The following is a 55,972-nucleotide window of genomic DNA, read 5'->3' on the forward strand; positions in this document are numbered from 1 at the left end:
CGACCATGCGCGGGTCGTTCTTCAGCCAGGCCATCAAGCCATCAATGCCTTCGCGGCTGCCGGAAACGGTGCCGTTGATGCCTTCTTCGGCGATCAGCAAGGTGCCTTTGATGCCGTTGTCGACCATCGCCTGCAGCAGGGGCTCGCGCAGGGCGACGTAATCTTCGAGGGTGACGAACTTATACAGTGCCGCCACGACAATCGGTTGAGTCATGGGTGTTCTCTCCAGGTGGCTACCCTCGTAAGGGGTGAACCGGATGCAAAAAAAACGCGCCGGCTAAGCGGCGCGTTGCGGATTCTATCAGGGATGAACCGTTAACTGTAGGAGCGAGCTTGCTCGCGAAGGTCGTGAACGATGACACGGATAACCTGACGCCCAGCGGCGCTCTGAGTTTTTTCGCGAGCAAGCTCGCTCCTACAGTAGATTCAACATCAACCCGTCAATGGCCGCCAGCGCAGGTCGGCGAGGCCGGGGCTGCGTCGGTTTTCGCCCATTCCTCAGGCGTATAGGTATGCAGCGCCAGCGCATGAAACTCGCTCATCAGGTCACCCAGGGTGGCGTAGACCTTCTGGTGGCGCTTGACGCGGTTAAGCCCTTCGAACTGCTGGCTGACCAGCACGGCCTTGAAGTGGGTCTGCAACCCACGGCTGTGCATATGGCTTTCGTCCAGCACGCTCAGGTGGTCCGGGCCCAGGGCGGCAAGCGCCGTTTCGATACGCTGTTGCATGGTCATTCCTGCTTACTTCTTCTTGGCCGGTGCGGCGGCTTTAGGTGTCAGCTCGTTGGTCATGTCTTCCAACAGCTTGTTCACCACCGGCACGGCGCTTTCCAGCTTGGCCTGGGTCATCTGGGCCGATTGCTGGGTCAGTTGCGGCATTTTTTCCAGGACTTTCTTGCCCAGCGGCGACTGGTAGAAGGCAACCAGATCCTTGAGTTCGGATTCGCTGAAGTTGCTGGTGTAGAGCTTGACCATGTCCGGTTTCAGTTTTGGCCAGCCGATGGCCTGGTCCAGGGCGGCGTTGGCCTTGGCCTGGTAGCTGTCCAGTACGGACTGCTTGGCGGCAGGCGCTTTGGTCTGTTCGAAACGCTGGGCGAACATTTGCTGCACTTGCATGTACACCGGGGTCCCCAGCTTGTCAGCGTGGGCCAGGGTAAGGAAGGCTTCGGCACTGGCGTTGTGGCTGGCGGTATCGGCAAAAACCTGGCCGCTGGCGCAAACCAGAGCAACCGCGGTACAGATGGCACGAAGACGAGTCATCGAGTTTCCTTTTCTAGCAGGCGAGGTAAGACCCCAAGGGCGCCCATTCTGCGCCTAAAAAACGCCATGGCTCAACCCCACCCCTTGTCAGGCATGGATTTGCGGTGGATGAATCCGATGAAAAGGCTTTTATGGAACCCCCAGGGCCGATCACGGCCTAAACTGCGCAAACGAACCTGAAGGAGTGTGCCCGATGAGCCGTATCGAAACCGACAGCCTGGGAGAAGTCCAAGTCCCGGATGACGCTTACTGGGGCGCGCAGACCCAACGCTCGCTGGTGAACTTCGCCATCGGTGAGCAGCGCATGCCCCTGGCGGTCTTGCACGCCCTGGCCCTGATCAAGAAAGCCGCCGCCCGGGTCAACAGCCGCAACGGCGACCTGCCCGCCGACATCGCACGCCTGATCGAACAGGCCGCCGACGAAGTGCTCGACGGCCAGCATGACGACCAGTTCCCGCTGGTGGTGTGGCAGACCGGCAGCGGCACCCAGAGCAACATGAACGCCAACGAAGTGATCGCCGGGCGTGCCAACGAGCTGTCGGGCAAGACGCGCGGCGGCAAGAGCCCGGTGCATCCGAACGACCATGTGAACCGCTCCCAGAGTTCCAACGACTGCTTCCCCACCGCGATGAACATCGCGGCGGTGCAGGCGGTCAACCAGCGACTGCTGCCGGCGATCACACACCTGTCCGGCGGGCTGGCGGAATTGTCGGCGCGGCATATGAAGCTGGTGAAGACCGGTCGCACCCACATGATGGATGCCACACCGATCACCTTTGGCCAGGAACTCTCGGCGTTCATCGCCCAGCTCGATTACGCCGAACGCGCGATCCGCAGCGCCCTGCCCCAGGTGTGCGAGCTGGCCCAGGGCGGCACCGCGGTCGGCACCGGGCTCAATTCGCCCCACGGCTTTGGCGAGGCGATTGCCGCCGAGCTGGCAGCCTTGTCGGGTTTGCCGTTCGTGACCGCACCCAACAAATTCGCCGCCCTCTCCGGCCACGAACCGCTGGTGACGCTGCACGGCGCCCTGAAAACCCTGGCCGTGGCCCTGATGAAAATCGCCAACGACCTGCGCCTGCTCGGCTCCGGCCCGCGCGCCGGGCTGGCGGAAGTCAAACTGCCGGCCAACGAACCGGGCAGCTCGATCATGCCCGGCAAGGTCAACCCGACCCAGTGCGAAGCGCTGTCGATGCTCGCCTGCCAGGTCCTGGGCAACGACGTGACCATCGGCATTGCCGCCAGCCAGGGGCATTTGCAGTTGAACGTGTACAAACCGGTGATCATCCACAACCTGCTGGAATCGATCCGCTTGCTGGCCGACGGCTGCAACAACTTCCAGGAACACTGCATCACCGGCCTTGAGCCCGACGCCGACCAAATGGCCGCGCACCTGGAACGCGGGCTGATGCTGGTGACCGCGCTCAACCCACACATCGGCTACGACAAATCGGCGCAGATCGCCAAAAAGGCTTACGCCGAAGGCCTGACCCTGAGGGAAGCCGCACTGGCCCTGGGCTACCTCACCGACGAACAGTTCGACCAATGGGTACGCCCGGAAAACATGCTGGAGGCCGGACAATAAGCGCGTAGCGCGTGCTTTTGCTTTGCTCTTGCTCTTGCTCTTGCTCTTGCTCTTGATCTGCTTTTGATCTTGATCTTAGGCGCCCCGTAAAACCACGCTGGCCGAACGCAGGTTTGAATCCGTGGGTAACCCGGCAGGACGCCGGGTTAGCCGTCCTGGGCCATGGATGGCCCATGACGGCGGCCCACGGATTCAAACCTGCGTTCGGGCACACCGAGCCTAGGCGAGGTGCCGAGTGGTGGGGCAAGAGCGTTTTGCTTACTTTTGCGCTTTTCAAAAGTGAGCCGCCGTAAGGGCGGAACCCATAGCGGCCATTACCGCAGGAACGGATATGTACCCGGTCAACCGAAAGAACATGGTCGGCCCAGAGGCCGCCATCGGGGGCAAGCCCCCTCCCACATTTAGAACGAGGTGAACCTGTTAGATATGTATCGGCTGTCAGGGCGCCATCGCAAGCAACCCCCCTCCCACACTTAGGCCCGCGTACACCCGATAAAAACACCTGGGCCAATCAAGACACCAACCGCGCCCGCCGCGCCTTGAGCCCCGCAAACAACGACGGCGCCAACGCCACGGTCGCCGACCCCAACACCACCACCAACGCCCCCACATACCCCAGCGCATTGATCTCTTCAGCCTGCACAAAATCCGGCCACCACCACGCCGCCAGGGCCACCGCCACAAACGTCACCAAGGGCGTCAGCGCCAGGGTCGCACTCACCCGCGAGGCTTCCCAATGGGCCAGGGCCTCGGCAAATGCGCCGTAGGCCACCAGCGTGTTCATGCAGCACGCCAGCAGCAGCCAGCCTTGCAGCGGGCTCAGTTGCAGGGCCTCCAGCGGATGCGCCCAAGGCGTGAGCAACACCGCGCACGACAGGTAGATCACCATCATCACCTGCAGCGAATTCCACACCGTCAGCAATTGCTTCTGGCCCAAGGCGTAGAACACCCAGATAGTAGTGGCGAGCAGAACCGTCAGTACCCCGGCGGTGTAGCTGCCCAGGGACGTCAGCAACTCCACCAGACGCTGGTTGAAGAACAGGCCAAAGCCGATGACCAGCACCACCAGGCCCAACACCTGGCCCAGGCTGAAGCGCTCTTTAAACACAAACACGCTGGCGACCATCAGGAAGATCGGCCCCATCTGCACCACCAGTTGCGCCGTACCGGGGCTGAGCATGTTCAGACCCACCAGGTACAGCACGTAGTTGCCCACCAGCCCGCACACGGCCATCGCCACCAGCCAACCGCGACGCGGCCCGAGCACGCGCAGGCTGGGCAAGCGCTTGACGGCGGCGAGGTAGACGAACAGGCAACTGCCGGCGACCGTCAGGCGAAACCAGGTGACGGTGATCGGGTCCATCACCTGCAACACTTGTTTGAGTTTGACCGGGAGAATGCCCCAGAGCAGCGCGGCCAGCAGGGTCAAGCAAAAGCCATAGACCCAGCGGCCGGAAGAGATGTGCATGAGTGCCCCAGAAGCCAGAGGAAGTGGAACCGGCATTCTAGGGGCAAGTACACGGATTGGGATACGGCACTGTGCAAGTGCGGGAGCCGGCCTGCCCCCACAGTGGGCTCAGCGCACAGCTTCGAACAGCCCGGTCGCCCCCATGCCACCGCCCACGCACATAGTGACGATGCCGTAACGCAGATTACGCCGCTGCAACTCACGCACCAGGTGCCCGACTTGCCGCGAGCCGGTCATGCCGAACGGGTGGCCGATGGAGATCGAGCCGCCGTTGACGTTGTATTTGGCATTGTCGATTTCCAGACGGTCGCGCGCATACAGGCATTGGGAGGCGAACGCTTCGTTGAGCTCCCACAGGTCGATATCGGCCACCTGCAAGCCCTTGGCCTTGAGCAACTTGGGCACCGAGAACACCGGGCCGATGCCCATCTCATCGGGCTCGCAGCCAGCCACGGCAAAGCCACGGAAAAACGCCTTGGGCTTGAGCCCCAGGGCCAGGGCTTTTTCCAGGCTCATCACCAGGGTCATCGAGGCGCCGTCGGACAATTGCGAAGAGTTGCCCGCGGTCACCGAGCCGTCTTCGGCAAACACCGGCTTCAAGCCCTGGAGACTGGCCAGGGTGGTGTCGGGGCGGTTGCAGTCGTCGCGCTCGACCACGCCGTCGAGCACCTGCACGGCGCCGCTGTTCTTGTCCTCGACAGCGTACTTGACCGCCATCGGCACGATTTCATCGTTGAACAAGCCATCGGCCTGGGCCTGGGCGGTGCGCTGCTGGCTTTGCAGGGCATACCGGTCCTGGTCCTCGCGGCTGACGTGATAGCGGCGCGCAACGATTTCGGCGGTCTGGCCCATGGGAAAATAGAGGCCCGGCACCTGCGCTTTGAGCAACGGGTTGATCAGGTTGTCGGTGTTGACGCTTTTCATGGTCAGGCTGATGGACTCGACGCCGCCGGCGACAATGATATCGCTGCAGCCCGAGGCGATCTGGTTGGCCGCGATGGCAATCGCCTGCAAGCCCGAGGAACAGAAACGGTTGAGAGTCATCCCCGCCGTGCCGGTGCCCAGTTGCGACAGCACCGCGACGTTGCGCCCGATGTTGTAGCCCTGGGCGCCCTCGTTGGAGCCCGCGCCGACGATGCAATCTTCCACCGTGGCCGGATCGATGCCGTTGCGTGTCAGCAGCGCGTTGACGCAATGGGCCGCCATATCATCCGGTCGGGTCTGGTTGAACTTGCCGCGAAAGGACTTGGCCAGGCCGGTTCGCACGCTGTCGACGATCACTACTTCACGCATGGGGCTACCTCGATCTTGTCGTTGTTGGGAGAGCGCTCGAGAATAAATCCAGGCCCGCCCAACCGCGATGATCATTCACCCCGCCTATAGGCCTACTTCTTCTTGCCTTTCTGGTCGTGCTTGTCGGACTGGGCGAACGCCTCCTCCAACGCCAGGTTGATAGTGCGCAACACCTTGACCCGCGCCCAGCGCTTGTCATTGGCTTCGACCAGGGTCCACGGCGAGACCTCGGTGCTGGTGCGGTCGACCATATCGCCCACGGCGGCACGGTATTCGTCCCACTTCTCGCGGTTGCGCCAGTCGTCGTCGGTGATCTTGAAGCGTTTGAACGGGATCGCTTCGCGGGCCTGGAAGCGCTCCAGTTGGGTCTGCTTGTCGATGGCCAGCCAGAACTTGACCACGATCACTCCGGCATCGCGCAGTTGCTCTTCGAAATCATTGATCTCGCCATAGGCGCGCATCGAGTCCATCGGGGTGCAGAAGCCTTCGATGCGCTCCACCAGCACGCGGCCGTACCAGGAGCGGTCAAACACGGTGAACATGCCCCGTGCCGGAATCTGCCGCCAGAAACGCCACAGGTAAGGCTGGGCGCGCTCGTCTTCGGTGGGCGCGGCGATCGGCACGATGCGGTACTGGCGAGGGTCGAGGGCCGCGGCGACCCGGCGGATCGCGCCCCCTTTGCCGGCCGCATCGTTGCCTTCGAATACCGTGATCAACGCGTGCTTGCGCATGCGCTTATCCCGCATCAGGCCGGAAAGACGCGCCTGCTCGGTGATCAACTGCTCTTCGTAGTCTTCTTTTTCCAGGCTCAGGGTCATGTCGAGACTGTTGAGCAGGCTCACTTGGTCCACGGCCGCCGGCAACGGCGCCGGGTTCATCCCGCTGACTTTGCCCTTGGGTTGCCTCAGGGCGTTTTGCAGGCCCTCGAGCAGAATCTTGCCGACGGTGAGGCTGCGGTAATTGCTGTCGACCCCTTCGATCACATGCCAGGGCGCGTAGTCGCGGCTGGTGCGACGCAGCACACGTTCGCCGAAGTGAACGAACTTGTCGTAGGTCTTGGACTGCTGCCAGTCCAGCGGGCTGATCCGCCAACTGTGCAGCGGGTCGTCGGCCAGGGCCTTGAGCCGCGCCTTCATCTGTTTCTTGGACAGGTGAAACCAGAACTTGAAGATCACCGCGCCTTCGTCGCAGAACATCTTCTCCAGGCGTTCGGCGCCGGCGATGCCCTGGTCGAGCCGGGCGTCCTTGATTTCGCCCTGCACCCGGCTTTGCAGCATCTGGCTGTACCAGTTGCCGAAGAACACCCCCATGCGGCCTTTTGCGGGCAACTGCCGCCAGTAACGCCAGGCAGGCGGGTGGGCCAGTTCTTCGTCGGTCTGCTGGTCGAAGGTACGCACTTCGATCAGACGCGGGTCCATCCATTCGTTGAGCAGTTTGACCGTCTCGCCCTTGCCGGCACCTTCGACGCCGTTGATCAGGATGATCACCGGGAAACGTTTCTGCTGTTGCAGCTCGAACTGCACTTCCAGCAAGGCTTCGCGCAGGGCCGGTACTTCGGTGTCGTAAGTGTCTTTGTCGATGGCATGACCGATTTCAGCGGATTCGAACATGAGCAGCTCCGTTTCAAGATCGCTCAAGACTAGCGGATTGAGCAGCAACACGCGGGAGGAAATTCCACGTGCGCTTGCCGTGGGTCAATTCATTGCCGGTTGATCGGCTAGAATGGCCACCTTGCCTTTGCCGAGTCGCCCATGAACCCTGTAACCCACGCCCAGCTCGACTGGGATGACCAAGGTCGCCCGCATTCGCGGGTCTTCGACGATGTGTACTTTTCCGACCAGTCGGGCCTTGAAGAAACGCGCTATGTGTTCCTCGAACAGAACCGTTTGCAGGCACGGTTTGCCGCCTTGCCGGCGGGCGGGCGCCTGGTGATCGGCGAAACCGGGTTCGGCACCGGGCTGAATTTTCTCTGCGCCTGGCAGTTGTTCGAACAACACGCGGTGGCCGGCGCGCGCCTGCATTTTGTCAGCGTGGAAAAATACCCGCTGAGCCACGCCGACCTGCAACGCGCCCTACTCCTCTGGCCGGAACTGCAGCCGTTCGCCGCGCAATTGCTGGCGCAGTACATCGCCATCCACCCAGGCTTCCAGCGCCTGGTGCTGGATAACGGCCGTGTGACCTTGACCCTGCTGATCGGCGATGCGCTGGAGCAGTTGCCACAGTTGGATGCGCAAATCGACGCGTGGTTTCTCGACGGTTTCGCCCCGGCGAAGAACCCCGACATGTGGACCGCCGAGCTGTTTGCCGAACTGGCGCGCCTGGCGGCCCCGGGGTCGACCATCAGCACCTTCACCAGCACCGGCTGGGTACGACGCCTGATCAATGCCGCCGGGTTCAAGATGAAGCGCACGCCGGGCATCGGGCATAAATGGGAAATCCTGCGCGGTGAATTCCTCGGCTGGCCGGCCGAGACGCCGTTGCCTGCCGCAGGTAAACCGTGGTTCGCCCGCCCGGCGCCGCTGCACGGCGAACGCAGCGCCCTGGTGATCGGCGGCGGCCTGGCCGGCTGCACCACGGCGGCCAGCCTCGCCGCGCGCGGCTGGAACGTCAGCCTGCTGGAACGCCATGCCCGCCTGGCCGAGGAAGCCTCGGGCAACCCGCAAGGGGTGCTGTACCTCAAGCTGTCGGCCCACGGCACGGCCCTTTCGCAATTGATTTTGAGCGGGTTCGGCCACACCCGACGCCTGCTCGAACACCTGCACCGGGGCGTCGACTGGGACGGTTGCGGCGTGCTGCAGCTGGCGTTCAACGCCAAGGAAGCCGAGCGCCAGGCACAGCTGGCCGCGGCGTTTGCGCCCGGCCTGCTGCAGCCGTTGGACCAGGCCCAGGCTCAAGCGCGCGCCGGGGTGGCGCTGGAACACGGCGGGCTGTTTTTCCCCGAAGGGGGCTGGGTACACCCGCCGGCCTTATGCGAATGGCAAGCCCGGCACCCGTTGATCAACGTGCTGACGCATCACGAGGCCCTTGAGTTGCAACGGGTCGACGGGCAATGGCAAGCCCTGGCCGGCGACACCCTGCTGGCCAGCGCCACGGTGGTGGTGCTGGCCGGCGCGGCCGAGATCAAGCGGTTCCCGTTCAGCGCCGAGCTGCCCCTCAAGCGCATTCGCGGGCAAATCACCCGCCTGGCGCAAACCCCAGACAGCCAGGCGCTGGCCACCGTGGTCTGTGCCGAGGGCTACGTGGCTCCGGCGCGCCTCGGCGAGCACACCCTGGGCGCCAGCTTCGACTTCAAGAGTGACGACCTGACGCCGACAATCGCCGAGCATGTCGGCAACCTGGAGATGCTGCAGGAAATCTCCGTCGACCTGGCCCACCGCTTGAACGCCGACACACTGGCCGCCGATCAGCTCGAAGGCCGCGCCGGGTTCCGCTGCACCAGCCCGGACTACCTGCCGATTATCGGGCCGCTGGCCGATCGCGCCCTCTTCGACCAGGCCTACGCCGCGCTGCGCAAGGACGCCCGTCAGCCCCCCGAGGCCGAGTGCCCGTGGCTCGACGGCGTGTACATCAACAGCGGCCACGGCTCACGCGGCCTGGTGACCGCACCGCTGTGCGCCGAGCTGCTGGCGGCCTGGCTGGACGACGAACCCCTGCCGCTGCCCAGAAGCGTGGCCGACGCCTGCCATCCCAATCGATTCGCCGTGCGCGCGTTGATTCGCGGCACCGGCGGGTCATAACAACGGCGCGGTCAAGCGCCCGAGCGACACACTGTTGGCCCTCTTCAAACAGCCGGTCCACAACGGCAAACCGCGCAAAACTTGTATATTTGCCAAGCCTATTTACCACCCGCAAATCCGCCGCCACACGCTGAGCAGGCTCACGCCCGAACAGTCAAGGCGGTTTGCCTTATAACAGATTGATCTAAAACTCCACTGATAGCCGTGTGTCAGTTTCTGGGTACGCGCCTTTTGGGCGTATTGAGTATTGACCCCTCCCCAACGGAAAAACCGGTAAGGAATTTATGTGCGGATTAGCTGGAGAACTACGTTTCGATGCCCAACCTGCCGACCTGGCTGCGATTGAGCGCATCACCCATCACTTGGCCCCACGCGGCCCCGACGCCTGGGGCTTCCATGCCCAGGGGCCGATTGCCCTGGGCCATCGACGCCTGAAAATCATGGACCTGTCGGACGGCTCTGCCCAACCGATGGTCGATGCACAGCTGGGGTTGTCCCTGGCCTTCAACGGCGCGATCTATAACTTCCCGGAACTGCGCCAGGAGCTCGAAGCCCTGGGCTACGCCTTCTGTTCCGGCGGCGACACCGAAGTGCTGCTCAAGGGCTATCACGCCTGGGGCGAAGCCCTGCTGCCCAAGCTCAACGGCATGTTTGCGTTTGCGATCTGGGAGCGCGACGCCCAGCGTCTGTTCATCGCCCGTGACCGTCTCGGCGTGAAGCCTTTGTACCTGTCGCGCACCGGCCAGCGCCTGCGCTTTGCCTCGACATTGCCGGCCCTGCTCAAGGGCGGCGATATCAACCCGGTGCTCGATCCGGTGGCGCTCAACCATTACCTGAACTTCCACGCCGTGGTGCCCGCGCCGCGCACGCTGCTGGCCGGCATCGAGAAACTGCCGCCGGCCAGTTGGATGCGTATCGACGCCCACGGCAACACCGAGCAGAAAACCTGGTGGACCCTGCCTTACGGCCCGCGTGAGGATGAGCAGCACCTGACCCTCGAAGACTGGACCGACCGCGTACTCGACAGCACCCGCGCAGCCGTGGCCATCCGCCAACGCGCCGCCGTGGATGTGGGCGTGTTGCTGTCCGGCGGCGTCGACTCGAGCCTGCTCGTCGGCCTGCTGCGTGACGTCGGCGTGCAGGACCTGTCGACCTTCTCCATCGGCTTTGAAGACGCCGGCGGCGAACGCGGCGACGAGTTCCAGTACTCGGACCTGATCGCCAAGCACTACGGCACCCGGCACCACCAACTGCGCATCGCCGAGGGCGAGATCATCGAGCAACTGCCGGCCGCGTTCCGCGCCATGAGCGAGCCGATGGTCAGCCACGACTGCATCGCCTTTTACCTGCTCTCGCGGGAAGTGGCCAAGCACTGCAAAGTGGTGCAGAGCGGCCAGGGCGCCGATGAACTGTTCGCCGGTTACCACTGGTACCCGCAGGTGGACGGCGCCAGCGACCCGTATGCGGCGTACCGCGAGGCGTTTTTCGATCGCAGCCATGACGACTACGCAGCCACCGTCGCGCCGAAATGGCTGACCGCCAATGACGCCGCCGGCGACTTCGTGCGCGAGCATTTCGCAATGCCGGGCGCGGACGCCGCCGTGGACAAGGCGCTGCGCCTGGACAGCACGGTGATGCTGGTCGACGACCCGGTCAAGCGCGTCGACAACATGACCATGGCCTGGGGCCTGGAAGCGCGCACACCGTTTCTCGACTACCGCCTGGTGGAACTGTCGGCCCGCGTACCGGGCAAATTCAAATTGCCCGATGGCGGCAAGCAGGTCCTCAAAGAGGCGGCGCGTCGAGTCATCCCGAGTGAAGTCATCGACCGCAAGAAAGGTTACTTCCCGGTGCCCGGCCTCAAGCATTTGCAGGGCGATACCCTGAACTGGGTCCGCGAGTTGCTGCTGGACCCGAGCCAGGACCGCGGCCTGTTCAATCCGGCCATGCTCGACCGCTTGCTCACCGACCCACACGGTCAACTCACCCCGCTGCGCGGCTCCAAGCTGTGGCAACTGGCGGCGCTGAACCTGTGGCTCAGCGAACAAGGAATCTGATCAATGAAACCTCTCGCAGCGGCTTACAGCCAACGCTTGCTCAAAGGCCAGGCGCCGACCTACGAGCGCCTGCAAGCGCGCCTGGCCGAAGACGGCAGCCCACTGGCCGCCGAGCCGATCGCGGTGCATTGCGGCTGGGGCCGGTTGTTGATCGGCCACACGTTTCCCGACCCGGCCAGCCTGGCCGAGGAACTGCTCAACGAGCAGGCCGGCGAGCGCGACATCGCACTGTACGTGGCGGCGCCCCAGCAGATCCTCGGGATCGATCCGCAGCAACTGTTCCTCGACCCGTCCGACACCTTGCGCCTGTGGTTCTCTGACTATCGTCCGTCGACCCGCGTGTTTCGTGGCTTCCGTATTCGCCGCGTCCAGACCGCGGCCGATTGGCAGGCGGTCAACCAGCTCTACCAGGGGCGCGGCATGCTGCCGGTCGACGCCGAGCGCCTGACGCCCCGCCACGCGGGCGGCCCGGTGTATTGGCTGGCCGAGGACGAACACAGCGGCGCGGTGATCGGCAGCGTGATGGGCCTCAACCATCAAAAAGCCTTCCACGACCCGGAACACGGTTGCAGCCTGTGGTGCCTGGCGGTCGACCCGCACTGCACGCGCCCCGGCGTCGGCGAAGTGCTGGTGCGCCACCTGGTGGAACACTTCATGAGCCGTGGCCTGAGCTACCTGGACCTGTCGGTGCTGCACGACAACCGCCAGGCCAAGAGCCTCTACGCCAAGCTCGGCTTTCGCGCCCTGGCCACCTTTGCGATCAAGCGCAAGAACGGCATCAACCAGCCGCTGTTCCTCGGCCCGGGCCCGCAGGCGGGGTTCAACCCTTACGCGCGGATCATCGTCGAAGAAGCCCATCGCCGCGGCATCGACGTGCAGGTAGACGATGCCGATGCCGGCCTGTTCACCCTCAGCCATGGCGGGCGCCGCGTGCGCTGCCGTGAATCGTTGAGCGACCTGACCAGCGCCATCAGCATGACCCTGTGCCAGGACAAAAGCCTGACCCACAAGGTGCTCAAGGGCGCCGGGTTGAAACTGCCGGCGCAACAGCGGGCGGGCAGCGCCGACGACAACCTGGAGTTCCTCGACCAACACCAGCGCATCGTGGTCAAACCGCTGGATGGTGAACAGGGCCAGGGCGTGGCGGTGGACCTGCAGACCATCGAAGAGGTGCAACAGGCGATTGAAGCAGCGCGTCAGTTCGACAGCCGGGTCTTGCTCGAAAGCTTCCACGAAGGCCTGGACCTGCGCATCCTGGTGATCGGCTTCGAGGTGGTCGCCGCGGCGATCCGCCGCCCGGCCGAAGTGGTCGGCGACGGCCAGCATTCCATCCGCGCCCTGATCGAGGCGCAAAGCCGCCGGCGCCAGGCCGCCACCGACGGCGAAAGCAAAATCCCGCTGGACGCCGAAACCGAACGCACCCTGCACGCGGCCGGTCATGACTACTCCAGCATCCTGCCCCGTGGCGCGCAATTGGCCGTGCGCCGCACCGCCAACCTGCACACCGGCGGCTGCCTGGAAGACGTCACCGGGATCCTCCATCCGACGCTGGTCGACGCCGCCGTGCGCGCCGCGCGTGCCCTCGACATCCCGATGGTCGGCCTCGACCTGATGGTGTCGGCCGCCGATCAACCGGAGTACGTGTTTATCGAAGCCAACGAACGGGCCGGGCTGGCCAATCATGAACCGCAGCCGACAGCGGAGCGGTTTGTGGATTTGTTGTTTCCGCACAGTCAGCCGAGCGCTTGAAAGATGTATTGCCTGGAGCGGCGCTATCGCGGGCAAGCCCGCTCCCACAGGTGACCGCATTCCAAATGTAGGAGCGGACTTCCCCGCGCTGAAGCCAGCACCGCCACCGCCGCTAACCCCTCATCGAAACCATCGATGCCCTCAACCCATCAGGAGTTTCCATGACCCGAACCATTCCCGAACCGGACCTCAACTACCTGCAAAAAGTGCTGCTGGAAATGCTCGCCATTCCCAGCCCGACCGGGTTTACCGACACCATCGTGCGCTACGTCGCCGAACGCCTCGAAGAACTGGGCATCCCCTTTGAAATGACGCGCCGCGGCACCATCCGCGCCACCCTCAAGGGCCAGAAAAACAGCCCCGACCGCGCAGTGTCGGCGCACCTGGACACCATCGGCGCCGCCGTGCGTGCGATCAAGGACAACGGCCGCCTGACCCTCGCTCCGGTGGGCTGCTGGTCGAGCCGCTTCGCCGAGGGCAGCCGCGTCAGCCTGTTCACCGACAACGGCGTGATCCGTGGCAGCGTGTTGCCGCTGATGGCTTCCGGGCATGCGTTCAACACCGCCGTGGATGAAATGCCGGTGAGCTGGGACCATGTCGAACTGCGCCTGGACGCGTACTGCGCCACCCGCGCCGATTGCGATTCCCTGGGGATCGGCATCGGTGACTATGTGGCGTTCGACCCGCTGCCCGAGTTCACCGAGAGCGGGCATATCAGCGCGCGTCACCTCGACGACAAAGCCGGTGTCGCCGCGCTGCTCGCCGCCCTCAAGGCGATCATCGACAGCGGCGAACCCTTGCTGATCGACTGTCACCCGCTGTTCACCATCACCGAGGAAACCGGCAGTGGCGCGGCCGCCGCCCTGCCCTGGGACGTCAGTGAGTTCGTCGGCATCGACATCGCCCCGGTCGCCCCCGGCCAGCACTCCAGCGAACACGCGGTCAGTGTGGCGATGCAGGATTCCGGCGGGCCGTATGACTATCACCTGTCGCGCCACCTGCTGCGCCTGGCGGCGGATAACGCCCTGCCGGTGCGCCGCGATCTGTTTCGTTATTACTTCAGCGACGCACACTCGGCAGTCACCGCCGGCCACGACATCCGCACCGCCCTGCTGGCGTTCGGGTGCGATGCGACCCACGGCTACGAGCGCACCCACATCGACAGCCTCGCGGCCCTCAGCCGGTTGTTGAGCGCTTACATTCTCAGCCCGCCGGTGTTCGCCAGCGACGCGCAACCGGCGCAAGGGTCACTGGATCGGTTCAGTCATCAGATCGAGCACGAGACCCAAATGGAGAGCGATACCCGCGTGCCGTCGGTGGACAGCCTGGTCGGCCAGAAGTCCTGACACTGGCAACAACGGTCCCGGCGCAGTAGCATCGCCGGGACTTAACCCCAGAGGCTTGTATGCTGATTCCCTACGACGCACTTGAAGTCGACACCCTGACCCGCCTCATCGAAGACTTCGTGACCCGCGACGGCACCGACAATGGCGACGACACGCCCCTGGAAACCCGCGTACTGCGCGTGCGCCAGGCACTGACCAAGGGCCAGGCATTGATCGTCTTCGACCCCGACAGCGAGCAATGCCAGTTGATGCTCAAGCACGACGTGCCCAAGCACCTGTTCGACTGAAGGTGCAGTTCAGGGATTGGGCAGCGGATGGCTGGCGGTGTCCTGGCGTTCGACGATCTTCTGGTACACCTCGGCGCGGTGGACCGACACCTCGGCCGGGGCTTGAACCCCGAACTTCACCTGGGAACCGTTGAGTTCGAGGATGTGCAAGGCGATGTCATCGCCGATGGAAATGATTTCGCCTACGGTGCGGCTTAAGACCAGCATGGCGGTTGTCCTTTTCGAGTGACAGGACCCCGACCTTGCGCGCTTGGGTGATGCTCAGCAACGGCTTGCGGTCAAATCAGGCACCACCTACAACGGTAGGTAACTTGCCTGACAGACCACATGATTTTTTGCGCCGAGCCCCGCTCCGACATTTACGACCGTGCCCCACTCAGCCTTTAATCGCCTGGGCCTTGGCGCGCATTTTGTCGGCCATCACGGTCATCTCGTCATACAGCAACTGCGGGTTTTTCTGCTTCAACGCCCAAGCCATCCGCCCTTGCTCGTGGGGCAGGATCATGAACTCGCCCTCGGCCACCCGCTGATAGATGTAATCGGCGATATCCGCCGCCGAGATCGGCGAGCTTTCCAGCAGCTTGCCCACCTGCGCCTTCATCGCCGGGGTCGGCCCACGGAACGAGTCCAACAGGTTGGTCTGGAAGAACGACGGGCACACCACGTGAACCCCGATTTCCTGTTGTTTGAGTTCCACCAGCAGGCTCTCCGACAACGCCACCACGCCCGCCTTGGCCACGTTGTAGTTGCTCATGGCCGGCCCTTGCATCAGCGCCGCCATCGAGGCGATGTTGATGATGCGGCCCTTGCTCTTTTCCAGCAGCGGCAGAAAGGCCTTGCAGCCCTTGACCACGCCCATCAGGTTGATTGCGATCTGCCAGTCCCAGTCTTCCAGCGACAGTTCGGCGAAGAACCCGCCGGAGGCCACGCCGGCATTGTTGACGATCACATCGATCCCGCCCAGCTTGACCTCGCAGGCCTGGGCAAAGGCGGTGAGCTGGCTGTAGTCGCGCACGTCGCAGCGTTGAACAAAGCCATCGCCACCCGCCTCGCGCACCAACCTGAGAGTCTCTTGCAAGCCTGGCTCGCTGACATCCGACAAGGCCAACTGCCAACCCTCGCGGGCCCAGCGCAGCGCGATTTCGCGACCCAGGCCGGACCCGGCACCGGTGATCATCATGCGATTTTGCATAGGAAAATAGCCTTGTGGTTCACAGAAGAAGTGATCGGCAGTGTAGCGAAGGTTTTTCCTACACCCACGCACCATCCAATTGATGAATGCCCCGAGCAAACCACGGGCCGGGTCGGATACCACGGCACGCCCTAAGTTCAATTTTTTTCAACTAAGCGCAGGCATTCAGCGACGCATTAAAAGAAATAAGCAGGTCTTCGAAATGCTTTAAAAAAACACGGAATTTTCTGCGAAGCGGCACAGTCGGAGTTATTAAGGCGTCCGCGATTAAACCCACGGGCCTAACTTTAAACAACCGGTCCTTGCAGAAGGCCTATAAGGAAATACAATTATGAGCCTCATTTTAATCATCATCCTGATTCTCCTGCTGGTCGGCGGTTTGCCAGTGTTTCCACACTCCCGTAGCTGGGGTTATGGTCCATCGGGTATTCTCGGCGTAGTCCTGGTGGTGCTGCTGGTGCTGTTGTTACTCGGCAAGATATAAACGCCGGACAAAAAAAGAGGCCTTCATGAAGGCCTCTTTTTTATTGCCGGTCAATCAGTCCGGCTTGCCATCGACAACACCGGCGGTGTTATCCAGCAAACTTTTGGTCGCGGTCTGCAGGAACGATTCGAGCTTCTGTTTCAGCCCTGCCTCGTCCGGCGATTCCGCGATCACTTTACCGGTCGGCTCGGCGCCCAGTTCGTATTCCCACAGCTTCGGTGGCATTTCCTTAGGCAATACCAGCACGCGGTCGCCGGTGACCAGCGCCACGGTCTGATCGCTGCCCGAAGGCTTGATCACGCCGAAACCCTTGTCGCCTTCCGGCAGGTTGAGCAGGTCACGCCCCCAGCACTGGTGCAGGGTGTCGCCACCCAGACGGCCCATGATGGTCGGCACGATGTCGATCTGGGTGCCCACGGTGTGGTCACGCACGCCGAACTTCTCTTGCATGCCCGGAGCAATCATCAGCATCGGCACGTTGAAGCGGCCCAGGTCCATCTCGGTGATCTGCTGCTCGTTGCCGAAACCGTGGTCGCCCACGATCACAAACAGGGTTTCCTTGAAGTACGGCTCCTTGCGGGCCTTTTCAAAGAACTGGCCGAGGGCCCAGTCGGAGTAGCGCATCGCCGTCAAATGCTCGTTGAGGCTGCCACGGTCGGTGACTTTCTCCACCGGCAACGGGGTCGGCAAGGCATACGGCGTGTGGTTGGACAGGGTTTGCAGCAGGGCGTAGAACGGCTTGCCGCCTTCACGCGCTTTCAGTTCTTCCAGGCCACGGTTGAACATGTCCTGGTCGGACACGCCCCAGGTCGGGTCGGAGAACACTGGGTCAACAAAGTCGTTGCGGCCGATGAAGTTGGTCATGCCCTGGTTGCTGAAGAAACCCGACTGGTTGTCCCAGGCGAAGTCGCCGTTGTAGACATACACGTCGTCAAACTTGCGCGCACTGAGCAACTGCGGCAGGCCCGACAGCTTGTGGCTGCCTTCCGGGGTCTGCATCAGGTATTCGAAACCCGGCAGGTTCGGGAAGCACGCCATGGTGGCAAACATACCCTGGTGGGTGTGGGTGCCGTTGGAGAAGAAGCGGTCGAACAGCAGGCCTTCCTTGGACAGTTTGTCGAAGTACGGCGTGATATTGCCCGGACGCCCCAGAGCGCCCACCGAGTGACCGGCGAAGCTCTCCATCAGGATCACCACGACGTTCTTGATCGGCAGGGTTTTCTCGGCCGGTGGCGTGAAATCACGGCGCACGGCGGCGGTGTCGGTATCCACCAGCTTCTCTTGCGGCAACACCAGCATGTCGCGCACGGTCTGGGTGGCCAGTGGTTGTTCGAGGGTGGCCTTCCAGATGTTGGTGCGTTCTTCGGAGAAGCGCGACTTGGCCGCGGCGATCAACGACAACGTGCCATTGAGGCCCAATTGGTTGGCGAAGTTCGAGTCGGTGGTGTAGACGTCACCCCAACGCAGCGGCGGGCCCTGGCGCAGGGTGCCGCGAGCGGCGACCACGGCAACCAGCAGGCACACCACAAACACCGCGATGCGCGAATACCACGGCGCCACCTGGCGGGTGCCGATACTGCCGCCGCTGAACGGGCCGCGTGGGCGCGTCGCCCGATCGGCGCCCTTGAAGGCCACGCTGAGGATCAGCGTGCCGACGGCCCAGGCCAGCAGGTAGCGCACCACCGGGAAACCGTACCAGAGCATGCTCATCACGGTTTTCGGGTCTTCCTTCACGTACTGGAAGACCAGGCCGTTGAGGCGCTGGTGGAATTCGCGGTAGAAGTCCATCTCCATCAGGCCCAGGAACAGCGCGATGCTGGAGGCAAGGGTCAGCCAGAAACGGAAGAACCCCCGCGCGGCCATGGCCCGCACGCTGAACAGTGACAGCAGCAAGGGGATCGTCAGGTACACCACCAGGCGAATGTCCAGGCGCAGGCCGTTGGCGAACGCTTCCAGGAAGGTCGAGGCCGGTGTGTCGAGGATCATCTCGCGGTTGTAGGCCAGCAGCGCCAGGCGCAGCAGGGAGAACATCACCATCATGACCAGTGCACAAAGCAGCGTGTATGCCAGATGGGATTTGACGGTCGGTTGCAGCAGGCGATTAGAAGCTCGCTGCTGATTCAGGGCGTCCGGGTTTGCCATGTCGTTTCAGGACCCATTGGAGGTTTAAGTTGCGAAAAAGAGTGCAGTGGCGTCCGGCCCTCGCCCAGGCTGGCTGGGGTAGGCGGTAAACGCGATGGCGCAAATGGTGCCCGATCACTGCCGGCAACGCCATTAATTACTGAACGCGTGCCGCAAACCTGCAACTGGCGGTGCTTGAGATAGAGCCGTTGCAGGGAGATAAAGCCGGCGAATTGTCTTGGATGAGATGTGAAAATTTCGTACAGCGAATATTTCGACACACAATATCAAGGCATTTGCTGAAACCATTGTGGGAGGGGGCTTGCCCCCGATAGCGGTGGTTCAGTCACTGTTGTAACGACTGATACACCGCTATCGGGGGCAAGCCCCCTCCCACATTTTCCGTGCCCGCTTCAGCTTGAGTGAAGCTGGAGCTCAGAACCGCACGTTGCCCCGCGGCCCGGCAATCGCCCAGATGATCAGGCCCAGGACCGGCAGCAGCAGGATCAACAGAATCCACAACACCTTGGCACCGGTGCTCGCGCCGCTTTTGAACACATTGATGATCGCCCAGATATCCAGCGCGAGGATGATCAGCCCGACCAGACCGTTGAAAGTGGAACCCATGGTGTCGCTCCTAAGTGAGGGCATGCCCTTGTAGGATAGCCAGCCCTGGCCGGGGTTCCGTTTTATTTCAGACGTGGACCGCGACCCGCAGGGCTTCCAGGGACGGTTCGCCGTGGATGCCGACTTCGGCGCACAGTTCCAGCACGCGCGGCAGGTCGTTGCCGTACACCAGCACGGCCTGGATCTCGTCATCCAGCGGCTGGCTGAAGTTCAGCAACACATAACCACCGTCTTGCGGGCTGAGCGCACTCATCTGGATCTGGATGCGATTGAGCGCGGTGAGGGCTTCGGTCTTGGCCAGTTGCTTGGGCTTGAGGTTGAACGCCACGCCGGGGCCGAACGAGGCAACGATCTGCGCAAACAAGTCGCCATAGGTGTCGGCCTGGAACAGCACCGTGTCCGGCAGGCTGCCGACCACCACCCACTCGCCCAGCGGAATCGAGAAAGTATCGTCGTAGTTGATGTCCGGGTTCGCCGCCAGAAAGGCCACCGGGTCGGCGTAGGCCTGCGCCGCTTCCTCGGCGATGCGCGCCACCTCGTCGTCGCCCATGACGCCGGCGCTGATTTTACGGATGAGTTCGACGAGGGCGTTTTTCATGAAGGGGTCCTGTGGCGGGCGGGTTTTCGAGGGCGCGTAGCCTACACCAGTTTCTGCAACTGCGCCGCCGTATCCACCGCGCCCATGGTCTGTGCCGCGGCCAATGCCGTGGCGCCCTGGGCGTCGGCAGTCTTGGGGTTGGCGCCCTGGCTGAGCAGGTAGTCGACCATTTCGACGCGGTTGAACATTGCGGCCATCATCAACGCCGTGCGGCCGTCGGAGGAAGACGCATCAACCGGCGCGCCGCCTTCGATCAGCGTCTTGACCACGGGCAAGTTGCCCTTGAACGCCGCGCCGGCGATCGGCAGTTGATGCTTGTCGTTGGCGATCTGTGGGTCGGCCTTGAACTCCAGCAGCACTTTGACCGCGTCGGCGTGGCCGTGATAGGCGGCCAGCATCAGCAAGGTGTCGCCATTGTGGTTACGCAGGTTGGCTGGCAAGCCCTTGGCCAGCAGCGCGGCAAGCAAGGCGGCATCGCCTCTGCGCGCGACGTCGAAGACCTGCTCGGCAAATTCGGCGGCTTCGTCTTCGGTCATTTGTTTGGCATGGTCTGACATGTGGGGGCTCCTTGTCTGGTGCGGCTTCGGGTACTGAAGAGTAGGCGCCCAGTGTCGCGAGGGAGTTCCCTACTGTCATGGTTTTTTTGTCAACAGCCACCATAGGCAGAATCAATAGCGGAACTGTCCGCCCTGGATCTGCGCCAACAATTGCCCGGTGACCGGCACATAGCAATCCGAACCGGGCAGCCAGGCGTAGACCGGGTCGTTGCCGGCCTTGGCCGGGTCGAACGCTTCTTCCTTGAGCCGCACTTTCTGGTATTTGAACGTGCCCGTTGTCTCCATCTTCATCTTGATCCGCAGGAACAGCGGCACCGCATAGTGCGGCAACTGGCCATGAGCGAACTGCAGCAACTCGCGCATATCCAGGGCGGCCAGGGATTCGCTGGGGGTGATGGCGACCATGCCGGCGCGGCCATTGGTGTTTTCGATCTCGACGCCGTAGGCCACCACCTCGGCGATCTGCGGGTGTTGCAACAGGATGTTCTCGACCTCGGTGGTGGAAACGTTTTCGCCTTTCCAGCGATAGGTGTCGCCCAGGCGATCGACAAATTGCGCATGGCCGAAACCGATGCTGCGCAGCAAATCGCCGGTATTGAAGTAACGGTCGCCCTTTTCGAACACGTCGGTCAGCACCACCTTGCGGTTCTTTTCCGGGTCGGTGTAACCGTCGAACGGGGCCTTTTCATCGATCCTCGCCAGCAACAGGCCCTCCCCGCCCGTTTGCACCTTGCGCATGAAACCATCGGCGCCACGCAGCGGCTCACCGTTGTCGTGGGCGTAGTCCACCAGCGCCCAGCGCTGCAGGCAGAAGCCGATGGTGTTGTCGAAATTCAACACATTGGTGAAACCGATATTGCCGTCACTCGCGGCATACAGCTCACAGATATGCTCGACGCCAAAGCGTTGCTTGAACTGCGCCCACACACCGGGCCGCAGGCCATTGCCGACCATCTTGATCACCCGGTTGTCACGGTCCTGGGCGCTGGCCGGCTGGTCGAGCAGGTAACGGCACAGCTCACCGACATAACCCAGGGTGGTCGCGTTGAACTTGCGCACATCGCCCCAGAACTGGCTGGCGCTGAATTTGCGGCGAATCGCGAACCCCGACGCGCCGACGATTGCCGAGCCCCAGCACACGCAAAGGCCGGTGGCGTGGTACAGCGGCAAGGTGCAATACATGACGTCGGCGGGGCCCATGTCGAGGGCGATGCTGGCGAAGCTGACCGCGGTTTTGGTCCAGCGGCCATGTTTCATGATGCCGGCCTTGGGCAAACCCGTGGTGCCGGAGGTGTAGATATAGAAGCACGGGTCGTTGAAAAAGATCTGCCGGGAACTGGCCGGGTTGTCCAGCGCGCACTCGGCGCTGGCCGCCATCAGGTCGATATAGCCGGCAGGCACCGCGCTGCCGGGTTGATCCGCGACCAACCAGGTGCGATCGGCCGCGATCACCACTTGATCGCGCACCGCTGTGTAGGCCTCCACCAACTCCGCCCCCACCACAATCGCCACCGGGTTGACCAGATTCAGGCTGTGTACCAGCGCCGCCTGGGTTTGCGAGGTATTGAGCATGGCGCAGATGCCGCCCAGCTTGGCCACGGCCAGCACGTTGAGCAGCAATTCGGGGCGATTTTCAATAAACAGCGCCACCACATCGCCTTTGCGGATGCCCTGGCTCTGCAGGTGGTGGGCGATGCGGTTCGCACGCTGGTTGGCATCGCGGTAACTGAGCACGCTGTCGCCGTACAACAACGCCGCGCCGTCAGGGTTGCGCAGGGTGGCTTGCTCGAAATGCCAGCCCAGGCCACAGGGCTGCGCGGGGTCGGTGACATTCGCGGCACGCATGCCGCGGACCACCCGTGGCAAGGCGCGGACGATGGCGGGCACCTTACGCAGCAGCATGCTCCAGGTAATCATGTCGTTTTGCGGATGGCGCATGGAGGAACGTCCTTTTTCTTATTCTTCGTCGGGGCCAGAAACTCCGGCATTTTTTGTAGGCAGGAAGCCAAATGCTCAGGGGAAAATACGCCAGCCGTTCTTCGGCTGTACACGCGGGATTTGAAATGTTTTGTATCCCGAAGCCGCAACCGCCCCACAGGGAATTTTGCGACACATCGGCAGTCCCTATCAGTGACGAGGCGCCCGCCCGGCCGGATCGAGTAGCGCAAAATGCAGGATGCATGATGGCCATTCATGCAATTTGCACGAAATCAAAAATCCTGACTTTTTACAACTTATTGATTTTTAAAGACTTTATATAAAAACGTGAGATGGCACAATCACTGCACCTATCACTCCATGCTTGCCAACTTGAGCCAACGGAGCTGATAGACATGAGCCTGATCCAAGATAAATTCGCCTCAGTATTCTCCCAATACGACGTCACCACTCAGCCACGCCCGGACGGCGGTATCCTGCTGACCCTGCGCAACAGCGAAGGCAAGCAGGTCAAGCGCTCGATCTCCTACCAGCAACTGCACACAGCCGATCAACTTACCTGGGTGATCAGTGCCATTCGCCGCGACCTGGCCGAACAAGCCAGCGAACTGCCGCAGATTTCCATGCTGCAGAGCCAGAACCGCTTTGCCCTGCCGACTTACCATTCGGCCTAAGACACACAAAAAAGGGCCGCGACGCCATCCAGCGTCGCGGCCCTTTTTCATGGGTTCAGGACAGGCCCAATCGGGCGGCTTCATTCATCGCTTGTACACGATTGTTGACTTGCAACTTGCCATAGATGTTACGCAGGTGGAATTTCACTGCGGCTTGGGACGTTTCACGAATCCGGCTGATTTCCCAGATGGTCTTGCCTTCGGAGGCCCAGCGCAAGATCTCCAATTCGGTCGGAGTCAGGGGCTTGCCGGACAGGGCCAAGCGTTTTCTGACATCGGTGGGCACGCTCAACGGCGCACCTGACGCCTCTGGATCACTCATCGCTTTCTCTCCTTATTGTTGGCTGATGCTTATCGCCTTTCGGATTCCTCCTATTGACAGGCGATACAAACATTAAGACCGGAGAGAGTTACATAATGGAGCGCGTCAAAGCGTAAGGCCGGCGATAAACAGCCAGGCCTTACAGATAAATAAGCTTCTTCCCACAACAACTTCCAACTCGTCGGGGTTGAAGATTCAAGTCGATTAAGCCTAGTCATCCAACCCAGGGAAACCAGCGGCGATATCGTCCCCGCTGAATTCAGGCACCCCGCCGCCTGCCGCATGGGACAGGCGCAGCGTCACAAAATGTGGGTGCTCGCCCATATCAAACCAATGGGGCATGCCGGCCGGGATCAGCAGCAGGTCATTTTTCTCACAGCGCACGCCGTACACATAGTCACCAATGTGCAAGGCAAACAGGCCTTGGCCGGCGATGAAAAAGCGCGCTTCATCTTCGCTGTAACGCCGCTCGGCAAGGAACTGATCGCGCAATGCCGCCTTCTGCGCAGGGTCGCCGGGAGCATGCAGCACCTCGACGCAGGCGTAGCCGAGGGCGTCGATCCGTGGCTGATACGCCGCGATCATGGTGGCGTCGTCCGCGCCTTTTTCAATAACGGCGGGCTGCCAGCGCTCGAATCGCACGCCATGCTCGGCCAGGGTCGACGCGATATCGTCGAAGTGGGTCAGGACTTTGTTCGGTGTATCCGGTGTGGCGACGTGGTAAACGGCTACATAACTCATAGGACGGTTCCTTGGTTCTGCTCGTGCAATCGAAAGCCGATGATAAGGGCGGCGGCCAGGGCCGCGACGCTGGCGATACTGAAGGTCAGGGCTGGCCCCAACAGGTTCCAGCTGTAACCAGCGTACAGCGCGCCAAGCGCGCCGCCGGTGCCGGCCAAGGCCGCGTATAACGCCTGGCCCTGACCTTGCTGGCGCGCACCGAAGCTGCGCTGCACAAAAGCAATCGCCGCCGCATGAAAACTGCCGAAGGTAGCCGCGTGCATCACCTGCGCCAGCAGCAGCACCCAGAAAAATTCCGCGAACGCGCCCAGCAACAACCAGCGCAGCGCCGCCAACAGGAAACTCGCCAGCAGCACCCGGCGCACCGAGAAACGCGTGAGGATGCGGCTCATGCCCAGGAACATCAACACTTCCGCCACCACCCCGAGGGCCCACAGCATGCCGATTACGCCACGGCTGTAGCCCAAGTGTTCCAGGTGCAGGGTGAGAAAGGTGTAATACGGGCCATGGCTCATTTGCATCAACGCCACGCAGGCGTAAAACGCCAGGACGCCGGGGCTGCGCAACTGCTTGAGGAAGCCCTCGCCCGCCAGGCGGGGGCCGTGGTTCGCCGGCTGCGCATTCGGCACCCACAGGCTGGCACCGATGATCCCGGCCATGATCACCACGACCACCACCGGGTAGATATCCAGGCTCAGCCAGTCGAACAGGCGGCCCATGATCACCACCGTGAGGATGAAGCCGATGGAGCCCCACAGGCGGATCTGGCTATAGCGCGAGGTCTGCTTATGCAGATGGGCCAGGGTGATCACTTCAAACTGCGGCAGCACCGCATGCCAGAAAAACGCATGCAGGGCCATGACCAGGGCCAGCCAGGCATAGGTCTTGCTGACGAAAATCAACGCAAAACTCACCAGCGTACACAGTGCGCCCACACGCACGATGGCCAGGCGCCGGCCGGTATAGTCGCCCAGCCAGCCCCACAGATTGGGGGCCACGCAGCGCATCAGCATGGGGATGGCCACCAGCTCGCCGATACGCGCGCTGGAGAACCCCAGGTGATCGAAGTACAGCGCCAGGAACGGCGCCGTGGCCCCCAGCAGGGCGAAGTAGAAGAGGTAGAAGCTGGAGAGTCGCCAGTACGGAAGTGCTGGAGTCATGCAAAGGGCCGCTTTGCGGCAAGGCGCGAGCAAGCTCGCGCGCCACACACCGTCACAGCTGGCCCAGTACCGGAGTACTCACGCGCACATCGGCGTTTTGCCCACGGTTGCGCAGCAGGTGGTCCATCAACACGATCGCCATCATCGCTTCGGCGATCGGCGTGGCACGGATGCCGACGCACGGGTCGTGACGGCCCTTGGTGATCACGTCCACCGGGTTGCCGTGTACATCGATCGAACGGCCCGGGGTGGTGATGCTCGACGTGGCCTTGAGCGCCAGGTGCGCAACGATCGGCTGGCCGGAGGAAATACCGCCGAGGATGCCGCCTGCATTGTTGCTGAGGAAGCCCTGCGGGGTCAGTTCGTCGCGGTGCTCGGTGCCGCGCTGGGACACGCAGGCGAACCCGGCGCCGATTTCCACGCCTTTGACGGCGTTGATGCTCATCAGCGCGTGGGCCAGCTCAGCGTCCAGACGGTCGAAGATCGGCTCGCCAAGACCCGGTTTCACGCCCTCGGCGACCACGGTGATTTTCGCCCCGACCGAATCCTGGTCGCGGCGCAACTGGTCCATATAGGCTTCCAGCTCCGGCACTTTGTCCGGGTCCGGGCTGAAAAAGGCGTTGTCGTCGACGCTGTCCCAGGTCTTGAACGGGATTTCGATCGGGCCCAGCTGGCTCATGTAGCCACGGACGACGATGCCCTGGGTCGCCAGGTACTTCTTGGCGATGGCACCGGCAGCCACGCGCATCGCGGTTTCGCGGGCCGAGCTGCGGCCGCCGCCACGGTAGTCGCGCTCGCCGTATTTGTGGTGGTAGGTGTAGTCGGCGTGGGCCGGGCGGAACAGGTCCTTGATCGCCGAGTAGTCCTTGGACTTCTGGTCGGTGTTGCGGATCAGCAGGCCGATGGCGCAGCCGGTGGTGCGGCCTTCGAACACACCGGAGAGGATCTCGACTTCATCGGGTTCCTGGCGCTGGGTGGTGTGGCGGCTGGTGCCGGGCTTGCGGCGGTCGAGGTCACGCTGCAGGTCTTCCAGGGACAGCTCGAGGCCGGGCGGGCAGCCGTCGACAATGGCGACCAACGCCGGGCCATGGCTTTCGCCCGCGGTGGTGACAGTGAACAGCTTGCCGAAGGTATTGCCGGACATGCAGGGCGCTCCGTGAAATCAGTTGTAATCACTCAGCGGTGATAACCAAGCGCACCAGTATACGCGGGCCAACCGACTAGTTCATCCTCGAAACCTTACCGGTAGACGTTGGTCGAACCGGCACCTCCTGAATAATGGCGCAATGATGCTTCGAGTTTTGCTGTTTACCCTCACCCTGTTCACTGCCGTAGCCCATGCCGCGTCCTCCGTGGTGTTGCAACGGCCCATCAGCCTCGACACCGGCAGCGGCGAGCTGTTCGGCTCGCTGCTGCTGCCGCAGTCCGACAAACCGGTGCCGGTGGTGCTGATCATTGCCGGCTCCGGCCCGACCGACCGCAACGGCAACAGTGCCGACGGCGCGCGCAACGACAGTCTCAAGCGCCTGGCGTGGGTCCTGGCCCGGCATAACATCGCCAGCGTGCGCTACGACAAGCGCGGCGTGGCGGCCAGCCTGGCCGCCACGCCCGACGAACGCGACCTGACCCTCGACGCCTACGTGGCCGACGCCGTGGCCTGGGGCAAGCTGCTCAAGGCCGACAAGCGCATGGGCCCGCTGATCGTCCTGGGCCATAGCGAAGGCGCGCTGGTGGCCGCCCTGGCGGCACCGCAACTCGACCCGGCCGGGGTGATTTCCCTGTCGGGCAGCGCCCGCCCGGTCGACCAGGTGATCCGCCAGCAACTGGCCGGTCACCTGCCCCCGGCCCTGCAGTTGCGCAGCAATGAAATCCTCGATCACCTCAAGGCCGGCCAAGTGGATACCGATGTGCCTGGCCCGCTTGAAGGGATTTTCCGACCCAGCGTGCAACCGTATCTGATCAGCCTGTTTCGCGCCGACCCGTCGGCCGCCTTTGCCAGACTGCGCATGCCCGCGCTGATCATCCAGGGCACCAACGATATCCAGGTGGGTGTGGGCGATGCGCGGCAATTGAAGGACGCCAAGCCCGATGCCGAACTGACGGTGATCGAAGGCATGAACCATGTGATGCGTATCGTGCCCAAGGAGGTGAAGCAACAGTTGGCGTCCTACAACGACCCGCGATTGCCCCTCGCCGCCGAGCTGGAAACCCGCCTGGTTGGCTTTATCGACGGACTTCAGCCCCGTTAACCGACTAATTGCCTCCAGTACTGGGAAAAACGGCCGATAAGCCGAAAGTCGACAGCAAAAAGCCTGTCGACTGGCTGGGCTAGGACAGGATCGCGCCGCATGACTAACACCGAAGCAACACCAGAACCTACCGCCGACACCCCGGCGGAACACACCGAGGTCGTCGACGCGGCGCCCCTGCCGTGGGCGGACGTACAGGCCGAACATTTCAAAATGCTGCGCCTGGCGCCCCTGCCCACCGACCGCTCCACCGGGGTACGCCCCTTGCGGTTTGTGCAATTTGGCTATGTCGAACGCCACGACCACCATCACAGCCTATTGCGCATGGTCATCCAGTTGCCGGGCCAACGGGTGCGCCGCGAGCAGAATCACCTGGATATCTGGGTCGATCACGCTAAACACCGTGTGCATTTCGGCCCGGGCAACAGCCTGGAAATCGAACCGGCCAACCGTGGCATCGGCCGTTTCCTGGTGGCTCAGGGCGCCGCGTGGGCGAAGAAGAAGTGGTCGCACTACCGCGTCGACGGGGTGGACCTGGCCAACAAGGACGCCCTCAACGAAGCCACACGCCTGCGCCGCGATCACTTCCTGCGTATCCAGGGCTTTGATGTGGCCTACGCCGACGTGCAGCATCTGAAGGGCAACGTGCAGCCCGGCAAGGTCAGCGACGTGCTCGATAGCTGGAACACCGAGAAAGTGCAGTTCGTGGAAATCCTCGAAGCCGCGCAAATGCTGCAACAGGCCGAGCAGAACCTTACGGAGCAGGAAGTGAAGCTGCGCAAGGAAGAGGAAAAGGTCACCAAGTTCAAGCGTGAGGACAGCGGGCTACGCTTCACCATCACCTGTCTGGTGGCGTTTACCGTGTTTCAGGCGGGGTTGTTGATCTGGATTGCCACCCATCGGTGATGTGGGAGCGGGCTTGCTCCCGATAGCGGTGCATCAGCCAATGCATTCAGTGACTGACACGCCCTCATCGGGGGCAAGTCCCCTCCCACACGTCAGAGCGGTCGGTTAAACCCGGGCGGCGAATACCGCCTGATGGTTGCGGCACTGCTCGGCCGTGAGCATGAACACACCGTGCCCGCCGCGCTGGAACTCCAGCCAGGCGAAGTCGACTTCCGGGTACAGCGCCTCGACATGCACCTGGCTGTTACCCACTTCGACGATCAACAAGCCCTTCTCGGTCAGGTGGTCCGCCGCTTCGGCGAGCATCCGCCGGACCAGGTTCAAGCCATCGTCGCCGCAGGCCAGGCCCAGTTCCGGTTCGTGCTGGTACTCGTCCGGCATGTCGGCGAAGTCTTCGGCGTCCACATACGGCGGGTTCGACACGATCAAGTCGAAACGCTGGCCCGGCAGCCCGTCAAAACCGTCGCCCTGTACGGTATACACACGCTCGTCGACGCCATGGCGCTCGATGTTCTGATTGGCCACTTCCAACGCTTCGAACGACACGTCACCCAACACCACTTCGGCATCCTGGAACTCGTAGGCACAGGCGATGCCGATGCAACCGGAGCCGGTACACAGGTCGAGAATGCGTGCCGGCGGCTGGGCCAGCCAGGGTTCGAAGCGGCTTTCGATGAGTTCGCTGATCGGTGAACGCGGGATCAGCACGCGCTCGTCGACGATAAACGACATGCCGCAGAACCAGGCTTCGCCAATCAAGTAGGCTGTCGGCACCCGCTCATGAATGCGACGGTGCAGCAGCCGTTGCAAGTGGGAAACTTCCTCTTCTTCCAGGTTGCAATCCAGGTAGCTGTCGGCAATTTCCCAGGGCAGATGCAAGGCGCCGAGCACCAATTGCCGGGCGTCGTCCCAGGCGTTGTCGGTACCGTGCCCGAAAAACAGCTCTTCCCCATGGAAACGGCTGACAGCCCAACGGATATGGTCGCGCAAGGTGCGCAGGCGGGAAGTGATCACGGGGGCAGACTCCTGGAAAAAACGACTGGCGATTCTAACAGCCTTCGTCTGTAGCGACGACGTGCGAAAAGCCTCAACCGTATGTCGGATTTCATCCAATTTGCCATCATTGCGTCAAACAACCGCACCGCTTGACACGGCTGCACGCCAGCAACGGCGTAGCTTACGATGGAAGCGATTCACAGAACCGCTCAGCCAGTGGACAATGGCGCAAAAGCCCCCCTCACAGGAGCCCCCAGAATGTCCGTTCCAAAGACGATGTTTCAAATCAGCGGTCGAGGTTATGCAGCGGCCAATCTCAGCCATGCGACCCTCGTGATCATCGACGCCCAGAAGGAATACCTCAGCGGTCCACTCGCCCTCGCGGGCATGGATGCGGCGGTGGGCAATATCAAGCAACTGGTCGCTGCGGCGCGCAACGCCGGTCGCCCGATCGTGCATGTGCGCCACCTGGGCACCGTCGGCGGCCTGTTTGACCCACAAGGCGAGCGCGGCGAATTCATTCCCGGCCTGGAGCCAATGGGCAACGAAACCATCATCGGTAAACTGCTGCCCAGCGCGTTCCACGGCACCGGCCTGGAAAAACACCTGCAGGACCTCGGTTCCCTGGACCTGATCGTCTGCGGCTTCATGAGCCACTCCAGCGTCAGCACCACCGTGCGCGCCGCCAAGAACCTGGGCTTTCGCTGCACCCTGGTGGAAGACGCCTGCGCCACCCGCGACCTGCCTTACAAGGGCGGTGTCCTGAGTGCCGAGCACGTGCAACAAACCGAAATGGCCATCATGGCCGACAACTTCGCCACCCTCGCCTTGACCAAAGACCTGATCTGATTGCCCCGAAATGAGCGGTGCGGCCGATTCGAGGCCCCGCTCATCTGCAAATGCCTGTCATTTGCTGCAATTACCTCTGGCGCCGGAACAACCTGTGTATCTTCCGGTCGAAGGGCCGATACCCTGGAGGAAAGGTCGGAATGAAGATATCCGATGGTTTTGATGCTCGTCGCTTGCGCCCCAAGGGCCCGAGCAACTGGCGTCTGCGCCTGGTAGCCGGCATTGCCGCGCTGCTGGCGATCATAGGTGTGCTGCTGGCGGTCGCCGGTGGCGCGGGCTTGTCGGGGCATTCCCCGGCGCTGGGCGAACTGAATGCCAGCCCCGGTGGCTCGGCGATGCTGTTGGTGGGCGGCCTGCTGGTGCTGTGGTTCGGCGTGTGGTTATGGCGCCGCAGCCGGCGGCGGATGCGCCAGCCGTTGTCGCTGAACATCGCCTCGCACCTGATGAAAAAGCACGACTGATGGCGCTTGGATAGCGTTTCCTGCGCCCCGGCCGCCGCGATTTAGGTAAACTGCCCGCCCCTCGCGGAGGCTGACATGCAAGACGACGATTTTTCCCTGTTCAAAAACGAGCTGCGCGGCGTCAAGCCGATCAAGCACGACCGCGCCGACACCGGCAAACCCAAGAGTGACCGAGCGCAGATCGCCAAGCTGCGCCAGGCCGCGACTGTACGCACTGACGCCACCACCGTGGACGGTCTGTCGGACCAGTTCGTGATTGACGTCGGCCCCGAAGACGAGCTGATGTGGGCCCGCGACGGCGTGCAGGAAAGCCAGATACGCAAGCTCAAGACCGGCCAGATCCCCTTCGAAGGCAGCCTCGACCTGCACGGCATGAGCGTGGAAAAAGCCCGGGAAACCCTCTGGGCCTTCCTCGCCGAAGCCACCCGGTTCGAAATCCGCTGCGTGCGCGTCACCCACGGCAAGGCCGTGCGCTTGGACGGCAAGCGGCCGATGATCAAGAGCCACGTCAACACCTGGCTGCGCCAGCATGCCCAAGTACTCGGCTTTACCTCCTGCCAGCCCCGCCACGGTGGCGCCGGCGCGGTGTATGTGATGCTCAAGCGCACCATGCTGGAAGGGCGCGACGAGTAACCCGTGCCATCGTCAGGCTTGCAGCGATGGGTCGGCCACCGTACCCTTGCGCTTTGCGAAAATCCCACAGGTAGTTTCATGTCCCTGGAACAGAATTACACCGCGATCCTCGGCCAACTCGGCGAGGACGTTACCCGCGAGGGCCTGCTCGACACGCCAAAGCGTGCCGCCAAGGCGATGCAGTACCTTTGCCGCGGCTATGAACAGACACTGGAAGAAGTCACCAACGGTGCCTTGTTCAGCTCCGACAACAGCGAAATGGTGCTGGTCAAGGACATCGAGTTGTACTCGTTGTGCGAACACCACCTGCTGCCGTTTATCGGCAAGGCCCACGTCGCGTATATCCCGAGCGGCAAAGTGCTGGGCCTGTCGAAGGTCGCGCGGATTGTCGACATGTATGCGCGCCGCCTGCAGATCCAGGAAAACCTCAGCCGCCAGATCGCCGATGCCGTGATGCAAGTGACCGGCGCCCTGGGCGTGGCCGTGGTAATCGAAGCCAAGCACATGTGCATGATGATGCGCGGTGTGGAGAAACAGAATTCGTCGATGATCACCTCGGTGATGCTGGGTGAGTTCCGCGAAAACGCGGCGACCCGCAGCGAATTCCTCAGCCTGATCAAATAACCGGTCGGGTAGGAAAAAGCCGGCGTTCATCGCCGGTTTTTTTTCGCCCCCACAAATCAAGTAAGATGCGGCCCTCTGTTCTGGGCAAGAGGTTTCAGCCATGTTCGTCAAAGCACTTCGAGTGGGCCTCGGCCACGTCATCATCGCGGGCGACTACATTACCCGTCCACGCAAAAAGCAGCGCCCCGCCGAGCAGCAAGCGCAGGTCAACGCGGCCGCCAAGGAGCTGACCCTGTATCAGTTCCACGCCTGCCCGTTCTGCGTGAAGACCCGTCGCACCCTGCATCGCCTGAATGTGCCGGTAGCGTTGAAGGACGCGAAGAACAACGAACAGGATCGCCAGACCCTGCTGGAGCAAGGTGGCAAGATCAAAGTGCCGTGCCTGCGCATCGAAGAGAATGGCCAGACCACCTGGATGTATGACTCCAAGGTGATCATCGATTACCTGGACAAGCGCTTCGCCGCCGCCTGACAAACGCCCTCTCCTCTGTAGGAGCGAGCTTGCTCGCGAAAAACCTGAGGACGCCGCTGGGTGTCAGGTTCCCCTCGTTATCGTTGACGATTTTCGCGAGCTGGCTCGCGCCTACAGAGGGGGGATTTCCATGTCCAGTAATGCGGAGCCCAGGCACTTGCCATGGGCGTCCAGCGCCAGCGAACGGGTCACGCCGCCGCGCAAGATCCCCGGCAACACGAAGTTCAGCGCCTGCACGTTGGGCAATTCATAGCGTCGCACCGGCGCCGCCCCCGGCTCCAACAGCCCGGCGAAGAACGCCGTCACGCGCGCGGCCGTGAGCTGTTCGCAGAGCAGCGGATAATCCTCAGGGCGATAGGCAATGATCGAAATGTTCGAGGTGTCGCCCTTATCCCCGGTGCGGGAATGGGCCAGGGTATGCAGCTTCATGCTTCGATCCTCGGGTTGACGGCGTCACGCGGCAACAACAACGAGGCCACCGCCACCACCTGGCGCACGCTCTTGCTGGCACCGCCGCCGCCGGACGGGCCGTTGGTGTAGAGGGTTTCCACTTCATTGCCGACCCGCACCGCTTCGCTGCGTTCCTCACAGCGCGCAGCGACGCGCAGGCGCACTTCCCACGGTTCGACGCGGCTGCGCGGGCCGTGCAGCGAGTCCATGCCGATCAACTCGGCGCGCACGTCCTGCATCTTCACCCCCATCAGTTCCAGGCGCTTGAGCACCACCTCTCGCGCCAGTTCGGCGCGTGCGACGGCTCCCGGCCCGCCGTAGGACATCTGCCCCTCGCCGATCCAACCATCCAGGTAACCCACGCTGACTTTCAACCGGTCCGGCCGCGCCCGTCCCGCAGCACCCTGGGCGCGTACCCGGTCGACGCTTTCCTCGACAAAGCTCACCTGGGAAAAGTCGGCCGTCACGTCCGGCGTCAGATAGGCCGCCGGGTCGTGTACTTCGTAGATCAATTGTTCAGTACACGTAGCGCAGCTGACGCGCCCGCCGGACCCGCTCACTTTGGTGATCACGGCGTTGCCCTCGGTATCGATCTCGGCCAGGGGGAAGCCGAGGCGGGCCAGGTCGTCTACGTCCTTGAACCCGGGATCGGCGAAATAGCCGCCACTGACCTGCCCCGCGCATTCGAGCAAATGCCCGACCAGCGTGCCGCGCCCCAGGCGCAACCAATCGTCAGCCGCCCAGCCGAACGCAAACATCTGCGGCGCCAGAAATAGCGACGGGTCGGCCACGCGCCCGGTGATCACCACATCGGCCTCGGCGCGCAACGCCTGCAGAATGCCGTCGACGCCCAGGTAGGCGTTCGCGGAAATCAGCCGCGCACTCAGCGAGCCAAGGGTCTGGCCGTTATCCAACACCTGCTCGGGGCGCAACACGTCGAGCACATCATCGCCCACCACCGCCACGACCTTGAGGCTCAGGCCCAGCTCATTGGCAATGCGCCGCACTTCAACGGCCGCCGACACCGGGTTGGCCGCGCCCATATTGGTGATCACGCGCAAGCGCCGGCGACCTGCCTGCTCACCGACAAAGGGCAGCACCCGGCGCATGCGCTCACTCAGCAACGGGTCATACCCACCCTGCGGATCGCTGATGCGTGCCTGTTGCGCCAAGGCGATGGTGCGTTCGGCCAGGCATTCGAAGACCAGGTAATCGAGGTCGCCCTGTTCGGCCAGTTCCACGGCAGGTTCGATGCGGTCGCCGGAATAGCCGGCGCCGGAACCGATGCGCAAGGTTTTCATCTCAAAATACTCCCAGGAGCAACGCGGTCAGGGTCATCAACACCGACGCGGCGAACAGAAACGGAATGGTGAAGCGCTGGTGATCGGCCAGCTCGATCTTGCACAGCCCTACCAACAGGAAGGTCGCGGGGGTCAGCGGGCTGACCGGGAAACCGGTGGTGTGTACACCCAGCAACGACGCCTGGGCCACTTGCAGCGGGTCGACGCCCAGGGCCTTGCCGACTTCGGCGATCACCGGCATCACGCCGAAATAGTAGGAATCAGGGTCGAACAACATGCTCAGCGGCATGGAAATAAAACCCACCACTGCCGGGATCAACTTGCCGTGGCCGGCCGGAATCTGCGCCACCGCCACTTCGGCAATCGCCTTGAGCATGCCGGTGCCTTGCATGATGCCGGTGAACACGCCGGCGGCGAGCAGGATACTGGCCATGGTCAGGGCGGTCTTGGCATGGGCGTCGATGCGTGCGCGCTGGGCGTCGACATTTGGGTAGTTGATGCACAGCGCGACCACGGTGCCGAGCATGAACATCACCACCGGGTCGACCCAGCCGGCGATCATCACCACCATCACCAGTACGGTGAGCATCAGGTTGACCCAGAACAGCCGCGGGCGTCGCAGCTTGATGTCGTCGTCACTGAGCACCCGTTGCGGCACGGCATCCACCGTCGAACCGGCGCCCAGGCCAAGGCGTTTTTCTTCACGATGGCCGAGCCACCAGGCGCAGGCGAAGACAAAGATCAGGCCGACGATCTGCACCGGGATCAGCGGCTGGAACAGATCCGCCACCGGCACATGCAACGCCGCCGACGAGCGCAGCACCGGGCCGGTCCACGGCAGGAAGTTGACCCCGGCAGCCATCGCGCAGACGCAGGCGAGGATGCGTTTGTCGATGCCCAGCCGCGTATACAGCGGCAGCATCGCCGGCACCGTCACCAGAAATGTCACCGCGCCGGAACCGTCCAGGTGGACCAGCAAGGCGAGGGTCGCGGTGCCAACGACAATTCGTGTAGGACGCGTCCCTACCGTGCGCAGGATGCGATCAATGATCGGGTCAAGCATGCCGGCATCGGTCATGATCCCGAAAAACAGAATCGCGAACACAAACATGCCCACCACCGGGGCAACGTTCTTGATCCCGGTAATGATGAAGGCACTGGTTTGCAGGCCGAACCCGCCGAGCAGCGCAGCGATGATCGGCAAGGCGATCAGCGCCACCAGGGGCGAGAGGCGTTTGCTCATGACGGCAGCGAGCAAGCAAAGGATGGTAATGACACCCAGGGTAGCGAGCATGGGTTACTCCAGAGCGGCCTTGGTGGCCGGTTATTGTTTTCCCTGGAGTATTGGAAACGCGTTAGTCTTTGTAAATTGGAATATTCACCAGCTAGTGTTCGGAAAAACAAAATGAAGAACTCTATCCAACACATCCAAGCCTTCCTCGCTGTCGCGCGCACCGGCAGCTTTACCAAGGCGGCCAACGAACTGCACCTGTCGCCGTCCGCGCTCACCGTGCAGGTTCAGCAACTCGAGGACTGGCTCGGCGTCGCCCTGCTCGACCGTAGCCCGCGGCATGTCAGCATCACGGCCGCCGGCCAGGAAGCGCGCGGGCCGATGGAAAAGCTGCTGCTGGACCTGGACAACATCGTCACCGGCTCCCGCGACCTCGCGGCGTTACGTCGTGGCGTGGTGACCATCGCCGCCCTGCCCTCGGTGTGCGCCGGCGCCCTGCCGCCCGCGCTGCGCCTGTTTCGCGAACGCTTCGGCGGGATCGAAGTGCGCCTGCATGACCTGGTGGCCCATCGCATTCATGCCCAGGTGCGCTCGGGCGAGGTGGACTTCGGCATCGGCGTGCGCGCACGGCTGAACCACGGGCTGGCGTTCGTGCCGGTATTGAATGATCGGCTGTGCGCGTTCGTACCGCTGGATCATCCCCTCGCCCGCTATCCGGCGCTGAGCCTGAGGCAACTGGCGGATCAGCCGATCATCCTGACCGGGCGCGACAGCAGTGTGCGCGAACACGTCGAGGCGTTATTTGACGAGACACGCCTGACGATGAACGCGGGCATGGAGGCCAACTACATGTCGACGGTGTTGGCGCTGGTGCGTCAGGGCTTGGGGATCAGTGTGTTGCCGGAGTCGGCGGCGGACAGCCTGGAGGGGTTGAAGCGCATCAGCATCGATCATCCCGGCGTGAACCGCGAGATCGGGTTGATCAGTCGCAGCGCGATGGCGCTGAGCCCGGCGGCGCAGCGCTGTTTCGACTTGCTGCATGACAAATTATCCGACTCACCACTGAGCTAAATGTGGGAGGGGCTTGCCCGCTCCCACAATTGACCGAGTGAGTCAGTCGAGCATCGCCACATGTCTGGGATGGCTGGCCACACGCTTCAGCCATGCCTGCAACGCCGGGTAAGGCGTCAAGTCAAAACCGCCCTCATGCGCCACGTGGGTGTAGGCATACAGCGCAATATCCGCAATCGAATACTGCTCGCCCACCAGGTACGGCGTGCTTTGCAGTTGGCGCTCCATGACCTTCAACGCCTTGTAACCGCCCTTGTGGGTGGTTTTGTATTCGTCGAGGCGATCCTCGGGCATCCCCAAGTACAGTTGGATAAAGCGCGCCACCGCAATGTACGGCTCGTGGCTGTACTGCTCGAAGAACTGCCACTGCAACACTTGGGTACGCAAGCGCGGTTCGGTCGGCAGAAACTCGCTGCCATCGGCGAGGAAATTGAGGATCGCATTGGATTCCCACAGGCAGGTGCCGTCTTCGAGCTCCAGCACCGGGATCTTGCCGTTGGGGTTCTTGGCCAGGAATTCGGCGGTCTGGGTGTCGCCCTTGAGGATGTCGACATCCACCCATTGATACGGGATGCCCAACAGGTTGAGCATCAATTTGACCTTGTAGCAGTTGCCCGACTTGTAATCGCCATAAACCTTGTACATGGGGCTCCCCTTATGCCGCTCGCGCGTGCTGTGCTTGACGGACCACCGCGGCCAGGCGCTTGAGACCTTCGTCCAGACGGGACGGGTCGATATGGCTGAAATTGAGCCGCAGTGAGCCAAGGTGCTGGTCCGGCTCGGAAAAGAACGGTTCACCGGGCATGAACGCGACGTTCTGATCGAGCGCAGGTGCCAACAAGGTGCGGGTGTCGAGCGGCTGTTTCAAGGTCAACCAGAAGAATAATCCGCCCTGGGGCACTTGCCAGTCGGCCAATTCGCCGAAATGCCGCTCGAGTGCCGCCTGAAAAGCATCCCGGCGCGCGCGATAGAAACCGCGCAGCTCGACCAGATGCTGTTGATATTTCTCGCTGCCGAGCCACTGCATCGCCTGCCACTGGCCGACGCGGTTGGTGTGCAGGTCGGCCGACTGCTTGAGCTTGAGCAAGTGCGGGAACAGGTCGGGGCTGGCGATCAGGTAACCGACGCGCAGGCCGGGCAACAAGGTTTTCGACACGGTGCCGGTGTAGATCCAACTGGCCTTTTTCAGGCGGCCGGCGATGGGCTGCGCACTGCCGCCGTCGAAGGTCAGTTCGCGGTACGGTTCGTCTTCGATCAGGGTCACGTCGAATTCATCGAGCAGCGCCGCGACGGCTTCGCGCTTGGCCTCGCTGTAACGCACGGCCGACGGGTTCTGGAACGTCGGGATCAGGTAGATGAACGCCGGGCGGTAGCGTTCGAGACGTGAGCGCAACGCGGCCAGGTCCGGGCCGTCGGCTTCCAGTTGTACGGTGAGGCACTCGGCGCCGAACAGTTGGAAAATCTGCAAGGCCGCCAGGTAGGTCGGGCCTTCCAGGAGGATGTTCGTGCCCTTGTCGATATACAGCTTGGCCGCCAGATCCAGGGTCTGCTGGGAACCGCTGACCACCAGCACCTGGCTGGCCTGGCACGGCACACCCAATGCACGCGCCTCGGCGGCGAGCAATTCACGCAGCTGCGGCTCGCCTTCGCTCATGCCGTATTGGCCGATGTTCACCGGCATGTCGTCCCAGTTCAACGCGGGCAACATCGCTTCGGCCGGCAGCCCACCGGCGAACGACATCATTTCCGGGCGCTGGGCCGCCGCGAGGATTTCACGGATCAAGGAGCTTTTGAGGCGCGTAACACGTTCTGAGAAGGCCATAGGGTCACCGGTAGCAAAGCCTGTGGGAAATACGTCAAACTGGTTGACCGAAATTACGACGACTTGTGTGGATACGTCAATATGCTTGACCTTAAAAACCAGACCAGCCAGCAAACCGCCATGGAAGCGTTCTTCTTCGGCTACCAGGCGTTCACCGCCAAGGCCGACGAAATGCTGGAGCGCCGTGGCCTGAGCCGGGTGCATCAGCGCATCGTATTTTTTATCGCGCGCTACCCCGGCCTGAGCGTGAAGGAACTGCTGGAATTGCTCGGCGTGAGCAAGCAGGCGCTGAACATGCCGCTGCGCCAATTACAGGAAATGCACCTGGTGCAGAGCGTCGCGTCGGAGACCGACAAGCGCAAACGCCTGCTGGAATTGAGCGCCGAAGGCCTGCGTTTCGAGCAGTCCTTGCGCCGCGAACAGGTGAAGTTGTTGCAGCGCGCCTTCAATGAAGCGGGGGAAGCCGCGGTGAACGGCTGGCTGGCGGTCAATCAGGCGTTGAGTGCGGTGAATTAGCCTTTCATCTTTTTTTGCGCAGACAATCGAAAACATTATTTGCTTTTTTTGTATACAAAAGCATAATTCGCTTCGTGCGAGTTCCTGACCTATCAGTCAACAAACCCGCCAGTACCTCACAGCGCCTGCGCGCTGACCATAACAATAAAATGCTTGAGGAGTACTTGCTGTGGATAGCCGCAAATCCGAAGCCCCGCTGGACCTCGCCGCGCCGAACCTCTCCGCCGCCGACAGCGGCTGGCTCGAACGCCTGTTCAAACTGCGCGTGCATGGCACCACAGTGAAGACCGAGTTGATCGCCGGCCTCACGACGTTTATCACCATGGCCTACATCATCTTCGTCAACCCGAACATCATGGCCGATGCCGGTATCGATCACGGCGCCGCCTTTGTCGCCACGTGCATCGCTGCCGCGCTGGGGTGCCTGTTGATGGGCCTGTATGCCAACTGGCCGGTGGGCCTGGCGCCGGGCATGGGCTTGAACGCGTTCTTCACCTACACCGTGGTCGGGACCATGGGCTACACCTGGGAGACGGCCCTCGGCGCGGTGTTTATCTCCGGCGTGTTGTTCATGGTGCTGACGCTGTCGCGCATCCGCGAATGGCTGCTCAACAGCATTCCGGTGAGCCTGCGCCATGCGATGGGCGCCGGTGTCGGCTTGTTCCTCGGGGTGATCGGCCTGAAAACCGCCGGCATCATCGTCGACAGCCCGGCCACCCTGATCAAGCTCGGTTCGCTACACGAGCCGGCACCGTTGCTGGCGGCCATCTGCTTTCTACTGATTGCCATCCTCAGCTACCACCGGGTGTTCGGCGCGATCCTCATCAGCATCATCGCCGTGACCCTCGCCGGCTGGGGCCTCGGGCTGGTGCACTACAACGGCATCCTCGCCACCCCGCCGAGCCTGGCACCGACCTGGTTAGCCATGGACGTGATGGGTGTATTCAATGTGAGCATGATCAGCGTGGTGTTCGCCTTTCTGTTTGTACACATGTTCGACACCGCCGGCACCCTGATGGGCGTCGCGCAACGGGCCGGGCTGGTCAACCCCGACGGCAAGATCCACAACCTGTCCCGTGCGTTGAAGGCCGACAGCGCCTCCAGCGTGTTCGGCGCCATGGTCGGCGTGCCGCCGGTGACCAGCTACGTGGAAAGTGCCGCCGGTGTCGCCGCCGGCGGCCGTACCGGGCTGACCGCCGTGACCGTGGGCGTGCTGTTTGTGGCGGCGATGTTTTTCGCGCCGCTGGCGGGCATGATTCCTGCTTATGCCACCGCCGGCGCGCTGATTTATGTGGCGATGCTGATGATGGCGAGCATGGCCCATATCAATTGGGACGACGCTACCGACAGCATTCCGGCGATCGTCACCGCGATCATGATGCCGCTGACCTTCTCGGTCGCCGACGGGATCGCCCTGGGCTTTATCACTTACGTGGCGCTCAAGGCCGGCAGCGGCAAGTACCGCGAAATTTCCGTCAGCCTGTGGGTGCTGTGCGCGATCTTTATCGCGAAATTCATCTTCCTCTAGGTCGGCAACCCCCGAAGAAACCGCCTCACCGTTGGGTGAGGCTTTTGCATGAAAGGAGCACTGTGAATGAACCTGGAAACCTGGCTGCTGTTCAGCGGCGCCGCGCTGGTGGTGATCCTGATCCCCGGCCCCCTGTCGTTGCTGATGATCAGCAACAGCTTGAACTACGGCCTGCGCCGTTCGTACCCGGCGTTCCTCGGCGGCGTGTTCGCCTCGATCTGCCTGTTGAGTGCCTCGGCACTCGGCCTGGGTGCGCTGTTGCTCGCGTCGGAACAATTGTTCAGCGCCTTGAAGATAGTCGGCGCGCTCTACCTGTTTTACCTCGCCTGGCAGAGCTGGCAGCAATCGCGCCAACCGGCCCACGGCGCGGTGGTGCCCCTGGCCGTCGCCACGCCGCGTTTTCGCGCCTTGTTTGGCCGTGCGTTTGTGCTGGGCGCCAGCAACCCCAAGGACATCCTGTTCTTCGCCGCCTTCCTGCCCCAGTTCCTCAGCAGCCAACAGCCGTTTCTGCCGCAACTGCTGGTGATGATCGCCACCTGGACCGTGCTCGACCTGTTGTGCAAGCTCGCCTACGGCCTTGGCGCCCACGGCGCGGCACGCTATCTGCGCAGCGGCAACGGCCAGAGCTGGTTCAACCGCACCAGTGCCGGGCTGTTCGGGGCGGCTGGCGCGGTCTCGCTGCTCAACGTCAGAGCGGGGTCACTTTGACAAAATACACGCTGGGGCGGACCGACCCCGTCGACTGCCACTGAATGCCGGCGGCGATCCGAACCAGACGGTTTTCCCGCAGCGCACTCTTGACCGCAGCCAACGCCAGCGAGGTCGGGTGTCTGATGATCGCGGCATTGAACCAATGGTCTGTCAGGCGGTTTTCCAACGGTACAGAGCCGCGCCCAAGCCAATGCAACGACACGTAGTACAGTTTGTTTGAACCGCAGCGCGAATGTGTCACGAGCAATTCATGGCTGGGCTTTTTGCCGCGCATGACCTGCAGTTCCTGCACGTCGAAGCCCTGCTGTTCGAGCACGCGCTTGACGGCTGCGCGCTGTGCTATCTCCCGCTGCGGCGCACGCGCGCGGCCGCCGGTGCGCAGGGTCGGGTCCAGGCCGGCGACGTTGAAGTCGACGCGAGTGAAGCCCGGTGCCTTGCCGTCGAAGCCGATATAGATCGATCGGCCGCTGCTTTCGGTGGGCCGCAGCATTCTCAGCAAATCATCGGTCTGGCCCAGCCGGCTGGCGGTGGGGGTCAACCAATTGTCCAGCGCTGCACGCACATTGAGCAGGTGGCTGGCCGTCGCCGAGCGAGAAGTATCGGCCAGTTCGACCAGCCGGGCGACGGCCATGCTGCGGCTATGGGTAGTAAGGTTCGGGAACGCCGTGGCAACAGACCGTTCCAACGGCGTGTCGAACAACGGCGCATGGAGCTGCCACTCGCCCGCCTGGGTGCGTGATACCGGGATGGGCTGTTCCTCCAGCGCAGTGTCTGTCCAACGCTCAAGGTCCGCCCGGGCCAGTGACACCAGCGGTTCATCCTTGGTAATGAATGCAAGGCCGCTCCAGGGCGCACTGTCCCCCGGCGCCAGTACCCGGTAATAACCCACCCCCGACGCCGTCGGGCGGTCGTACTGGGCGCCGATATAGATGACATCGTAGGGAAACCCCGGCGGGTCCATATGCACATGAAACGTGCCGAACGCCGAGGAGCCAGGCACTTGGCCCGTGGGCACGCGCGCACGCCAAGCGAACCACTCGGTGTTCGGCGCAGACGAGCGATAAATGCGGCTTTCCGTAGCGGCGCGCACCGTCGGTGGGCGCCAGTCCGGTGGTGGCGTCACGGGTGGACGCCATGGGTTGAGCACCCCGGAACTGGTGCCCGCGACCGGTTGCGGTGCATCCGCGCCGAGTAACCATTCCTTGGACTGGTGGATGTGCAAAATCAGTTCGTCCTGCCCCGGCGCCTGCGGGTTCTTCAGGCGAAACGCCGGTTCGTCTCCACGTCGGTAAAGGGGGTAAGTGTGGGTGTCGTCCGCCACAAAAAGCTCACCGTGTTTCACCTGCACGCCTGCCGTGTCCGGCCCTTTCAGCGCAACGGCGCCCTCAGGCACGCCGTTGATTTTGAAGCGATCCAAGGCCTTGAGCCGAGTCAAGGGCGGCGTTGCCACGCGGGAAACCCCGGCATCCGTCGCCATCCGTAAACGATGTAGCCGCCCCAGCACGGCCCTCAGCGCCGGCCGCGCGACACCTGCGCCGACACGTCCGACTTTCCTGGGGCCGGGGACAAAGTTCAGCAACACGTCGATCACCATAAAGGCGCTCATGAAACCCACATCGACCGCGTCCCGGGGGTCGCCGAAACGGTGATAACGCCGTGACACCAGCAGCAGCTCATGGAAGTCATTGAACGTCCCGTACAACGGCGAAAAAAACCCCACCAGCGCCCGTGCGCGGGTATCGCCCTGCTCATTCAGGCGCTGGTTCCGATAGTGCTCCAACGCCTTGCCGGAATGACTGGCCGCTTGAGTACGGCGTTGCAGCTCCTGCACGCTGGCGTGGTAAAGCAATGCCTGGGCGTTGCAATGGGGCACGGCCACAAGCGCGAGCCAATCCTGCGGAGCACTGGCGATCTGTTCAAGGGTCTGGGCTTCGATCTCCTCGAGCACCACCGCAGGTTCCAGGTGCTTGATGCCGAATGAGCGCACGAAGTCGATCCCCCGCCAGATGCCCTTCATCATGAAAAACGCCGGTATGGCTTTCAGCGTTTTGGCGGCCTGGGTGCGCGTATCGACACCCTCCGGTGGCTGGGGGAGCGCCTCGAATGCCCAGCCCGGCGCGACCTGCCGCGCCAGTGTCTTGACGTTATCCGCTAACGCACCGATGCGGTTCAATGCAGCATGGGCCTGTTGCAAGCTGCCGTACTCGGTCAGGACCAGGGCCGGCGGCGCATCGGGCCAGTAAACCACGCACAGGTCGGTACGCGGGTCATGTACCGCGACGATCCCTGCGACATAGCGATCATGCTGCAGGGTGTGGCCGACCAGATGGACCACATACAGTTGCAGCGCGGGCTGACTGCTCGACAGGTCCTGCGGCGTGCGTGCCGCCATCGCCGTCTTGAACAGGCTTTGTGCCGTTGCCGTCAGCCCCCGTTGCACCGCATCGAACAGGTGATATGCAGCGCCCGCTTGCAAGGCGCGATTCAATAACCCAGGGATACGTCCGTTGCTGAGCACACGGTCGGTTTCACGACGGGGATAAAAAACCTGCTGGATCAGGGCATCGTAGCGGCCACCGATGTCCAGCGAAGACACCAGCCCGATCAAGTAAGCCGCATTGAGGCGCTGCTTCCACTCGGGTTGCAGATAACGCGCGTGATCGAATCGCCACTGCGTCCAGGGTGCCAGCGGGTCCAGGTTATGCAGCGCCAGTTGCAGCAGGCTGAAGGAGGTGCGCGTCGCGGTCGGGGTCAGCACGATGCGGCGATCGCCCACGGCGCAGCCACTGGTCCAGCCACAGAAAGCACCGTGGACATCATCGGGCATCTCAATCAACGCTTGGTCGATATCCAACTGCGGAAAAAAACCGTCCTCGCGCAAACGGGCGATCAAGGTGCGCCGGGCAAAGGTGTTCAGATCAGGCAGGCATTGCTCCAGCCGGCTTTTGAAGGCCAACGCGTTGCCCAGGTACAAGCGCAGCAAGCGCTTGAAGTGTTGACGCTGGGCCCGTGGTGCGTGCGCGAGCCAGGCGGGCAGCGTTTTCGCCTCAGACGCCGCCGTGCGCAGCAGCTCAATATTGGCCAGCACCTGGCTCAGGGCATTATTGGGCGGGATCTTCAACTGCGCTTCCAGATCGACCATCAGCAGCGCGCGGCTCAGGTCGGCATCCGTCACTTCGCTGAACACCCGCGTGATGTCCTCGCTGCTGCGGTGTAAGCGGTCGTAGCTCCCCAGCAGTTTCTTGAGCGCAGCCAGCGCGGGCTTGCCGTTGATTTCAACGTAGCGCACGCCGAGTGTTTGCGCGGCGGCATGGGCGCGCAGGTCGGCGCGTTTATCGTGCTCGACGCAGCGCCACAACACCGAGTCGTCTGGGCTGTTCAGGCTTGCCTTGAGGCTGCGGGTCAACGCGTCCAGCCCGGCAAACGCCTTGATCCCACCCTCCACGCCGAAAGCGTAAAGCACCACCGGCAGTTGGCGCGACGAGCGCTCTAGCGCCGCAGCCGTGGTCACCACCCACACGTTATGGAGCGGGTAGAAAGCGTCCGGCGCGCTGCCCACCGCGATCGACAGCACTTGGGCAAGACTGCCCGGGCGACGGCTGGCCAAGGGTTGGTCGACCACCTCGATCATCAGGTCGCGATGCGCCGTACTGATCAGCTTGAGGCGGTGTTGCAACTCCACCTCGCAACGCAGGGCCGCGGTTTGGGCCTGCATAAACAACGACACGCGCCTGGGCGTACCCGCTCCCCCCGGACGTTCAGCCCAAAAAGCCAACTCCAGCAGCCGTTGCCCGGCATCTTGCATCAACGTATTCAACGCTTGGATATGCACGTCAATTTGGCTCATCAGCGACGCAATGACCCGGTACGCCAGGGTATCCGCGCTGGGATCAGCCGGGACCAACAGCGCGAGCAGCGCATCTTCGTAGCGTGCGACCTGACGCTGTGCCGTGTGCAGGGCCAGGCCGGAGGCCGTGCTGGCGAAGATGATTTCTGCGCCTCGGCGTTGCCGGTCCCACTTGAGTAATTGCGCGCCGATCACGCCAAGCCGAGCGCCGCCGACCCATTGCTGCCTCGCCCCTTCGACCGCGGCCAGAAACGGTGCGGCATCCGGCAGTCGAGGCCGCCCTTCGGAAAACACGTAGCCGTCATTCATCTTCGCCGCACACGCCAACTCGTTGCTCCATTGCCCACTCAGCAAGGCCTCGGCACCCAGCGCCAGCGCATCGGCCATCAGCGGCAGGCCGCGCATAAAGGCGCTCGTCGCAGACAAGGCAGCGGGGCGGTACACGTTATCGCGCCGACTTAACGGCAGGCACTGCCAGAGTGCGTGGAACCGCGACCGGTCCAGCGCCAGCAGGCCGTCCTGCAGGGCGGCGAAGGACGGGTACTCGTAGAAGTTGCGGCCCCCACCCGGCAGGTAAACCACGTGCGGCGCATCGCTGGGGTCGCCCTCGCGATACAGATGCAGTGCCCCTGGGATCGCGACCGCCGATGCCCCCGGCCACAGCAACTGGCCGACGCGCAGCGTAGCCCAAGCCCCGCCCGCACGTCGGCGCGCCTCGGCGCTGGGCGCATCGATCAGGGCCTGAACCATGGCGAATCCCGCACGCGATAGCTCGTCCAGTTGCCACGCCAAAAAGGCCCGGTCCGCAAACAGCTCCGTGTGCAACTCGACCCAGCGTTCCCGGCGTGTGAGCCAGGTGCCCTGCGCCAGGCAGTCCCAGTAGGCGCTCACCGCATGGGCGAGCCGCTCGAACAGCTGCAGCGCGACGACGCGGCGCAGGGCTTCCAGCGGCGTATACGGCAAGCGCCGTTCCGGCGCGTCTTTGACACTCAGGGCGGTGAATTGATTGACGTTGATCACCACCGTCGGCAGGACCAGCAACGCCAGCGCCCGCTCGGTCAGGCTCTCGACTTTGCGCGGCGCGGTGGGCGGCTTGGGCTCGCTGAACAAGAGGTGGTCCGGGTCCATTTCGAACGCTTTGCGCAGCTCGGCGCGGATGACCGTCAAGACTTTCGGCGAACGGCCTATCAGCCGCGCCAGTGCGCGTGTCGCGGCGACGCAACGCGCGTCGGCAAGCGCAATTCGATTGATCAGGCGACTGGGGTGCGTGTAGGCGTTAATCCGCCGTATCAGTTGCTCGCGAATCGCCTGCGTTTGTACTTGGGCGGCAAGGTCCGGGTCGTCGGCATTAACGGTGTCGGGTGAAGCACTCGCGTGGTCGGGGGACGAGGTCATGGGGTTTTCTTCTGCATGAGGAAAACACCCAGCCTAGGCAGCGCCGCAGGGCAAAAGGCGCTAGATAGTTGCATGCGCAAGCGGCATAAAAATCTATGGCCACCCCCATTTTTGCAATACTGATTAACGGGTGGTCCAGACAAAGCGTCAGCCAAGAGAGTTCGAATTCCCTACGGTTATTGAAGTCACCGAGTTCCTCGCGATATGTCAGCGCTTGAACATCCCCTCCGATATTGCTCCCATCGCAGAACATTGCGCAGTGGTTATCGAGCCGACGTCCATATATCTGGCAACTGCTCGCAGATCGACAGCAGGAAGTCGCTGATGACAATGCGATCCGCATTTTGCTTGAACAGCTACACAGCCCTGAAGGTTTGCCGCCCAAGGCCGACAGCGTCTGCCATTTGATCAATCAGCATCTGTTGGAACACCCTCAACTGCTCTGGCCAATTGGTTGGGCAGCCGAGAACAGTTGCGGGCTGAATGGGGTGGGAAGCGAGAAGGTGCAGCTCGATTATCAAAGCCATCAGTTGAAGTTGGAACTGAGGTTTGTAGGGTAATCGACCAGAATGATTTATTTTTCGCGTCTTAAACGACACTATCCGGTTCGAACAAGCTGCCCGTCTTGCGCAACATGGCTGTGGTTCGTTCCATGCGTCGGGCAAAGTCATCCAGTTCAATCTGATGCTTTTGCTCCGACGCGATCTGACCCACATGGCTGCTTGGTTGCAGGAGTTGTTCCGCGCCTGGCAAGAACGGTACCACTAGGCCAGTGGCCTTATCGATCACCTGGTAGCCGATGGTCGCCGCCCCAATGCCCGCCGCCAGTCCGCCAACACCACCTAATACACCACGGCGCTTGATGCCATACACCGTAGCCCCGGCAATCATCGCCACGCCCAATATGCGACCGGCCACTACGACTGGGGACAGATCACGGCTATTGTCATTGCCGAAATAGGTCATGCGGTAAAAGAAATAACCGGCCCACAACTCCCTCGACTTCAACTTGTCGTGCATGAACCAGGCCCGCGAGTCGTGTATCTGGTCATCGAACAACGCCACCAGTAGGGCCATCTCAGGGTCTGCACCGGACGTGCCTTGAGCATCACGGAACAGTTGCTTACTGCGCAGATCACCTGCCGTCTTGAGGGCGTCATGGTCCTTGGACTCGTCATTCTCGTTAAGTAAATAGATCGCATCGCGTAACACCACGTCGGTCACCGTGCCTTGCCAACTGGATTGCTCACGCTTCTGGCCGGTGTAGTCAGACTTGAATTCCTCGGCAGCTTGGCTGAGTTGGGTCTGATCAATCTGCGGTTCATAGATTCGTGGGCCGGGATACTGAGGGTTATCCCGCCGCATTTTCACGGCATCAGCCTGGTCTTTTTTATACTGTTCGCGCTCAGTAGTTTCCTGATAGGGCGTCGCCTCTTTGGCTTGGGTGAAAAAAGGCTGGCGCTTATAGCTGTCGTTATTACCTTGAGGATCATTGACGTAACGACCAATACGCCAACCGGTGATCCAGCCCAGTTGATCGGCCAGGGTGTCTTCTACGGTGGTGTTCAGACGCAGCGGCTTATAGGCCGAGTCCTCGACGGATTCGTCAGCCGCAACACCTGGTAGGGTTTTGAGGCGCCAGGCGTTGAAGCGCTCAATCAGTTGCTGACTGACCACAAACTCTGAGGAAGTCCCAGGCCCCATTTTTCTCCACAACCTCTCCGAGCTAGTATTAAACGTGTCCGGCAGTACCTCTTCTGGCACTTGCAGAGGGGCACCCGCTGCAAAAGCAGCGGCATACAAGTCGTGCAAGACAATCTGCGACACCAGCTCATGAGTACCTTCACGAGCTTTGCCCTGGTCATTTTTCGGGTAGCCGCCGCCCACATCCGAATGCACACCGGGGTACACCACTTCGTAGGTATTGGCCGGATACTGGCCGTTTTCGTTACGAATCGAATCCAACGGAAAGCATGAGCGTTGCTCGAAGCCCGCGACAAAATGCCGACAACACTTGACCAGTTCCGGGAACCGCTGCGCATCCGGTAGCAACTGGGTGTTATCGGCCCAGTCCATATGCCCAGCAAAGAATGGGGCTACATGGGCGATACCCACCGAGGCCACCGTGTCCAGCACGCCAAGAAACTCGACGCTGACAGGCAAGCCCAACAGTTCCTGTTTTGGCAGTTCATCCCCTTCTGGGGTGTCGAACAACTGACTCAACCAGGTAACAAAAGTGCGAGCCTCTGCCGCTCCCCGAGAGAAACCGTACACGTACAGTTTGACCGCCAGCACTTTAGGCTGGGCCTCGTCCTTGCGAGCGTGTAAAGGGGCCAGCAGCTCTTTCATGATTCGGCGGCGATTGCCTTCACCCAGAGCACTCATCAGCGGTGCCTTCCAGGTGCTCATGGCCTCGACCTTGGTCTTGGCGACAATGTCATCAATTCCGCTTTTATTGTTCAGAGCATAAGATAACGCGCTGGCCACCTGTACCAAGGCCCAGTTGATCCGGTCTTCCCCCCCAGTGGCATATTGCAGCCCGCTATCGCTGTAATCCAGTTCGCCAACTTCGGGGAATGGCGTGCCGACACCGGGCATGTAATACGAAAAATAACCCTGCCCCATCGCGTCTTTACCTCGTAGTGAGGCATGAAACAGCTTGGCGATATTAGTGGGATGACCATTCTGGGTGTCACTCTTTTCGTTATTGTTGGTGCCATCGAAAAACAGACTGATATGCAGGCTATGACAACAGGTAAAACGCTGTGTGCGACGCCCTTGATCGTCACGTTTTTGTTGAAGCCGATTTTGCTCAGCAATTTGCTTATTGTAGTTATCTGTCACATCCGATGTTTTCGTCGGGAAACGCCCTGCAGCAGGAAAAACTGGCGGTCCCCAAGCTTTGTCTTTTGAATTATTGTTCACTTCGGACATACGGCCGGCTCCTTCATTTGCGAGGGCTCTTTAATCGGGTAATGCTCTGAGTTAAATGCCCAACATGAGCTCGTAACCTTGATCTGGTTACAAACCAAAAAGTGTACCTTCAGGCCGCATCGCTCCGTTCCAGGCCACTCTGGAATATCCACGGTGGTGCTGTGGCGCTGATAGTTGGCTGCATGTTTGGCATAAACCTCTCTGAACTCATCTGATGTTACAGAGGGCATTTTTGCAGACGGCTCAGGATCGACCTCCCATTCAATCTGGGCCTTTAAGCCAGGACGCCATTTGACGGGCATGATGATGCAACACGAGCTTCCACCACCACCGTCCGCTCGGTAACCATTGACCGACATCCAGTTAATACCATGCATGGTATGGTTGATGGCTTGCAGGTTTCCCCCTGCCATTTCATTGTTCGCTGAAGAACACCCAGATAACGCGAATCCCAACAAGTAAAACGCGACTTTTTGTGTTGTTTTTTTTATTATCGACTGCATCGCTAGCAACTTCCTTGCTGATTACCTTGACCGCGCAAACCATTCAAATCACTTGTGCATGCAATACACTCTTGTCCCAGCGCAAAGTGGCTATCCAGGCACCTAGGTTCTGCTTAAGTTCTGTTTCACATACTCGGTCAAATCGCCGAAATAATTTTCCTGACCCGCTTGCACAACAAGTGAGTGAATTAGCGCGAAACGCCGCTCTCGGCTCTCATCCAGGAAATCAAAGTTTTTGCCATTTAACAGTTGCTGTGCATCGCTGATACAACCAAGCAGGTCAAATTGTTGATCGTTCATTTCCACGAAGGGACTGACCTGGATATTGCTTTGATGGGTGAGCCTCGTGCCTTGTAACCACTGCGGCTGGTTATCCCGATCAAGCCAGCCCCAATAAGCAGCGGCTTGCAGAAACTCGGCGCGCTGCTGATCGGTGAGGATCGAGGACATCAGCAGGGGAAAGATGCGTGAATCGTAATACCGTAACAAACCGGTTTGTCCACCCCAAGCCAATTGCGAAAACCCTTGCAGGGCTTTACTCAAAACTTCGAAGGGCAACGACGAGATCACCACCATCAGGCGGCCATCGGTGGCATGCTCCACCAACTGTTCCAGCCAGGCCTTATGTCGCCACTGCGTCAAGTCCAGACGCATCAACAGAGGGGCCTGATCCAACAGGTTTTGCTCTGACGTGCCGGTGAACAACGAGAACCAGGGGACTTTTGGCGTTAGCATCTCCAAGGCAGGCACAGCACGGTGGCTCCATCCTGCTTGGTCGAGCAGTAAGTCAATCTGGCTTATGCCAATGTGGGCGCAGACATGTTCGATCTGTTCTTGCCATTGAGTGGGCATCGTCATGTCCATATTCCCTCGATTAATTATCGCGGATCAGTCCGGTCGAGGTTCTCGCGTCGGCGGGCAGACGCTCAAACGATGCGCCAAAGGCTGCACACATAAAAATCGAGAGTAAATAGGACATTTCCCAAAGATGAGAGCTTAGTCATGCAAAATATTTCATGGCGATCACACTGGAAACTACTCCCTGGTGCAATTGCCACAAAGCAGCACTGATGTACTTAGCGTGTCAGAAAGGCGATGAATGCGAGTCGCATATTTTTCAAGCGCGAACCGTTACAAGTAGGCAGAGTTTTGGTGTGAGCATTTTCTGCGAAAGACCTCGCGGCCCGACTTATCCTGGCCGTGCAGGTGGAAAGTGTGTTTACCGAGATCGATACCGATCAGTGCTGACTCGCTCATGATGATGGCCTCCGAAAACAAAACACCCCGTGAAAGCGTAGCCCTCACAGGGTGTTGGGAGTGACCATCTCATTAGCCCGCAGTGTGGGCGGGCAAAAAAACCAACGAAGAGCGTCGAGGGGATGATGCTCAGCTACCGCGATAGGTGGAATAGCTATAAGGCGAAATCAACAGCGGCACATGGTAGTGCTCCTGTTCGGCGCTGATGCCGAAGCGCAGCACCACCACGTCGAGGAACGCCGGCTCCGGCAATTGCACGCCACGCGCCCGGTAATAGTCGCCGGCGCTGAATTGCAGTTGGTACACACCGCTGCGGTAGGCGTCGCCTTGCAGCAACGGTGCGTCGCAGCGGCCGTCGCTGTTGGTGACGGCAGTGGCGACCAGTTCCAGTTGCGCGCCGTCGACGCGGTACAGCTCAACCGTGATGCTGCTGCCGGGACAGCCGTGAGCGGCGTCCAAAACGTGTGTGGTCAAACGTCCCATGGCGTGTACGCGCCTCCCGAGGTCAGTAGAAATGAGTGCCGCACTTTTTCAGGGCAGCGAAAAAGCTGGTGCGGGACGATTAAGACACTTTTCAAAAAAATTGTACACAATAAAAATCACAAACCTTGCGATCCTTCCACTGGCCTGGCGCGACCGGCCGATTCATGAGTCATCCTTGCTTTTAAACGACCTTTTGTCCATTAGCTGACCAGTCAGGCAAGTTTCTTGCTACACCCTTGAAGGTGAGCGTTGCGGAAAAAATGCAGAAATCCGGGCTTACAAAGTGGCGAACAAGTTGTATACAATCACTCATCGCTGTGACGCCACTCAGTCTTTTCACTGCCCGGCCGCCACACCCACCGCTACCACGCACAAGAAGGAAGACTGCAGTGAGCGCTGACTACCCACGCGACCTGATCGGTTACGGCAGTAACCCTCCTCACCCCCACTGGCCGGGCAAGGCACGCATTGCGTTGTCTTTTGTACTCAACTACGAAGAAGGCGGCGAGCGCAATATCTTGCACGGTGACCAAGAGTCCGAAGCCTTCCTTTCCGAAATGGTCTCGGCCCAGCCGCTGCAAGGCGAGCGCAACATGAGCATGGAGTCGCTGTACGAATACGGCAGCCGTGCCGGCGTGTGGCGCATCCTCAAATTGTTTAAAGCATTCGATATCCCGCTGACCGTCTTCGCCGTGGCCATGGCCGCCCAGCGCCACCCGGACGTGATCCGCGCGATGGTCGCCGCCGGCCATGAAATCTGCAGCCACGGCTACCGCTGGATCGACTACCAGTACATGGACGAGGCCCAGGAGCGCGAGCATATGCTCGAAGCCATCCGCATCCTCACCGAACTGACCGGCGAACGCCCGCTGGGCTGGTACACCGGCCGCACCGGTCCGAATACGCGGCGCCTGGTGATGGAGGAAGGCGGCTTCCTCTACGACTGCGACACCTACGACGACGACCTGCCCTACTGGGAACCCAACAACCCCACCGGCAAGCCGCACCTGGTGATCCCTTACACCCTGGACACCAACGACATGCGCTTCACCCAGGTGCAAGGCTTCAACAAGGGCGATGACTTTTTCGAGTACCTCAAAGACGCTTTCGACGTGCTCTACGCCGAAGGCGCCGACGCGCCGAAGATGCTTTCCATCGGCCTGCACTGCCGCCTGATCGGCCGCCCGGCGCGCCTCGCGGCGTTGAAGCGCTTTATCGAATACGCCAAGGGCCATGAACAGGTGTGGTTCACCCGCCGGGTCGACATTGCCCGCCACTGGCACGCCACTCACCCTTATAAGGGTGCGGCGCAATGACCAGGTTCCAGACCGTCAAACCGTCGACCTTGAGCCGCGATGCATTCATCAGCGCCTTTGCCGACATCTACGAACATTCGCCATGGGTGGCCGAAAAGGCCTTCGACCTGGGGCAGGACGCTTCGCTCGACGAGATCGAAACCCTGCACCAGCGCATGCGCGATATCCTGCTCAGCGCCGATCACGCCACGCAACTGGCGCTGATCAACGCTCACCCGGACCTGGCAGGCCGTGCAGCCGTCCAGGGCCAACTGACCGAAGCCAGCACTCATGAACAAGCCGGCGCCGGTATTCACCAATGCACGGCCGAAGAGTTCTCACGCTTCACCGAGCTGAATGAGGCCTACAAGGCCAAGTTCAAGTTTCCCTTCATCATGGCGGTAAAAGGCAGCAACCGGCATCAGATCATCAAAGCGTTCGAAACGCGCATCCACCACCCGGTCGACACCGAGTTCAAGTGCGCGCTGGACGAGATCAACAAGATCGCGTTGTTCCGCTTACTGACCCTCTAAACGACCATCCCCAGCCACTCTATCCAAGGCAGACAAGAAGAATGAAAGCGCAACCCGTACCTTTCGAGAAGTTCGTCAACCTGGCCGACGCCCGCCTCGGCACCAAAATCATCTCGGTGACCGATGACTGGTTCGCCGACGCCAACCGCCTGTTCCAGCCGACCCCGGCGGTGTGGAAGGAGGGCGTTTTCGATGACAACGGCAAGTGGATGGACGGCTGGGAGTCGCGCCGCAAGCGCTTCGAAGGCTACGACAGCGCGGTGATCCGCCTGGGCGCACCAGGTTCGATCAAGGGCGTGGACATCGACACTTCATTCTTCACCGGCAACTTCCCGCCGTCGGCCTCCCTGGAAGCCTGCTTCCTCGCCTCGGGCGAGCCGGATGACAGCACCCAGTGGGTGGAAGTGCTGTCGGCCGTCGAGCTGCAAGGCAACAGCCACCACTACCACGCAATCAACCATGACCAGGCGTTCAGCCACCTGCGCTTCAACATCTACCCGGATGGCGGCGTGGCCCGTCTGCGCGTGTACGGTGTTCCGTTCCGCGACTGGTCCGCAGTGGGCGACAACGAACAGGTCGACCTGGCGGCGGCGTTGAACGGCGGTCGCGCCCTGGCCTGTTCCGACGAACACTTCGGCCGCATGGGCAACCTCCTCAACCCCGGCCGTGGCGTCAACATGGGCGACGGCTGGGAAACCGCGCGGCGTCGCACGCCAGGCAATGACTGGGTGATCGTCGCGCTGGGGCATGCGGGCGAGATCGAGAAAGTCATCGTCGACACCCTGCACTTCAAGGGCAACTACCCGGACACCTGCTCGATCCAGGCCGCGTTCGTGAAAGGCGGCACCGACAGCCAGATCGAAACCCAATCGCTGTTCTGGCGCGAACTGCTGCCGGCGCAGAAGCTGGAAATGCACGCCGAACACACCTTCGCCGAGCAGATCAAGGCGCTGGGGCCGATCACCCACATCCGCCTGAACGTGTTCCCGGATGGCGGTGTGAGTCGCCTGCGCGTCCTGGGCAAGGTCGCCAAGTCATGCTGAACCTGTAGGAGCGAGCTTGCTCGCGAAAAACTCAAGGACACCGCGTTCATTCAGGATGCACGCGTTATCGTTGACGACCTTCGCGAGCAAGCTTGCTCCTACAACGGTCCATCAATAACCCAACAGATTAAGAAGCCAGCCATGCGCACACTGATGATCGAACCCCTGACCAAAGAAGCCTTCGCCCCCTTCGGAGACGTGATCGAAACCGACGGCAGCGAGCACTTCATGATCAACAACGGGTCGACCATGCGTTTTCACAAGCTGGCAACGGTGGAAACCGCCCAGCCGCAAGACCACGCCATCATCAGCATCTTCCGCGCCGACGCGCTGGAAATGCCGCTGACCGTGTGCATGCTGGAGCGACACCCGCTGGGCAGCCAAGCCTTCATTCCGCTGCTCGGCAACCCCTTTCTGATCGTGGTCGCGCCACTTGGCGATGCACCTGTATCAGGCTTGGTCCGCGCCTTCGTCACCAACGGCAGGCAGGGCATTAATTACCATCGCGGCGTCTGGCACCACCCGGTGCTGACGATCGAAAAGCGGGATGACTTCCTGGTGGTTGATCGCAGTGGCACAGGCAATAACTGCGATGAGCATTTTTTCAAAGAGGATGAGCGGTTGATCCTCGCCCCCCACCAATAAGAGAAGGCCGGATCACCCGACAACAAGGGTGACAGGCGAGAGGTAAAGACTGTGGAAGCACATCTGTTGGAATGGCTGAACCTCAGCGTGCGCTGGGTTCATATGATCACTGGCGTGGCCTGGATCGGCGCGTCGTTTTACTTCGTCTGGCTGGAAAACAACCTCAACCGCGTCAACCCCAAGGACGGCCTTTCCGGTGACTTGTGGGCGATCCACGGTGGCGGTATCTACCACCTGGAAAAATACAAACTGGCCCCGCCGACCATGCCGGACAACCTGCACTGGTTCAAATGGGAAGCCTATTTCACCTGGATGTCGGGCGTCGCGCTGCTGTGCGTGGTGTTCTACCTCAACCCGACGCTGTACCTGCTCGCACCCGGCAGCAGCCTGAGCGGCACCGAAGGCGTGTTGCTGGGCATCGGCTCACTGTTCGCCGGCTGGTTCATCTACTCCTTTCTCTGCGACTCGGCCCTGGGCAAACGCCCGGCGCTGCTCGGCTTGATCCTGTTCGTGCTGTTGATCGCGGCGGCATACGGCTTCAGCACAGTGTTCAGCGGCCGGGGCGCGTACCTGCATGTGGGGGCGATCATCGGCACCATCATGGTGGGCAACGTGTTCCGCATCATCATGCCGGCACAACGCGCGCTGGTGGCGGCGATCGCGGAGCAGCGCACGCCGGACCCGGCCCTGCCGGCCAAGGGCTTGCTGCGTTCACGGCACAACAACTACTTCACCTTGCCGGTGCTGTTCATCATGATCAGCAACCACTTCCCGAGCACCTACGGCAGCCACTACAACTGGCTGATCCTGGCGGGGATCGCGGTGGCGGCGGTGTTGGTGCGGCATTATTTCAACACCCGGCACAACAGCCAGAAATATGCCTGGACCTTGCCGGTGGGCGCGTTGGCGATGATTTGCCTGGCGTATGTCACCGGGCCCAAGCCGATCGCCGAAGTGGCCAAGGCACCGGCGGCCATCGAGTACCAGCCGTTGCCGGAGACCGCATTGGGCGGCGGCGAGAAACC

General features: G+C 61.8%; 52 protein-coding genes and 2 pseudogenes (2 of these 54 only partly in view). 25 read left to right on the forward strand and 29 right to left on the reverse strand.

Features of this window, described 5'->3' with window-relative positions; translation table 11 throughout:
• Positions 1–214, reverse strand: the 5' portion of a protein-coding gene (locus C8K66_RS08740) for a rhodanese-related sulfurtransferase (protein ID WP_017845867.1). It extends 728 nt beyond the left edge of the window; 214 of the gene's 942 nt are visible here — the first part of the coding sequence; it begins with the start codon at positions 212–214; the stop codon falls past the left edge of the window.
• An 86-nt stretch (positions 215–300) separates the two neighbouring features.
• On the opposite strand from C8K66_RS08740, the pseudogene C8K66_RS31220 reads away from it, so the two are divergent.
• Positions 301–423, forward strand: a pseudogene (locus C8K66_RS31220) (outer membrane lipoprotein carrier protein LolA); the annotation flags it as partial.
• 17 nt (positions 424–440) lie between these two features.
• Here the strand turns inward: C8K66_RS31220 and C8K66_RS08745 are convergent.
• Complete coding sequence (locus C8K66_RS08745; protein WP_026139887.1) at positions 441–734, reverse strand: BolA family transcriptional regulator; 294 nt, start codon at positions 732–734, stop codon at positions 441–443.
• A gap of 6 nt (positions 735–740) precedes the next feature.
• Complete coding sequence (locus tag C8K66_RS08750) at positions 741–1,259, reverse strand: DUF2059 domain-containing protein (protein WP_010567461.1); 519 nt, start codon at positions 1,257–1,259, stop codon at positions 741–743.
• Between the two features lie 193 nt (positions 1,260–1,452).
• Here C8K66_RS08750 and C8K66_RS08755 point away from each other — a divergent pair, with 193 nt between their 5' ends.
• Positions 1,453–2,841 carry a class II fumarate hydratase gene (locus C8K66_RS08755; RefSeq protein ID WP_057003904.1) on the forward strand — a complete coding sequence of 463 codons (1,389 nt, stop codon included), beginning with the start codon at positions 1,453–1,455 and terminating at the stop codon, positions 2,839–2,841.
• A gap of 511 nt (positions 2,842–3,352) precedes the next feature.
• Here C8K66_RS08755 and C8K66_RS08760 read toward each other — a convergent pair.
• From C8K66_RS08760 to pap, 3 genes are all read right to left on the reverse strand, one after another.
• Complete coding sequence (locus C8K66_RS08760; protein ID WP_046382585.1) at positions 3,353–4,309, reverse strand: DMT family transporter; 957 nt, start codon at positions 4,307–4,309, stop codon at positions 3,353–3,355.
• A gap of 108 nt (positions 4,310–4,417) precedes the next feature.
• Positions 4,418–5,602, reverse strand: a complete 1,185-nt coding sequence (locus tag C8K66_RS08765) for a thiolase family protein (RefSeq protein WP_046483950.1) — start codon at positions 5,600–5,602, stop codon at positions 4,418–4,420.
• A 92-nt stretch (positions 5,603–5,694) separates the two neighbouring features.
• The gene (gene pap / locus C8K66_RS08770) at positions 5,695–7,212 is read right to left on the reverse strand and encodes a polyphosphate:AMP phosphotransferase (protein ID WP_046382583.1); all 1,518 of its coding nucleotides are present in this window, start codon (positions 7,210–7,212) and stop codon (positions 5,695–5,697) included.
• Positions 7,213–7,353: 141 nt separating this feature from the next.
• On the opposite strand from pap, the gene mnmC reads away from it, so the two are divergent.
• From mnmC to C8K66_RS08795, 5 genes are all read left to right on the forward strand, one after another.
• Positions 7,354–9,339, forward strand: coding sequence for a bifunctional tRNA (5-methylaminomethyl-2-thiouridine)(34)-methyltransferase MnmD/FAD-dependent 5-carboxymethylaminomethyl-2-thiouridine(34) oxidoreductase MnmC (mnmC, locus tag C8K66_RS08775; protein WP_108524649.1), 1,986 nt, complete (start codon positions 7,354–7,356; stop codon positions 9,337–9,339).
• Between the two features lie 284 nt (positions 9,340–9,623).
• A complete protein-coding gene (locus C8K66_RS08780; protein WP_108524651.1) occupies positions 9,624–11,396 on the forward strand; it encodes an N-acetylglutaminylglutamine amidotransferase in 1,773 nt (590 codons plus the stop codon).
• Between the two features lie 3 nt (positions 11,397–11,399).
• Entirely contained in the window at positions 11,400–13,145 is a 1,746-nt protein-coding gene (gene ngg, locus C8K66_RS08785; protein ID WP_046483957.1) for an N-acetylglutaminylglutamine synthetase, read from the forward strand.
• 161 nt (positions 13,146–13,306) lie between these two features.
• Complete coding sequence (locus C8K66_RS08790) at positions 13,307–14,491, forward strand: osmoprotectant NAGGN system M42 family peptidase (RefSeq protein WP_108524653.1); 1,185 nt, start codon at positions 13,307–13,309, stop codon at positions 14,489–14,491.
• Positions 14,492–14,550: 59 nt separating this feature from the next.
• Entirely contained in the window at positions 14,551–14,778 is a 228-nt protein-coding gene (locus C8K66_RS08795; RefSeq protein WP_003236706.1) for a YheU family protein, read from the forward strand.
• A 9-nt stretch (positions 14,779–14,787) separates the two neighbouring features.
• Here C8K66_RS08795 and csrA read toward each other — a convergent pair whose 3' ends face one another.
• Positions 14,788–14,985, reverse strand: coding sequence for a carbon storage regulator CsrA (csrA, locus tag C8K66_RS08800; RefSeq protein ID WP_017845857.1), 198 nt, complete (start codon positions 14,983–14,985; stop codon positions 14,788–14,790).
• Positions 14,986–15,154: 169 nt separating this feature from the next.
• Positions 15,155–15,970, reverse strand: coding sequence for an SDR family oxidoreductase (locus C8K66_RS08805; protein WP_046382578.1), 816 nt, complete (start codon positions 15,968–15,970; stop codon positions 15,155–15,157).
• A gap of 331 nt (positions 15,971–16,301) precedes the next feature.
• Between C8K66_RS08805 and C8K66_RS08810 the strand changes: the two genes are divergently transcribed.
• Positions 16,302–16,454 carry a DUF3309 family protein gene (locus C8K66_RS08810; protein ID WP_010208879.1) on the forward strand — a complete coding sequence of 51 codons (153 nt, stop codon included), beginning with the start codon at positions 16,302–16,304 and terminating at the stop codon, positions 16,452–16,454.
• 54 nt (positions 16,455–16,508) lie between these two features.
• On the opposite strand, the gene C8K66_RS08815 is transcribed toward C8K66_RS08810, so the two are convergent.
• The 5 genes from C8K66_RS08815 to C8K66_RS08835 all read right to left on the reverse strand — a co-directional run bounded on the left by C8K66_RS08815 (position 16,509) and on the right by C8K66_RS08835 (position 22,295).
• Positions 16,509–18,596 carry an LTA synthase family protein gene (locus tag C8K66_RS08815; protein ID WP_046382577.1) on the reverse strand — a complete coding sequence of 696 codons (2,088 nt, stop codon included), beginning with the start codon at positions 18,594–18,596 and terminating at the stop codon, positions 16,509–16,511.
• Between the two features lie 414 nt (positions 18,597–19,010).
• On the reverse strand, positions 19,011–19,202 hold the full coding sequence (locus C8K66_RS08820; RefSeq protein ID WP_010567448.1) for a PLDc N-terminal domain-containing protein: 192 nt from the start codon (positions 19,200–19,202) through the stop codon (positions 19,011–19,013).
• A 67-nt stretch (positions 19,203–19,269) separates the two neighbouring features.
• A complete protein-coding gene (locus C8K66_RS08825; RefSeq protein WP_108524655.1) occupies positions 19,270–19,800 on the reverse strand; it encodes a hypothetical protein in 531 nt (176 codons plus the stop codon).
• A gap of 41 nt (positions 19,801–19,841) precedes the next feature.
• On the reverse strand, positions 19,842–20,357 hold the full coding sequence (locus C8K66_RS08830; protein WP_046382576.1) for an ankyrin repeat domain-containing protein: 516 nt from the start codon (positions 20,355–20,357) through the stop codon (positions 19,842–19,844).
• 111 nt (positions 20,358–20,468) lie between these two features.
• A complete protein-coding gene (locus tag C8K66_RS08835; RefSeq protein WP_108524657.1) occupies positions 20,469–22,295 on the reverse strand; it encodes a long-chain-acyl-CoA synthetase in 1,827 nt (608 codons plus the stop codon).
• A 395-nt stretch (positions 22,296–22,690) separates the two neighbouring features.
• Here C8K66_RS08835 and C8K66_RS08840 point away from each other — a divergent pair, with 395 nt between their 5' ends.
• Positions 22,691–22,969, forward strand: a complete 279-nt coding sequence (locus tag C8K66_RS08840) for a DUF3509 domain-containing protein (protein WP_016970113.1) — start codon at positions 22,691–22,693, stop codon at positions 22,967–22,969.
• Positions 22,970–23,024: 55 nt separating this feature from the next.
• Here the strand turns inward: C8K66_RS08840 and C8K66_RS08845 are convergent, their stop codons facing one another.
• The 4 genes from C8K66_RS08845 to aroC all read right to left on the reverse strand — a co-directional run bounded on the left by C8K66_RS08845 (position 23,025) and on the right by aroC (position 26,336).
• Positions 23,025–23,291, reverse strand: coding sequence for a response regulator transcription factor (locus tag C8K66_RS08845; RefSeq protein WP_046382574.1), 267 nt, complete (start codon positions 23,289–23,291; stop codon positions 23,025–23,027).
• A 210-nt stretch (positions 23,292–23,501) separates the two neighbouring features.
• A complete protein-coding gene (locus C8K66_RS08850; RefSeq protein WP_017845848.1) occupies positions 23,502–24,032 on the reverse strand; it encodes an acireductone dioxygenase in 531 nt (176 codons plus the stop codon).
• Entirely contained in the window at positions 24,029–25,192 is a 1,164-nt protein-coding gene (locus tag C8K66_RS08855; RefSeq protein WP_017845847.1) for an MFS transporter, read from the reverse strand. Before C8K66_RS08855 ends, C8K66_RS08850 begins: the two co-directional genes overlap by 4 nt.
• 52 nt (positions 25,193–25,244) lie before the next feature.
• The gene (gene aroC, locus C8K66_RS08860; RefSeq protein WP_046382572.1) at positions 25,245–26,336 is read right to left on the reverse strand and encodes a chorismate synthase; all 1,092 of its coding nucleotides are present in this window, start codon (positions 26,334–26,336) and stop codon (positions 25,245–25,247) included.
• 142 nt (positions 26,337–26,478) lie between these two features.
• On the opposite strand from aroC, the gene C8K66_RS08865 reads away from it, so the two are divergent.
• Positions 26,479–27,441, forward strand: coding sequence for an alpha/beta hydrolase (locus tag C8K66_RS08865; protein ID WP_108524659.1), 963 nt, complete (start codon positions 26,479–26,481; stop codon positions 27,439–27,441).
• 99 nt (positions 27,442–27,540) lie between these two features.
• On the forward strand, positions 27,541–28,347 hold the full coding sequence (locus C8K66_RS08870) for a hypothetical protein (RefSeq protein WP_017845844.1): 807 nt from the start codon (positions 27,541–27,543) through the stop codon (positions 28,345–28,347).
• Positions 28,348–28,452: 105 nt separating this feature from the next.
• Here the strand turns inward: C8K66_RS08870 and prmB are convergent, their stop codons facing one another.
• Positions 28,453–29,361: a 50S ribosomal protein L3 N(5)-glutamine methyltransferase gene (gene prmB, locus C8K66_RS08875; RefSeq protein WP_057003896.1), complete on the reverse strand. Its 909-nt coding sequence runs from the start codon at positions 29,359–29,361 to the stop codon at positions 28,453–28,455.
• Positions 29,362–29,601: 240 nt separating this feature from the next.
• Between prmB and C8K66_RS08880 the strand changes: the two genes are divergently transcribed.
• The 5 genes from C8K66_RS08880 (at position 29,602) to C8K66_RS08900 (ending at position 32,382) form a co-directional block, all read left to right on the forward strand.
• The gene (locus tag C8K66_RS08880) at positions 29,602–30,192 is read left to right on the forward strand and encodes a cysteine hydrolase family protein (RefSeq protein ID WP_026139885.1); all 591 of its coding nucleotides are present in this window, start codon (positions 29,602–29,604) and stop codon (positions 30,190–30,192) included.
• Between the two features lie 140 nt (positions 30,193–30,332).
• On the forward strand, positions 30,333–30,653 hold the full coding sequence (locus tag C8K66_RS08885; protein WP_046382569.1) for a hypothetical protein: 321 nt from the start codon (positions 30,333–30,335) through the stop codon (positions 30,651–30,653).
• A gap of 75 nt (positions 30,654–30,728) precedes the next feature.
• The gene (locus tag C8K66_RS08890) at positions 30,729–31,286 is read left to right on the forward strand and encodes a Smr/MutS family protein (RefSeq protein WP_017845840.1); all 558 of its coding nucleotides are present in this window, start codon (positions 30,729–30,731) and stop codon (positions 31,284–31,286) included.
• Between the two features lie 78 nt (positions 31,287–31,364).
• Positions 31,365–31,910: a GTP cyclohydrolase I FolE gene (gene folE, locus C8K66_RS08895; protein WP_017845839.1), complete on the forward strand. Its 546-nt coding sequence runs from the start codon at positions 31,365–31,367 to the stop codon at positions 31,908–31,910.
• 100 nt (positions 31,911–32,010) lie between these two features.
• Positions 32,011–32,382: a glutathione S-transferase N-terminal domain-containing protein gene (locus C8K66_RS08900; protein ID WP_017845838.1), complete on the forward strand. Its 372-nt coding sequence runs from the start codon at positions 32,011–32,013 to the stop codon at positions 32,380–32,382.
• Positions 32,383–32,398: 16 nt separating this feature from the next.
• Here the strand turns inward: C8K66_RS08900 and C8K66_RS31225 are convergent.
• From C8K66_RS31225 to C8K66_RS08920, 4 genes and pseudogenes are all read right to left on the reverse strand, one after another.
• A pseudogene (locus tag C8K66_RS31225) lies at positions 32,399–32,524 on the reverse strand (outer membrane lipoprotein carrier protein LolA); the annotation flags it as partial.
• Entirely contained in the window at positions 32,494–32,811 is a 318-nt protein-coding gene (locus C8K66_RS08910; protein ID WP_046382567.1) for a hypothetical protein, read from the reverse strand. The pseudogene C8K66_RS31225 and the gene C8K66_RS08910, both read right to left, overlap by 31 nt.
• The gene (locus C8K66_RS08915) at positions 32,808–34,133 is read right to left on the reverse strand and encodes an acyclic terpene utilization AtuA family protein (RefSeq protein ID WP_108524661.1); all 1,326 of its coding nucleotides are present in this window, start codon (positions 34,131–34,133) and stop codon (positions 32,808–32,810) included. The genes C8K66_RS08910 and C8K66_RS08915 overlap by 4 nt, the downstream gene beginning before the upstream one ends.
• Before the next feature lies 1 nt (position 34,134).
• On the reverse strand, positions 34,135–35,427 hold the full coding sequence (locus tag C8K66_RS08920; RefSeq protein ID WP_057003893.1) for a CitMHS family transporter: 1,293 nt from the start codon (positions 35,425–35,427) through the stop codon (positions 34,135–34,137).
• A 111-nt stretch (positions 35,428–35,538) separates the two neighbouring features.
• On the opposite strand from C8K66_RS08920, the gene C8K66_RS08925 reads away from it, so the two are divergent.
• Positions 35,539–36,435 carry a LysR family transcriptional regulator gene (locus C8K66_RS08925; protein WP_108524663.1) on the forward strand — a complete coding sequence of 299 codons (897 nt, stop codon included), beginning with the start codon at positions 35,539–35,541 and terminating at the stop codon, positions 36,433–36,435.
• A gap of 42 nt (positions 36,436–36,477) precedes the next feature.
• Here the strand turns inward: C8K66_RS08925 and C8K66_RS08930 are convergent, their stop codons facing one another.
• Together C8K66_RS08930 and C8K66_RS08935 are read right to left on the reverse strand one after the other, a co-directional pair.
• Positions 36,478–37,080 carry a glutathione S-transferase family protein gene (locus C8K66_RS08930; RefSeq protein ID WP_017845833.1) on the reverse strand — a complete coding sequence of 201 codons (603 nt, stop codon included), beginning with the start codon at positions 37,078–37,080 and terminating at the stop codon, positions 36,478–36,480.
• A 10-nt stretch (positions 37,081–37,090) separates the two neighbouring features.
• Entirely contained in the window at positions 37,091–38,257 is a 1,167-nt protein-coding gene (locus C8K66_RS08935) for a PLP-dependent aminotransferase family protein (RefSeq protein ID WP_017845832.1), read from the reverse strand.
• An 81-nt stretch (positions 38,258–38,338) separates the two neighbouring features.
• Here C8K66_RS08935 and C8K66_RS08940 point away from each other — a divergent pair, with 81 nt between their 5' ends.
• From C8K66_RS08940 to C8K66_RS08950, 3 genes are all read left to right on the forward strand, one after another.
• Positions 38,339–38,773 carry a MarR family winged helix-turn-helix transcriptional regulator gene (locus C8K66_RS08940; RefSeq protein ID WP_046382563.1) on the forward strand — a complete coding sequence of 145 codons (435 nt, stop codon included), beginning with the start codon at positions 38,339–38,341 and terminating at the stop codon, positions 38,771–38,773.
• A 196-nt stretch (positions 38,774–38,969) separates the two neighbouring features.
• On the forward strand, positions 38,970–40,301 hold the full coding sequence (locus C8K66_RS08945) for an NCS2 family permease (protein WP_164887040.1): 1,332 nt from the start codon (positions 38,970–38,972) through the stop codon (positions 40,299–40,301).
• A gap of 66 nt (positions 40,302–40,367) precedes the next feature.
• On the forward strand, positions 40,368–41,009 hold the full coding sequence (locus C8K66_RS08950) for a LysE family translocator (protein WP_057003890.1): 642 nt from the start codon (positions 40,368–40,370) through the stop codon (positions 41,007–41,009).
• On the opposite strand, the gene C8K66_RS08955 is transcribed toward C8K66_RS08950, so the two are convergent.
• The 5 genes from C8K66_RS08955 to uraH all read right to left on the reverse strand — a co-directional run bounded on the left by C8K66_RS08955 (position 40,990) and on the right by uraH (position 51,431).
• Entirely contained in the window at positions 40,990–46,254 is a 5,265-nt protein-coding gene (locus C8K66_RS08955) for a dermonecrotic toxin domain-containing protein (protein ID WP_108524665.1), read from the reverse strand. The genes C8K66_RS08950 and C8K66_RS08955 overlap by 20 nt on opposite strands.
• Positions 46,255–46,842: 588 nt before the next feature.
• The gene (locus C8K66_RS08965) at positions 46,843–49,188 is read right to left on the reverse strand and encodes a DUF2235 domain-containing protein (protein WP_108524667.1); all 2,346 of its coding nucleotides are present in this window, start codon (positions 49,186–49,188) and stop codon (positions 46,843–46,845) included.
• The gene (locus tag C8K66_RS08970) at positions 49,176–49,691 is read right to left on the reverse strand and encodes a DUF3304 domain-containing protein (RefSeq protein WP_082643800.1); all 516 of its coding nucleotides are present in this window, start codon (positions 49,689–49,691) and stop codon (positions 49,176–49,178) included. The genes C8K66_RS08965 and C8K66_RS08970 overlap by 13 nt, the downstream gene beginning before the upstream one ends.
• Positions 49,692–49,793: 102 nt before the next feature.
• Positions 49,794–50,549, reverse strand: coding sequence for a DUF4123 domain-containing protein (locus tag C8K66_RS08975; RefSeq protein WP_104904523.1), 756 nt, complete (start codon positions 50,547–50,549; stop codon positions 49,794–49,796).
• Between the two features lie 528 nt (positions 50,550–51,077).
• Positions 51,078–51,431, reverse strand: a complete 354-nt coding sequence (gene uraH, locus C8K66_RS08985; protein ID WP_017845823.1) for a hydroxyisourate hydrolase — start codon at positions 51,429–51,431, stop codon at positions 51,078–51,080.
• Between the two features lie 389 nt (positions 51,432–51,820).
• On the opposite strand from uraH, the gene puuE reads away from it, so the two are divergent.
• The 5 genes from puuE to C8K66_RS09010 all read left to right on the forward strand — a co-directional run.
• Complete coding sequence (puuE, locus tag C8K66_RS08990; RefSeq protein ID WP_108524669.1) at positions 51,821–52,747, forward strand: allantoinase PuuE; 927 nt, start codon at positions 51,821–51,823, stop codon at positions 52,745–52,747.
• A complete protein-coding gene (uraD, locus tag C8K66_RS08995) occupies positions 52,744–53,259 on the forward strand; it encodes a 2-oxo-4-hydroxy-4-carboxy-5-ureidoimidazoline decarboxylase (protein ID WP_017845821.1) in 516 nt (171 codons plus the stop codon). The genes puuE and uraD overlap by 4 nt, the downstream gene beginning before the upstream one ends.
• A gap of 41 nt (positions 53,260–53,300) precedes the next feature.
• Positions 53,301–54,302: an allantoicase gene (alc, locus tag C8K66_RS09000; RefSeq protein WP_017845820.1), complete on the forward strand. Its 1,002-nt coding sequence runs from the start codon at positions 53,301–53,303 to the stop codon at positions 54,300–54,302.
• A gap of 141 nt (positions 54,303–54,443) precedes the next feature.
• Positions 54,444–54,947, forward strand: coding sequence for an ureidoglycolate lyase (locus C8K66_RS09005; RefSeq protein WP_017845819.1), 504 nt, complete (start codon positions 54,444–54,446; stop codon positions 54,945–54,947).
• Positions 54,948–54,998: 51 nt separating this feature from the next.
• Positions 54,999–55,972, forward strand: partial view of a urate hydroxylase PuuD gene (locus C8K66_RS09010; protein WP_104902724.1) — the 5' portion only. 310 nt of this gene lie beyond the right edge of the window; only the first 974 of its 1,284 coding nucleotides appear in the window; it begins with the start codon at positions 54,999–55,001; its stop codon lies off the right edge, out of view.

The sequence above is a fragment of the Pseudomonas sp. GV105 genome, from assembly GCF_003058185.1.
GTDB classification, from domain to species: Bacteria; Pseudomonadota; Gammaproteobacteria; order Pseudomonadales; family Pseudomonadaceae; genus Aquipseudomonas; species Aquipseudomonas veronii.

Bases quoted from the DNA above. Each gene is read 5' to 3' on its own strand.
- C8K66_RS08835 (WP_108524657.1), bottom strand. From the start codon at position 22,295: ATGCGCCATCCGCAAAACGACATGATTACCTGGAGCATGCTGCTGCGT.
- C8K66_RS08825 (WP_108524655.1), bottom strand. From the start codon at position 19,800: ATGAAAAACGCCCTCGTCGAACTCATCCGTAAAATCAGCGCCGGCGTC.
- csrA (WP_017845857.1), bottom strand. From the start codon at position 14,985: ATGCTGGTCTTAAGCCGCACCGTAGGCGAAATCATTTCCATCGGCGAT.
- aroC (WP_046382572.1), bottom strand. From the start codon at position 26,336: ATGTCCGGCAATACCTTCGGCAAGCTGTTCACTGTCACCACCGCGGGC.
- uraD (WP_017845821.1), top strand. From the start codon at position 52,744: ATGACCAGGTTCCAGACCGTCAAACCGTCGACCTTGAGCCGCGATGCA.
- C8K66_RS08830 (WP_046382576.1), bottom strand. From the start codon at position 20,357: ATGTCAGACCATGCCAAACAAATGACCGAAGACGAAGCCGCCGAATTT.
- C8K66_RS08755 (WP_057003904.1), top strand. From the start codon at position 1,453: ATGAGCCGTATCGAAACCGACAGCCTGGGAGAAGTCCAAGTCCCGGAT.
- C8K66_RS09005 (WP_017845819.1), top strand. From the start codon at position 54,444: ATGCGCACACTGATGATCGAACCCCTGACCAAAGAAGCCTTCGCCCCC.
- C8K66_RS08765 (WP_046483950.1), bottom strand. From the start codon at position 5,602: ATGCGTGAAGTAGTGATCGTCGACAGCGTGCGAACCGGCCTGGCCAAG.
- C8K66_RS08885 (WP_046382569.1), top strand. From the start codon at position 30,333: ATGAAGATATCCGATGGTTTTGATGCTCGTCGCTTGCGCCCCAAGGGC.
- C8K66_RS08790 (WP_108524653.1), top strand. From the start codon at position 13,307: ATGACCCGAACCATTCCCGAACCGGACCTCAACTACCTGCAAAAAGTG.
- C8K66_RS08870 (WP_017845844.1), top strand. From the start codon at position 27,541: ATGACTAACACCGAAGCAACACCAGAACCTACCGCCGACACCCCGGCG.
- C8K66_RS08935 (WP_017845832.1), bottom strand. From the start codon at position 38,257: ATGGCCTTCTCAGAACGTGTTACGCGCCTCAAAAGCTCCTTGATCCGT.
- C8K66_RS08975 (WP_104904523.1), bottom strand. From the start codon at position 50,549: ATGACGATGCCCACTCAATGGCAAGAACAGATCGAACATGTCTGCGCC.
- C8K66_RS08965 (WP_108524667.1), bottom strand. From the start codon at position 49,188: ATGTCCGAAGTGAACAATAATTCAAAAGACAAAGCTTGGGGACCGCCA.
- C8K66_RS08850 (WP_017845848.1), bottom strand. From the start codon at position 24,032: ATGAGTTATGTAGCCGTTTACCACGTCGCCACACCGGATACACCGAAC.
- C8K66_RS08930 (WP_017845833.1), bottom strand. From the start codon at position 37,080: ATGTACAAGGTTTATGGCGATTACAAGTCGGGCAACTGCTACAAGGTC.
- C8K66_RS08810 (WP_010208879.1), top strand. From the start codon at position 16,302: ATGAGCCTCATTTTAATCATCATCCTGATTCTCCTGCTGGTCGGCGGT.
- C8K66_RS08890 (WP_017845840.1), top strand. From the start codon at position 30,729: ATGCAAGACGACGATTTTTCCCTGTTCAAAAACGAGCTGCGCGGCGTC.
- C8K66_RS08970 (WP_082643800.1), bottom strand. From the start codon at position 49,691: ATGCAGTCGATAATAAAAAAAACAACACAAAAAGTCGCGTTTTACTTG.
- C8K66_RS08910 (WP_046382567.1), bottom strand. From the start codon at position 32,811: ATGAAGCTGCATACCCTGGCCCATTCCCGCACCGGGGATAAGGGCGAC.
- C8K66_RS08925 (WP_108524663.1), top strand. From the start codon at position 35,539: ATGAAGAACTCTATCCAACACATCCAAGCCTTCCTCGCTGTCGCGCGC.
- C8K66_RS08855 (WP_017845847.1), bottom strand. From the start codon at position 25,192: ATGACTCCAGCACTTCCGTACTGGCGACTCTCCAGCTTCTACCTCTTC.
- C8K66_RS08815 (WP_046382577.1), bottom strand. From the start codon at position 18,596: ATGGCAAACCCGGACGCCCTGAATCAGCAGCGAGCTTCTAATCGCCTG.
- alc (WP_017845820.1), top strand. From the start codon at position 53,301: ATGAAAGCGCAACCCGTACCTTTCGAGAAGTTCGTCAACCTGGCCGAC.
- C8K66_RS08920 (WP_057003893.1), bottom strand. From the start codon at position 35,427: ATGCTCGCTACCCTGGGTGTCATTACCATCCTTTGCTTGCTCGCTGCC.
- C8K66_RS08940 (WP_046382563.1), top strand. From the start codon at position 38,339: ATGCTTGACCTTAAAAACCAGACCAGCCAGCAAACCGCCATGGAAGCG.
- C8K66_RS08900 (WP_017845838.1), top strand. From the start codon at position 32,011: ATGTTCGTCAAAGCACTTCGAGTGGGCCTCGGCCACGTCATCATCGCG.
- C8K66_RS08745 (WP_026139887.1), bottom strand. From the start codon at position 734: ATGACCATGCAACAGCGTATCGAAACGGCGCTTGCCGCCCTGGGCCCG.
- C8K66_RS08845 (WP_046382574.1), bottom strand. From the start codon at position 23,291: ATGAGTGATCCAGAGGCGTCAGGTGCGCCGTTGAGCGTGCCCACCGAT.
- C8K66_RS08795 (WP_003236706.1), top strand. From the start codon at position 14,551: ATGCTGATTCCCTACGACGCACTTGAAGTCGACACCCTGACCCGCCTC.
- C8K66_RS08950 (WP_057003890.1), top strand. From the start codon at position 40,368: ATGAACCTGGAAACCTGGCTGCTGTTCAGCGGCGCCGCGCTGGTGGTG.
- ngg (WP_046483957.1), top strand. From the start codon at position 11,400: ATGAAACCTCTCGCAGCGGCTTACAGCCAACGCTTGCTCAAAGGCCAG.
- C8K66_RS08915 (WP_108524661.1), bottom strand. From the start codon at position 34,133: ATGAAAACCTTGCGCATCGGTTCCGGCGCCGGCTATTCCGGCGACCGC.
- C8K66_RS08865 (WP_108524659.1), top strand. From the start codon at position 26,479: ATGATGCTTCGAGTTTTGCTGTTTACCCTCACCCTGTTCACTGCCGTA.
- C8K66_RS08955 (WP_108524665.1), bottom strand. From the start codon at position 46,254: ATGACCTCGTCCCCCGACCACGCGAGTGCTTCACCCGACACCGTTAAT.
- C8K66_RS08760 (WP_046382585.1), bottom strand. From the start codon at position 4,309: ATGCACATCTCTTCCGGCCGCTGGGTCTATGGCTTTTGCTTGACCCTG.
- uraH (WP_017845823.1), bottom strand. From the start codon at position 51,431: ATGGGACGTTTGACCACACACGTTTTGGACGCCGCTCACGGCTGTCCC.
- C8K66_RS08820 (WP_010567448.1), bottom strand. From the start codon at position 19,202: ATGGGTTCCACTTTCAACGGTCTGGTCGGGCTGATCATCCTCGCGCTG.
- C8K66_RS08880 (WP_026139885.1), top strand. From the start codon at position 29,602: ATGTCCGTTCCAAAGACGATGTTTCAAATCAGCGGTCGAGGTTATGCA.
- C8K66_RS08805 (WP_046382578.1), bottom strand. From the start codon at position 15,970: ATGCAAAATCGCATGATGATCACCGGTGCCGGGTCCGGCCTGGGTCGC.
- C8K66_RS08750 (WP_010567461.1), bottom strand. From the start codon at position 1,259: ATGACTCGTCTTCGTGCCATCTGTACCGCGGTTGCTCTGGTTTGCGCC.
- C8K66_RS08780 (WP_108524651.1), top strand. From the start codon at position 9,624: ATGTGCGGATTAGCTGGAGAACTACGTTTCGATGCCCAACCTGCCGAC.
- mnmC (WP_108524649.1), top strand. From the start codon at position 7,354: ATGAACCCTGTAACCCACGCCCAGCTCGACTGGGATGACCAAGGTCGC.
- folE (WP_017845839.1), top strand. From the start codon at position 31,365: ATGTCCCTGGAACAGAATTACACCGCGATCCTCGGCCAACTCGGCGAG.
- C8K66_RS08840 (WP_016970113.1), top strand. From the start codon at position 22,691: ATGAGCCTGATCCAAGATAAATTCGCCTCAGTATTCTCCCAATACGAC.
- pap (WP_046382583.1), bottom strand. From the start codon at position 7,212: ATGTTCGAATCCGCTGAAATCGGTCATGCCATCGACAAAGACACTTAC.